47 protein-coding genes, 3 tRNA genes and 1 pseudogene are annotated in these 41,878 nt (G+C 53.3%); 41 read left to right on the forward strand and 10 right to left on the reverse strand.

Annotated features, from left to right (window positions below):
• The first annotated feature begins 37 nt into the window (after window positions 1-37).
• Window positions 38-253, forward strand: coding sequence for an IS66 family insertion sequence element accessory protein TnpB (gene tnpB / locus WG929_RS19370; RefSeq protein WP_416207395.1), 216 nt, complete (start codon window positions 38-40; stop codon window positions 251-253).
• Window positions 254-289: 36 nt separating this feature from the next.
• Here the strand turns inward: tnpB and WG929_RS19375 are convergent, their stop codons facing one another.
• On the reverse strand, window positions 290-436 hold the full coding sequence (locus WG929_RS19375) for a hypothetical protein (RefSeq protein ID WP_416207396.1): 147 nt from the start codon (window positions 434-436) through the stop codon (window positions 290-292).
• 236 nt (window positions 437-672) lie between these two features.
• Between WG929_RS19375 and WG929_RS19380 the strand changes: the two genes are divergently transcribed.
• The 7 genes from WG929_RS19380 to WG929_RS19410 all read left to right on the forward strand — a co-directional run bounded on the left by WG929_RS19380 (window position 673) and on the right by WG929_RS19410 (window position 6,174).
• Entirely contained in the window at window positions 673-984 is a 312-nt protein-coding gene (locus tag WG929_RS19380) for a putative quinol monooxygenase (protein ID WP_416207397.1), read from the forward strand.
• 173 nt (window positions 985-1,157) lie between these two features.
• Window positions 1,158-1,421 carry a CopG family ribbon-helix-helix protein gene (locus WG929_RS19385; RefSeq protein ID WP_369855667.1) on the forward strand — a complete coding sequence of 88 codons (264 nt, stop codon included), beginning with the start codon at window positions 1,158-1,160 and terminating at the stop codon, window positions 1,419-1,421.
• A complete protein-coding gene (locus WG929_RS19390) occupies window positions 1,418-1,708 on the forward strand; it encodes a type II toxin-antitoxin system RelE/ParE family toxin (protein WP_369855666.1) in 291 nt (96 codons plus the stop codon). The genes WG929_RS19385 and WG929_RS19390 overlap by 4 nt, the downstream gene beginning before the upstream one ends.
• A 59-nt stretch (window positions 1,709-1,767) precedes the next feature.
• Window positions 1,768-2,565: an IS5 family transposase gene (locus WG929_RS19395; RefSeq protein WP_416207398.1), complete on the forward strand. Its 798-nt coding sequence runs from the start codon at window positions 1,768-1,770 to the stop codon at window positions 2,563-2,565.
• A 293-nt stretch (window positions 2,566-2,858) separates the two neighbouring features.
• A complete protein-coding gene (locus tag WG929_RS19400) occupies window positions 2,859-3,626 on the forward strand; it encodes an ATP-dependent zinc protease family protein (protein WP_416207399.1) in 768 nt (255 codons plus the stop codon).
• Entirely contained in the window at window positions 3,623-5,158 is a 1,536-nt protein-coding gene (locus WG929_RS19405; protein ID WP_416207400.1) for an inactive transglutaminase family protein, read from the forward strand. The genes WG929_RS19400 and WG929_RS19405 overlap by 4 nt, the downstream gene beginning before the upstream one ends.
• A 35-nt stretch (window positions 5,159-5,193) precedes the next feature.
• Window positions 5,194-6,174 (forward strand): alpha-L-glutamate ligase-like protein, encoded by a 981-nt coding sequence (locus WG929_RS19410; protein WP_416207426.1) that lies wholly within the window; start codon window positions 5,194-5,196, stop codon window positions 6,172-6,174.
• Window positions 6,175-6,231: 57 nt separating this feature from the next.
• On the opposite strand, the gene WG929_RS19415 is transcribed toward WG929_RS19410, so the two are convergent.
• The gene (locus WG929_RS19415; RefSeq protein ID WP_416207401.1) at window positions 6,232-7,062 is read right to left on the reverse strand and encodes an HDOD domain-containing protein; all 831 of its coding nucleotides are present in this window, start codon (window positions 7,060-7,062) and stop codon (window positions 6,232-6,234) included.
• 128 nt (window positions 7,063-7,190) lie between these two features.
• On the opposite strand from WG929_RS19415, the gene WG929_RS19420 reads away from it, so the two are divergent.
• Both WG929_RS19420 and WG929_RS19425 read left to right on the forward strand, forming a co-directional pair.
• Window positions 7,191-8,081, forward strand: a complete 891-nt coding sequence (locus WG929_RS19420; RefSeq protein WP_416207402.1) for an NAD(P)-dependent oxidoreductase — start codon at window positions 7,191-7,193, stop codon at window positions 8,079-8,081.
• A gap of 31 nt (window positions 8,082-8,112) precedes the next feature.
• On the forward strand, window positions 8,113-8,856 hold the full coding sequence (locus WG929_RS19425; RefSeq protein ID WP_416207403.1) for a hydroxypyruvate isomerase family protein: 744 nt from the start codon (window positions 8,113-8,115) through the stop codon (window positions 8,854-8,856).
• 247 nt (window positions 8,857-9,103) lie between these two features.
• Here WG929_RS19425 and WG929_RS19430 read toward each other — a convergent pair whose 3' ends face one another.
• Complete coding sequence (locus WG929_RS19430) at window positions 9,104-9,526, reverse strand: DUF1289 domain-containing protein (RefSeq protein WP_416207404.1); 423 nt, start codon at window positions 9,524-9,526, stop codon at window positions 9,104-9,106.
• Window positions 9,527-9,713: 187 nt separating this feature from the next.
• Window positions 9,714-9,923 carry a cold-shock protein gene (locus tag WG929_RS19435; RefSeq protein ID WP_303433637.1) on the reverse strand — a complete coding sequence of 70 codons (210 nt, stop codon included), beginning with the start codon at window positions 9,921-9,923 and terminating at the stop codon, window positions 9,714-9,716.
• Between the two features lie 447 nt (window positions 9,924-10,370).
• On the opposite strand from WG929_RS19435, the gene WG929_RS19440 reads away from it, so the two are divergent.
• Complete coding sequence (locus WG929_RS19440; RefSeq protein WP_416207405.1) at window positions 10,371-11,255, forward strand: class I SAM-dependent methyltransferase; 885 nt, start codon at window positions 10,371-10,373, stop codon at window positions 11,253-11,255.
• Here WG929_RS19440 and WG929_RS19445 read toward each other — a convergent pair.
• The gene (locus WG929_RS19445) at window positions 11,227-12,195 is read right to left on the reverse strand and encodes a bile acid:sodium symporter family protein (RefSeq protein ID WP_416207406.1); all 969 of its coding nucleotides are present in this window, start codon (window positions 12,193-12,195) and stop codon (window positions 11,227-11,229) included. The two genes, WG929_RS19440 and WG929_RS19445, sit on opposite strands and share 29 nt — an antisense overlap.
• A gap of 42 nt (window positions 12,196-12,237) precedes the next feature.
• Complete coding sequence (locus WG929_RS19450; RefSeq protein ID WP_416207407.1) at window positions 12,238-12,648, reverse strand: hypothetical protein; 411 nt, start codon at window positions 12,646-12,648, stop codon at window positions 12,238-12,240.
• Between the two features lie 160 nt (window positions 12,649-12,808).
• On the opposite strand from WG929_RS19450, the gene WG929_RS19455 reads away from it, so the two are divergent.
• A complete protein-coding gene (locus tag WG929_RS19455; protein ID WP_416207408.1) occupies window positions 12,809-13,420 on the forward strand; it encodes a flavin reductase family protein in 612 nt (203 codons plus the stop codon).
• Between the two features lie 15 nt (window positions 13,421-13,435).
• On the opposite strand, the gene feoB is transcribed toward WG929_RS19455, so the two are convergent.
• Together feoB and WG929_RS19465 are read right to left on the reverse strand one after the other, a co-directional pair.
• Entirely contained in the window at window positions 13,436-15,736 is a 2,301-nt protein-coding gene (gene feoB, locus WG929_RS19460) for a Fe(2+) transporter permease subunit FeoB (RefSeq protein ID WP_416207409.1), read from the reverse strand.
• Window positions 15,733-15,969, reverse strand: coding sequence for a FeoA family protein (locus WG929_RS19465; RefSeq protein WP_369855652.1), 237 nt, complete (start codon window positions 15,967-15,969; stop codon window positions 15,733-15,735). The genes feoB and WG929_RS19465 overlap by 4 nt, the downstream gene beginning before the upstream one ends.
• 354 nt (window positions 15,970-16,323) lie before the next feature.
• Between WG929_RS19465 and WG929_RS19470 the strand changes: the two genes are divergently transcribed.
• The 19 genes and pseudogenes from WG929_RS19470 to clpX all read left to right on the forward strand — a co-directional run.
• Window positions 16,324-16,812, forward strand: coding sequence for a hypothetical protein (locus tag WG929_RS19470; RefSeq protein WP_416207410.1), 489 nt, complete (start codon window positions 16,324-16,326; stop codon window positions 16,810-16,812).
• Window positions 16,813-17,202: 390 nt separating this feature from the next.
• Entirely contained in the window at window positions 17,203-18,615 is a 1,413-nt protein-coding gene (gene nifE, locus WG929_RS19475; protein ID WP_416207411.1) for a nitrogenase iron-molybdenum cofactor biosynthesis protein NifE, read from the forward strand.
• 10 nt (window positions 18,616-18,625) lie between these two features.
• Window positions 18,626-20,062, forward strand: coding sequence for a nitrogenase iron-molybdenum cofactor biosynthesis protein NifN (gene nifN / locus WG929_RS19480; protein WP_416207412.1), 1,437 nt, complete (start codon window positions 18,626-18,628; stop codon window positions 20,060-20,062).
• Between the two features lie 28 nt (window positions 20,063-20,090).
• Window positions 20,091-20,567, forward strand: coding sequence for a NifB/NifX family molybdenum-iron cluster-binding protein (locus WG929_RS19485; protein WP_369855648.1), 477 nt, complete (start codon window positions 20,091-20,093; stop codon window positions 20,565-20,567).
• Between the two features lie 36 nt (window positions 20,568-20,603).
• Window positions 20,604-21,071 carry a NifX-associated nitrogen fixation protein gene (locus WG929_RS19490; RefSeq protein WP_416207413.1) on the forward strand — a complete coding sequence of 156 codons (468 nt, stop codon included), beginning with the start codon at window positions 20,604-20,606 and terminating at the stop codon, window positions 21,069-21,071.
• A gap of 74 nt (window positions 21,072-21,145) precedes the next feature.
• The gene (locus WG929_RS19495; protein WP_369855646.1) at window positions 21,146-21,358 is read left to right on the forward strand and encodes a CCE_0567 family metalloprotein; all 213 of its coding nucleotides are present in this window, start codon (window positions 21,146-21,148) and stop codon (window positions 21,356-21,358) included.
• Window positions 21,359-21,546: 188 nt separating this feature from the next.
• On the forward strand, window positions 21,547-21,849 hold the full coding sequence (fdxB, locus tag WG929_RS19500) for a ferredoxin III, nif-specific (RefSeq protein WP_369855645.1): 303 nt from the start codon (window positions 21,547-21,549) through the stop codon (window positions 21,847-21,849).
• Between the two features lie 5 nt (window positions 21,850-21,854).
• Complete coding sequence (locus WG929_RS19505; RefSeq protein ID WP_369855644.1) at window positions 21,855-22,181, forward strand: (2Fe-2S) ferredoxin domain-containing protein; 327 nt, start codon at window positions 21,855-21,857, stop codon at window positions 22,179-22,181.
• Window positions 22,178-22,582 carry a hypothetical protein gene (locus tag WG929_RS19510; RefSeq protein WP_416207414.1) on the forward strand — a complete coding sequence of 135 codons (405 nt, stop codon included), beginning with the start codon at window positions 22,178-22,180 and terminating at the stop codon, window positions 22,580-22,582. Before WG929_RS19505 ends, WG929_RS19510 begins: the two co-directional genes overlap by 4 nt.
• Before the next feature lie 712 nt (window positions 22,583-23,294).
• On the forward strand, window positions 23,295-23,618 hold the full coding sequence (locus WG929_RS19515; protein ID WP_416207415.1) for a HesB/IscA family protein: 324 nt from the start codon (window positions 23,295-23,297) through the stop codon (window positions 23,616-23,618).
• 67 nt (window positions 23,619-23,685) lie between these two features.
• Window positions 23,686-24,603: a Fe-S cluster assembly protein NifU gene (nifU, locus tag WG929_RS19520; protein WP_369855641.1), complete on the forward strand. Its 918-nt coding sequence runs from the start codon at window positions 23,686-23,688 to the stop codon at window positions 24,601-24,603.
• Window positions 24,604-24,605: 2 nt separating this feature from the next.
• A complete protein-coding gene (gene nifS / locus WG929_RS19525; protein ID WP_369855640.1) occupies window positions 24,606-25,814 on the forward strand; it encodes a cysteine desulfurase NifS in 1,209 nt (402 codons plus the stop codon).
• Between the two features lie 26 nt (window positions 25,815-25,840).
• Entirely contained in the window at window positions 25,841-27,046 is a 1,206-nt protein-coding gene (gene nifV, locus WG929_RS19530) for a homocitrate synthase (RefSeq protein ID WP_369855639.1), read from the forward strand.
• Complete coding sequence (gene cysE, locus WG929_RS19535) at window positions 27,019-27,810, forward strand: serine O-acetyltransferase (protein WP_369855638.1); 792 nt, start codon at window positions 27,019-27,021, stop codon at window positions 27,808-27,810. The genes nifV and cysE overlap by 28 nt, the downstream gene beginning before the upstream one ends.
• 5 nt (window positions 27,811-27,815) lie before the next feature.
• Window positions 27,816-28,364 (forward strand): hypothetical protein, encoded by a 549-nt coding sequence (locus tag WG929_RS19540; protein WP_369855637.1) that lies wholly within the window; start codon window positions 27,816-27,818, stop codon window positions 28,362-28,364.
• A 99-nt stretch (window positions 28,365-28,463) separates the two neighbouring features.
• On the forward strand, window positions 28,464-28,802 hold the full coding sequence (gene nifW / locus WG929_RS19545; RefSeq protein WP_369855636.1) for a nitrogenase-stabilizing/protective protein NifW: 339 nt from the start codon (window positions 28,464-28,466) through the stop codon (window positions 28,800-28,802).
• 21 nt (window positions 28,803-28,823) lie between these two features.
• Window positions 28,824-29,309: a nitrogen fixation protein NifZ gene (locus tag WG929_RS19550; RefSeq protein WP_416207416.1), complete on the forward strand. Its 486-nt coding sequence runs from the start codon at window positions 28,824-28,826 to the stop codon at window positions 29,307-29,309.
• Entirely contained in the window at window positions 29,306-30,175 is an 870-nt protein-coding gene (gene nifM / locus WG929_RS19555) for a nitrogen fixation protein NifM (protein WP_416207417.1), read from the forward strand. Before WG929_RS19550 ends, nifM begins: the two co-directional genes overlap by 4 nt.
• Before the next feature lie 58 nt (window positions 30,176-30,233).
• A pseudogene (gene clpX, locus WG929_RS19560) lies at window positions 30,234-31,469 on the forward strand (ATP-dependent Clp protease ATP-binding subunit ClpX); the annotation flags it as partial.
• A gap of 489 nt (window positions 31,470-31,958) precedes the next feature.
• On the opposite strand, the gene WG929_RS19565 reads toward clpX, so the two are convergent.
• Entirely contained in the window at window positions 31,959-32,501 is a 543-nt protein-coding gene (locus tag WG929_RS19565) for a flavodoxin (protein WP_416207418.1), read from the reverse strand.
• Between the two features lie 790 nt (window positions 32,502-33,291).
• A complete protein-coding gene (locus WG929_RS19570; RefSeq protein ID WP_416207419.1) occupies window positions 33,292-34,299 on the reverse strand; it encodes an adenosine kinase in 1,008 nt (335 codons plus the stop codon).
• A 172-nt stretch (window positions 34,300-34,471) separates the two neighbouring features.
• Here WG929_RS19570 and WG929_RS19575 point away from each other — a divergent pair, with 172 nt between their 5' ends.
• The 10 genes from WG929_RS19575 to WG929_RS19620 all read left to right on the forward strand — a co-directional run.
• Complete coding sequence (locus WG929_RS19575) at window positions 34,472-35,599, forward strand: potassium channel family protein (RefSeq protein ID WP_416207420.1); 1,128 nt, start codon at window positions 34,472-34,474, stop codon at window positions 35,597-35,599.
• A gap of 135 nt (window positions 35,600-35,734) precedes the next feature.
• Complete coding sequence (locus WG929_RS19580; RefSeq protein ID WP_416207421.1) at window positions 35,735-36,034, forward strand: hypothetical protein; 300 nt, start codon at window positions 35,735-35,737, stop codon at window positions 36,032-36,034.
• Between the two features lie 129 nt (window positions 36,035-36,163).
• A complete protein-coding gene (locus tag WG929_RS19585) occupies window positions 36,164-38,395 on the forward strand; it encodes a TonB-dependent receptor (protein WP_416207422.1) in 2,232 nt (743 codons plus the stop codon).
• A 199-nt stretch (window positions 38,396-38,594) separates the two neighbouring features.
• Window positions 38,595-39,551, forward strand: a complete 957-nt coding sequence (birA, locus tag WG929_RS19590) for a bifunctional biotin--[acetyl-CoA-carboxylase] ligase/biotin operon repressor BirA (RefSeq protein ID WP_416207423.1) — start codon at window positions 38,595-38,597, stop codon at window positions 39,549-39,551.
• Window positions 39,532-40,245, forward strand: a complete 714-nt coding sequence (locus tag WG929_RS19595) for a type III pantothenate kinase (RefSeq protein ID WP_369855627.1) — start codon at window positions 39,532-39,534, stop codon at window positions 40,243-40,245. The genes birA and WG929_RS19595 overlap by 20 nt, the downstream gene beginning before the upstream one ends.
• Entirely contained in the window at window positions 40,218-40,877 is a 660-nt protein-coding gene (locus tag WG929_RS19600; RefSeq protein ID WP_416207424.1) for a hypothetical protein, read from the forward strand. Before WG929_RS19595 ends, WG929_RS19600 begins: the two co-directional genes overlap by 28 nt.
• 100 nt (window positions 40,878-40,977) lie before the next feature.
• Window positions 40,978-41,061, forward strand: a tRNA-Tyr gene (locus WG929_RS19605).
• A gap of 74 nt (window positions 41,062-41,135) precedes the next feature.
• A tRNA-Gly gene (locus WG929_RS19610) sits at window positions 41,136-41,209 on the forward strand.
• Between the two features lie 13 nt (window positions 41,210-41,222).
• A tRNA-Thr gene (locus WG929_RS19615) sits at window positions 41,223-41,298 on the forward strand.
• 90 nt (window positions 41,299-41,388) lie between these two features.
• Window positions 41,389-41,878 (forward strand): GTP-binding protein (locus WG929_RS19620; RefSeq protein ID WP_416207425.1); only part of this gene is annotated, 490 nt, incomplete at its 3' end.

Genomic DNA, 41,878 nt, shown 5'->3' on the forward strand with positions numbered 1-41,878 from the left:
GATCTGTTGCTGGCATTAAAAGATCGAGGGCTTTTATATGCTTAGGCCCAGTGCAGCGGTTCAGGTATATTTATACGCAGGCACCGTTGACATGCGCAAGTCGATTAATGGCTTGTCGGCACTGGTCGAGCAAGAGCTGGAGCTTAGTTCTATGGCCAATGCTCTGTTTGTCTTTTGTAATCGCGACCGGGATAAAATCAAGTTACTGTACTGGGAGCGCAATGGCTTTGTGCTCTGGGGGACATCTATTTAATCCGGTGCTCACTCTGGGCTACCGGATGGTGTCGAATCACGAAGCCGACTTGCAGGCCTGACGGGTCACGTCAAACGTCGGCGACACAGAGTCGAGATCATCCGGCAGCCCCCGGAGGGCGCGGGTTGCCGCCGTCCAGAGCGGTGTTGGCGAACTTGAAAAGGACTCGTCATTTCGCGGCATTCGCCGCCTTGCCCTGATCACCGGCAACACTCGCGCAGAGTCGTGCAGGATTAAATAGATGTCCCCTAGTGTCTATTTTAGTAATTATTCTTAAAAATATGATGAGTATTCATGATTCAGGCGAAGAAACTTAACAAGGCCATGAAGATTGACGTCTTTTCCGTTGTTTGGTTTGTGGTTTAACGCTACGCTACCACAAATCAAACAACTCCATAGCCGCAACTGATGGCGGCGTTATGCAAAAAGGTCGAACTAAATCTATGACAAACATAATTGAAGCTACTGCAATTATTGAGGTTAAAGCTGGGCATGCTGATGAATTTGAGAGCCTCTTAAACGAATTCGAAATACAAACGAATAAAGAAGAAGGTTGCCTTGAATTCAGGTTTTTCCGAGAAATAGGTGAGTCAAACCGCTTCGTATTATGGGAAGTTTTTCAAAACCAAGAAGCTTTGACCAAACATATCGAAATGTCACATACAAAAGAAATTTTTTCAAAAGGGTTAATTGAATCAACCGACGTTATTAAACATCGAAAAGTTGTTTAGAGTCCAAACAAAAAATATTTACAAAGGTGCATAACCAAGCGTTTAAGAACATTCGCTTCGCTCTCTCGGACGCAGCGATGCTGCGCCGCTTAACTTAACGTTATAAATCACTCTAGCCTTGAATGCTCGCATGTACTAAAATGTATTACAAACTAGTACAGGAGAGCGTTTCAATGGGTATTACAAGTATTCGGCTAGCAGATGACATAGATAAGCCACTTGAATTTTTAGCTAGCAAGCTAGATAGAAGTAAGAATTATCTTATAAATCAAGCGGTTAAAGAGTTTTTGGCAAGACAGTCCGTAGAGGAGTCTCGGTGGGCAGACACTTTGGAGGCTCTAGAGTCTATTAAAGCAGGTAAATCCATTGCGGAAGCAGATGTGAATGCCTGGCTAAACAGCTGGGGCACTGGTGAGCGCAAAGAGCCACCGAAATGATAGAGGTTGAATATTCCCCAGAGTCGATGAAAGACCTTCAACGGGTTGTCGAGTGTGTTGAGGTTAAGAATCCTTATGCCGCACGAAGAATCGCAATTGATCTTCAAGAAGGAGTTTTCAAACTAAAGCAATTCCCTGAAATTGGCTTGCCGGTCATAAAAGCGCCTGATCCTGAAAAAATCCGAGATCTATATATTGGTGATTACACCGTCCGGTATTTAATCACCAGTGGTATTGTTTATATTTTGAGAGTTTGGCACAGCAAGGAAAATGAGAAAAATTTATAACAAAATAAAGCAGCAGTTTCGCTATGCTCCCCGCTGTTTGTGGCGTTATATTTCCGAGTATGAAACTACTAACGAATAAAGGAATAGATGAGATTGAGGGTGCTCTAGGTAGAGAGACTCCCAGATTCTACAGGAAGCTTCTTGTTGAAGTCGGTTTTGGAGAGTCAGGCGATATCGAGTTGTATCACCCAAAGGAAATCGATGAGCTTTATGAATTCAAGGCGCTCACCCACATCGATTGGAAGCTCAGCCTGATCTATTCCGAGCGTGGGCGGGAATCCATTCCTCCGGAGCGTTTATTGAGAGCCTTGCTGCTGCAAATCCTCTTCAGTATTCGCAGCGAACGGCAACTGGTCGAGCAGATTCAGTACAACATGCTCTATCGCTGGTTTGTCGGTTTGAGTATTGATGATCCGGTCCGGGATCATTCGACTTTCAGCGTCAATCGGGATCGCTTGATCCACCATAACGTCAGCACCGAATTATTTGCCGAAGTGGTTGCCTCGGCCCAAAAACAACAGCTCCTGTCGAACGATCATTTCAGTGTCGATGGCACTTTGATGCAGGCTTGGGCTTCCCAAAAGAGTTTTCGGCCAAAGCACCCTGATGACGACCATGATCAGTGCCAAGGGCCTTCCGGACGCAATCGGGGAGAGAATTTTCGTGGCACCAAACGCAGCAATGACACGCATGAATCGACCACCGATCCAGATGCGAGGCTGTTCAAAAAAGCCAAAGGACAAAAAGCCCGATTGTCCTTCATGGGGCATACAGTCATGGAAAACCGGCATGGTTTTGATCGGCCCCTTACGGCAGTTAAAAGTGAAGGGGCTGGAGAAGGTCAACAGCGCTCTTGAGGTGACCATGATGGCTTACAACCTGGTGCGAATGGCAAAGTTACAGGGTCAATCTGTCTGATGAACGGAAACGGGATGGCTAATCCCGTTTTAAATGGAAAACCTGAATAGAAAACAACCAAATAAGTGTGATTGATAAGGCGGAAGAGCTTCTATCAGCGAATTAGATACGAATTTCAACGGCCTGCTAGTGAGCAAACCAACAGTGATTTCTGACAAGCTGCGTAATAGTCGTGGGCAACTTGTACCGCCTTTATGGTTCAATACCGGCTTTTGCGCGGTGGAGTTGTGGTATGTCCAGCGGGGCCTGGCAGGTGGCATTGATGTTGATGGTCGCGGGTGGTTTGTCGGCCTGCAGTCACTGGCCGGGGGCTGAGCACCGGGCGGTGACGCTGGAGGGTATTGAGGCGGTTGTTGTCCGTCATCGTCCTGATATTCAGTTGAGCTGTCCAGATATTGAAGCGGTTCTGGCGAATCAGCAAGAGCAGACGGTTCAGATGGTGGCGCTGCAGCAACAGTTACAACAGCTGGCAGATATCAACCCGGATCCGGGTCAGCCAAGTTGTCCGGCGGCCGATGCGGTCGCCGAACCTGTTGCAGACAAACTGGTGGTGGGGGCATCGGAGTGGATTTATCTGGTGCCGCCTGGGCATCACTATCGCGCCAGAGTCGACAGCGGAGCAGCGACGTCGTCGCTGAGTGCCCGTAATATCACCCGTTTTGAGCGTAATGGTCAGCGTTGGGTACGTTTTCTGTTGCAGCACGATGATGAAGCCGAGCCGCTGGAGATCGAAGCTCGACTGGTTCGTAATGTGTTGATCCGGCAAGCATCCACCAACGAAATCGATCGTCGGCCCGTGGTGGCGTTGACGGTTCATCTCGGTCAGCAGTTACAGCAGCAAGCCGAATTTTCTCTGGCCGATCGTTCCCAGATGACCTATCCGATTTTACTGGGGCGTGCGTTCTTGCGTGATGTCACCCTGATTGATGTGGGGAAAAAATTTCTGCTCGGGAAATATCAACCCGATGCGCAAGCGCCAGCTGTGAGTGATGACGAATGAGTGAACATCGTTGGCCTTATGTTGCGTTGATCCTGTTGTTGCTGAGCGCCGGGATTGCCCAGATTCTGCATCGGCACTGGGTGTATGACGTACCGCTGTTACCGGGTGAGTCACAAACCGTCTGGTCGGTTGAAGCAAGAGTAGAGCTGACCGCTGATGCACAACCGGTGCGTGCCGTTCTGGCGCGGCCATCGAATCAACCCGGATTTATGTTGCTGCGTGAAAGTGGCGCGTCTCCCGGTTACGGGCTGAATTTTATCGACGGTGGCAATCCGGTGGCGGAGTGGACCAAGCGCACGGCCAGCGGCCGCCAGGTGTTGTTTTATCGCGCGGATGTGTTGGAAAGCGACGCCTACGAATTGATGCCGGAACCGGAACCGGCGCTGACGGTGACCAGCTGGCCGGAACCTTACGCCAGTGCGGTGGGGCAGTTGTTGGCGTTGGCGCATCGTACGTCGGCAGATAACTTCAGTCTGACGCGGGAGTTATTAAAGGCATTTTCAGCCGTACCTCGTGCCCAGCATGTGGAGCTGCTGATCAGTGAATTCAGTCAGACTCTGCCACCGTTACTGGTGAATATGCTGAACAAGGCGGGGGTGCCTGCACGTCTGGTGTACGGCTTGCGGTTACAGGATGGTCGTCGGCAACAGCAATTGTTGCCTTATATCCGGGTATGGCAAGACGATCAGAGTCAGGTCTTTGACATTCCGCTGCAGGCCCGTAATCCGGCGCTGTTTGATCGGGATGCGCCGTTGTTATTGTGGGAGCAGCGTGGTGAGCCGGTGCTGGAGGTGTCGGGTGGCCGTGATTCACAGGTACGCTTTGCCATGATCCGGCGGGAAGAATCGACTTTTGCCAGTGTTGCCAACCGCTTGTCAGATCAACACGAGTTATTGAATTTTTCCATTCACAGTCTGCCGGTGGAAGAGCAGGCGATGTTCAAAACCATTCTGTTGTTACCCATCGGCGCGTTGGTGGTATGCCTGCTGCGGATTCTGGTGGGGATTCGTACCTCGGGCACCTTTATGCCGGTGCTGATTGCGGTGGCATTTATTCAGACTTCGCTGATCACTGGGCTGGTGGGCTTTCTGTTCGTTGTGGCAACCGGCCTGGTTATTCGCAGCTATTTATCGCGTCTCAACCTGTTACTGGTGGCGAGAATCTCGGCGGTGATTATTACAGTGATTGCGATTATCGGGCTGTTCAGTGTGGCGTCCTACAAACTGGGCCTGACGGAGGGTTTAAAAATCACATTCTTCCCGATGATCATTTTGTCATGGACCATCGAACGTATGTCGATTCTGTGGGAAGAAGAAGGTGGCCGTGAGGTGATGCGCCAGGGCGGCGGCAGCTTGTTGACGGCGGTAGTGGCGTATTGGGCCATGAGTGATCCGCTGATACGACATCTGACATTTAACTACATCGGTGTACAGTTGGTGATTCTGGCGCTGGTGCTGATGCTGGGAACGTACACCGGTTATCGGTTGCTGGAGCTACGTCGTTTTGTGTCGCTGCGTCAGGATGGATCATGAATAGCCGCGATCCTGGTGCTCATGGTCTGGCAGGAATGGGTCATCTCTGGCAGTCGTTATCGCAGCAGTTGCTGTTGCCGTTACGGTTGCAGCAAGCTGGAGTACTGGGTATGAACGCCCGTAACCGGTTGTATATCGGGCGTTATAATCCGCGCAAGCTGTATCCGCTGGTGGATAACAAACTGAAAACCAAACGACTGGCAGAACGTGCCGGAATTGCGGTGCCCGAACTGATAGGTACGATTCAGTCACAGCATGAAGTTGAGGCGTTGGGGCAACAGCTGTCTGACATTCCGGCATTTGTGATCAAACCGGCCAAAGGCTCCGGTGGTAAAGGAATTGTGGTTGTTCAGAGCCGGGAAGGCGATTATTGGCTGCGAGCCAATGGCAGCCCGGTGACTCTGAGCGATCTCAAACGTCATGCGTCGAACATTCTTGCCGGACTTTATAGCCTGGGTGGTACGCCGGATATCGCTATTATTGAGCGATGTATTGAGTTTGACGAGTCGCTGGCGCATTTCTCTTACGAAGGGGTGCCCGATGTTCGAGTGATCGTCTGTCGCGGTTATCCGGTGATGGCGATGACACGGTTGGCTACCCGAGCGTCGGATGGAAAGGCGAATCTGCATCAGGGTGCTGTCGGTGTGGGGTTGTCGCTGGCAAATGGACAAGCGTTACACGGGGTGCAGGATGGCATTCGTCTGACCCAGCACCCGGATACTGAGGTGACACTGTCGGAGCTGGTTATCCCCCAATGGCAGCCATTACTGGTTTTGGCGGCCCGCTGTTATGACATGACCGGATTAGGCTATCTGGGGGCCGATATTGTTATCGATCGCCAGCATGGCCCGCTGTTACTGGAATTGAACGCACGTCCAGGGTTAGCCATACAGTTGGCGAATGGTGCCGGGCTGTTGCCCCGACTGAGAGTGATCGACCGGCTGTCGCCCGCAGACCTCCGCCGTTCAGCGGAGGTGAGGGTGATGTTGAGTCAGCAATGGTTTGCCGGGGCCTGATCGCAATGGTGTCTTGTTAAATCGCCAAGCGTTTTCTGTGCATCATTGGAAGATCCTCTAATCGTTGAGAATGTCTTCAAAACCGGATTCCAGGTCGCGGCATTCTGCCACTGCCGCACGGATTTGACGCAGATCGAGACCGATGTGCCGGGCAACCCGAACCGGGAATTTTTCCACCAGCTCTTCTTCGGTCAGATCATTCTGATGGGCGGTATGCAAGTATTTGGCGATGTAGATCAGGCCGCCGAGATTTGAGAAGGGTTGATCCAGATCCGGGTTGCTCTGGTCCTGGATTGCTTGCTGGATTTCTTCCGGAAATTTCCAGCGCTTGGCCAGTTCGGTGCCGACATCGGCAGAGGTAAAACCCAATCGTGCGGTTTCTGCGGTGTGACGATGGCCGCCCAGACGTACGGATTCGTTAATATTGGCGGCATCGTCTGGCAGTACGATGTGAATCAGCATTAAACCGATGGAATGTAACATGCCGCAGGTAAAAGCAGTTTCTTTGTCGCCGTCTGGCATATAGCGAGCCAGCCATTTGGCCAAAGAAGCGACGGCAAAGGAGTCACGCCAGAAGGTTTTTTGATCAAAACCGGCAGGGGCTTTCATGGCGGATGTGACGCCGGAGGCCAGAACCATGGTACGCAATGTACTTAACCCCAACAGCACGACGGCGTCCTGGGGATTGGAAACGGTGCGTGACAGGCCATAGTGAGCTGAATTGGCCAGTCGCAGTACCTTGGCGGTGAGCGCCTGGTCGAGTGCGACCTTGCGGCTGATATCGTTGGCATTGGCATTGTCGTCCCGGAAACTTTCAATCAGCTCTTGTACAACTTTCGGAATATGCGGCAGTTGTCGGGACTCCGCAAAAATAGTGGCCATATTCATGAGACAAGTGTCCTCTGGCGGGTGGGTATTTTAAGAATAGGCCAGCTGTGAGCAAACGTCGGAAAACTTGGTTCAAAGTCAGTAAGTCTTTGATAGTATTGGCAGTTATTCTTCTAGAGGGTGGAGCATTGACGATCGGATTTATCGGGATGGGCCTTATGGGAGTTCCCATGGTTATGCGTCTGCTGGACGCCGGCTACCCTGTCCGGGTCTGGAATCGTACGCCCGATAAAATTGCAGCAGTGGCAGCAGCAGGTGCTCAGCGAGCTGCATCAGTGGCAGAACTGACGCAGCAATGCGATGTGGTGATGGTGTGTGTCACCAATACTGAGGCCGTTCATGATATTGTCTTTGGCCCTGAGGGCATCGCGACGGTTGGGCATGAGGGTCAGGTACTGGTGGACTTCTCCAGTATTGAGCCGCAATCGACCCGACGGATGGCCTCTGAATTGCTAACCCGATGCGGTATGAGCTGGGTGGATGCTCCGGTATCGGGGGGCGTTATCGGTGCGGAACAAGGGACACTGGCAATCATGACAGGGGGCGATCTATCGGTGATCGATCGACTGAGGCCGGTGTTTGCCGCCCTGAGCCAGCGGGTTACTCATATGGGGCCAACGGGTGCTGGTCAGGTGAGCAAGGTGTGCAACCAGATGTTGGTGAGTTGTAATGTTCTGGTGATGGCGGAGGTACTTGCGTTGGCTGAACGGGCAGGCGTTGACGCGCTGGCATTACCTCAGGCACTTCGGGGTGGTTTTGCAGATTCCACGCCACTTCAGCTCACTGGCCCTAAAATGGCCGCACGCGATTTCGAGGATATAAAGTGGCGGGTCAATACCTTGCTCAAGGATATGAATATGGCCAATGGTCTGGCGCAGTCTTTGGGCAGTGCGATCCCCATGGCAGGACTGGGTGTCGAGTTGCTGCGTCAACATGCTGGCCGTGGTTTTGGGGAGCAGGATCCTGCTACGTTGATTCACTTGTATATGGAGATGTTGTCAGGTGAAGGCGAGCGCTAATTTATCCACCTTATATACCGAGTTACCGTTTATGAAACGGTTTACGGCAGCCCGCCGAGACGGCTTTCATGCGGTCGAAATCCAGTTTCCCTACGCTTATCCGATCTCTGATATCAAGCGACAGCTGATCGACAATGACCTCAAATGCGTACTGATTAACGTGTCTGCTGGCGATCTGATGCAGGGCGGAGAAGGGCTGGCATGCGTACCGCGCAAGACCGCAGAATATGCCGCTGCAGTGGTGGAATGCCTGTCTTATGCGCGGGCATTAAAAATTCCCACGGTGAACGTATTACCGGGCTGCTGTCGCATTGCCGAGCGTCGCGAAGAGTATATGGCGACCTTTATTCGCAATCTGCAGGTAACCGCCGACAGTTTTGCCCCGTTTGGAATCACCACCACGTTTGAAGCGATTAATCGTTTTGATATGCCCGATTTTATGGTTTGCACCGGGCGGGAAATGTTGGCCATTATGGTGGAGCTACGTCATCCTCACATCAAGGCGCAGTTTGATGTTTATCATATGTCCCGTATGGGCGTGGATGTGATCGGGTTTATTCGCCGTCACGGTCGCAAGATCGGCCATATCCAGTTTGCCGATATGCCAGGCCGACACGAACCGGGAACCGGGCGGATCAAGTTTGATGAAGTGTTTGCCACGATCGAGAGCAGCCATTATGAGGGCTGGGTTGGAGCAGAGTACCATCCAAGCCGGGCAACTTCAGCGACGCTTGGCTGGATGAATGAATTCGATGCATTGCGTTTGCCTGGCTAGCCCGTGACACGTCCTGTCAGGAGGAAAAATCCCGTAAGGCAAGGCATTGGACGCCGAGAATGGCGCGTCCTTTTCAAGTCCGACAACACCGCATGGCGGGATATTGACCCTGACCCTTCGAGCTGAGGCCAGTGACTTCCAGCACGGCGTTAGTTGTCACTTGTTTAGCTCGCTAAACCATGCTCCTCATGCCTTGTGCTGAAACCAACGGGCGCTTAGCAGGCTCGGTTTGATCATTGAACGCCCCCTAGGGGCCATCTTGTTTTGAGTCAGGACTTCCCTGGCGTTCAAACAGACCAATCTGGCTGGCTTGTTGTGGCGTTGTTCTCGATGCCGTAGCCAGAGGCGGAGGCGTCGGCTCTTCTGAGACTGATGTGCGTGAGTTTTCCAGATTCTGATCCATTATGTTGCGGTCAGCAGCAAACAAATCCCCTTGCGGAATGTACTCTGGCAATGCGTCTTCGACGTGTTGTACCTGTCCTGCCTTTAACTTCAGGCGGCGGCGCTCACACAGATTGACAATCAGTTGTTTCTGGAAATTACTGAATTCGTTCCAATGGAAGCGCTCCTGACGGCTGCGTAAACAACCCTTGCAGAACCCTTTGTTATTAACGGTGCAAATTCCACGGCACGGATTGGGGATGTTAAACAGTTCGCCTTGGTCAATCATAGGGACGATACGTCGCTGAATGGCTGGGGAACAAAAAAGGGCATGCGGATGCAAGAAATGGGTCAGCTGAAGCCAGAGGCTTCAGCGGACTTTTGGCCAGCGAATCTTGAAGGGTGACACGCCTGGTGAAAACACAAAGGGTGACCAAACAGATAACAGGGCCACGGCCGTAGAACGGCCCAGGATGTTACAGAGGGTTGACGTTTTCAGCCTGAGGACCTTTCTGGCCCATGGTTACTTCCATGGTCACTTTCTGGCCTTCCTGCAGTGACTTACGGCCTGCGCCGTTGATAGCACTGTAGTGAACAAAAACATCTTTACCAGATTCCTGCTCAATAAAGCCGAATCCTTTCTCATCGTTGAACCACTTAACAGTGCCCTGAACTTGATCTGCCATTTGTATTTCCTGAAATTGATGTTGGCCAAAGCCAATTTAATGCGATTTTGCTGGCACTGCGGTACTGGCCGGTCATCCGGTAAGCAATCAATGCCGATATCGACCAGTATCCTGCACACTTCGGGTGAATCTGGAGCACTCGCCAATAGAGCTTGAAACGACAAGCTCACCGCCATAGTAGCTCAGTAAGTTCTGGTGACCAAGGGCTGATGCAAAATAGTTGGCCATGAATTGAACCTGAGTGGGATGATTGTCTGTCGGCCTTATCGGATTGGCTCAATTTGCCTCAGACAGTTATTCATAAGGCAAAATAAATGCCAGTAGAGCGGCAGCATTGCCTTGTTTATCGCTCTCCCATCATGGCTCAAGCTGATGCTGTTATGGTGATCGGCATACGGCTCTGTGAGTCGGTTCGTTTTAATAATTTGGTCTGGATAAATTGTACTCATGATTCCCGATTTTCGTCTGCCTGTGTCGTGTGAGGCTCAGCGGCTGTTTCATGGCCGGGGGCACAGTGAACCCGGCTTTGAACACGTTAATATTGACTGGTATAAACCACTGGTGTTGATCACCTTGTATCAGGAGCCGGTAATGGGCTGGCTCGAGCAATTATCAACCTGGCTGATGGCGACCTTGGCTGAGGCTGCGGTGGTGGCGGTGCAGTATCGCTGTCGTCCCATGGCACCGATGGAAGCCCTGGTGGGAGAGCTGCCGGCCCGGTTGGAAGTCACTGAGCATGGCCTGAATTATGAACTCCGTTTGGGCCAGTTCCAGAATACCGGTCTGTTTCTCGATATGGCCAATGGTCGCCGCTGGGTGCTGGAACATGGTGCCGGCAAGCGGGTGTTAAACCTGTTTGCCTATACCTGTGGCTTTTCCGTGGCGGCGATTGCGGGCGGAGCGGCACGGGTGGTGAATGTTGATATGAGCCGCAGAGCATTGGCTATCGGCAGGGATAACCACCGCCTTAATCAACACCAGCTCGATCGGGTTGTTTTTGAGGGGGTGGATATTTTTCGTTCATTTGGACGGCTGAAAAAACATGGCCCCTACGATCTGGTGATTGCTGATCCGCCAACCTTCCAGAAAGGCAGTGTTGATATTCGCAAGGATTACCCGAGGTTGTTGCGGCGCCTGCCTGAGATGCTGGCGCCTGGAGGGGAGTTGTTACTGTGTCTGAATGCGCCAGAGCTGGGGGAACATTTTTTGCGCCAGCAGGTTGCCAACGAGTGCCCGGACTGGCGTTGCATCGAGCGCCTGCCGAATCCGGATGCTTTTGTGGAAGTGGATGATACGGCAGGACTCAAGGTTTTGCGTTATCAGTCTTGCTGACTCCACCACTGGCTGTTTGCAGTTGGCGAATCCGGCGTCGGGTTTGCCAGCGCCACCAGGAGGCTAGCAGCGCGCCGCTGAGGTTATGCCAGACGCTGAACAGGGCGGCGGGCAGGGCAGTAAGGGGGGTAAAAAACTGCAACGCCAGCGCTGCCCCCAGTCCTGAATTTTGCATGCCTACTTCGATGGCAATGGTGCGACACTCGACTTCGGTAAAGCCGCGCCAGCGCGCCAACGTATAACCCAACGCAGTACCGAGCAGGTTGTGTAACGCCACCGCCAGTAATGTCATGACGCCCACCGTGGCAATCTCATCGGCATTCAGCGCGACGACGATGGCGATAATGGCCAATATGGCGACGGTTGCGGCGTTTGCCAGCTGTTTGTTAACTGCCTGGCGCAGTGCCGGGAAGTAATGATTGATGGCGATGCCAGCAATGATAGGCAACACGACAATTTTTGCGGTCGTCAGCAGAATCGCGAGTATATCGATACTGACACTTGCGGAGGCATAGAAACTCAGCAGCCATGGGGTCAGGACAACGCCCCACAGGGTGGAAAGCAGCGTCATACTGATTGACAGGGCAACATCACCCCCAGCCAGGTAGGTCATGACATTGGATGCCGTTCCACCGGCACATACGCCTACCAGAATGACACCTAACGCCACTTCGTCTGGCAGTGCCAACAGATGCACCAGCAACCAGCCAAGCAGTGGCATCAGCAGATATTGCAAGGTGACGCCCATGGCGACCGGTTCCGGTTTGCGCAAGATACGGCGGAAATCTTGTGCCCGTAAGGTCAGACCCATGCAAAACATAATAAACATCAGTAAGGGAATAACCGCGACGTTCCAACCCAGCAGTGGTTGGGGGTCGTTCCACGCCAGCCAGCTCACCGCGATAGCAAGAAGAGGGAAGGCGCTTTGTAATGACAGCATGGTTTTTACCCGAATATCGCTAACTTTGAAGCCGCGACCATATCAGGAATCCTGGCGCTGGTCTCGGGGGCAGGGCCGCAGTACAGTGGCGGCACTCAGTTGAGCCTGTGCTGGCGTCAAATGTGTTGGAATACGTACACAGCGGGGGAGCTCGGGATACAGCCATGCGCGCCAGAGCCAGCCAGGCATGGCGTTCACTTCGCGGTTATAGTCCATGGCGGCGGTCAGTAACTGGCGCCATTGCTGGCGGCATTGTTGTTGATCATCTTGTTGATGGTGCTGGGTGATTTGGCAATTGGGCCACTGATTGACCTGCCAATTATCTCGTTTGCTGTTCCAGGCCCGCCAATAGCCGGCGGTATTCTGGCTACCATTCAACATTAAAGTGATAACGATCAGGGCAGCGATGCCGCTATGGTGAAGAAAGCTCAGGGAAAAAGGTCTTTCTCTCATGAGCAAATCCGGTTGGCTTTGGATGCCTGTATTAGTCCTCTGGCAAATGACATTAGCATGACATTTGTATGGCGGCGATGTGATGTGTTTGAGTGGAGCCAATAAACTCAGGTGACAGATCGCTGTCTTTGACAATCCCGGTTAACCGGAAGGAGATTTCATGATTGTTGATTTTGCAGAAATTGAAGCATCCCAACGCTATTTTTTAATGACCCAAGCAGTGCTGCCGCGTCCCATCGCCTGGATTCTGACAAGCAACCCGTCGGGCAGCCTGAACCTGGCACCGTATTCTTTTTTTGCCCCTGTCTGTTCCAATCCGCCCACACTGGTGGTGTCCATGGGCCAGAAGTCGGCAGGAATGGAAAAAGACAGTTATGAAAACTTGCGCAGAACCGGAGAGTGCGTTGTCCATATTCCCCGTGTCGCGGATCTGGATGCGGTGAACACCAGCTCGGCTACACTGGGGTTTGATGAGAGTGAAGTGGATCAACAGGGGCTGGCGGTTACTGAGTTTATCGCTGGAGGCCTGCCGAGACTGACTGATTCGCCTCTGGCATTTGCCTGTCATTACCAACAGCAAGTCGATCTGGGGCCAGCGCCACAGCATCTGGTGTTTCTGCAGATCGACCAGCTTTACGTGGCTGAAATGGTACTTGAGCCGGTTAAGCAGCGTCAGCAGATCAATGCCGAGGCGGTTGACCCTCTGGGGCGGCTGGGTGGCAAAGTCTATGCTGGCCTGGGAGAACTGCTCAGTCGAATCAGACCCGACTGAGCATACGGGCTTGGGTCAGTTAAGCTGGACTATCGGTATCAATAACGCGTCGCGGCGTTTGCCGTGACGCCGCATCAGCAGCAAACAGCCGGCGATAAAACCAACGCAGCCGAGCGACCAGACCCCGGAACTCAGTGGGTGGCTGGTGATGCTACCGAGCTGATACACCAGTACGGCGGTGGTGTAGGCCAGGCCAGTACTCCAGACGGCGACAAAGATCATCCATTTGATTCCGGCTTCTCGCACCATCGCACCCAGGGTGGCAACACAGGGGGTGTATAACAGTACAAACACCAGATAGGAAAAGGCCGCCAGCTGACTGCCAAACAACAATTCCATCGCACTGAATGTTCCAGAGTGCACACCTTGCTCTTCGCCTTGGTCGGCACCAATCAGATTCAGTCCCAGAGGGTCAAGCAAATTGTTCGCAACACTGGCAAGGTTATCTGGAATGGTCAGAAGGGATTCGAGTAATAAATTGGGCAGGTTGTATGGACGGTCGTCGACTATTACGTCTGGGCTATAGAGGGCGTCCAGTGTTCCCACGACGGCCTCCTTGGCAAAAATACCGGTAATGATACCGACGGTTGCAGGCCAGTTATCAGTCTGGACGCCCATAGGTGCCAATACCGGCGTCGCGACTCGGGCAATGCCGGACAATGCTGACTTCTCATTATTCTGGTTGCCAAAGGAACCGTCTGTTCCAAATGAATTCAAAAAACTCAGTACGGTAACCACAATAATAATGGTTTTACCGGCGCGCATTGAAAACGACTTCAGCCGTTCCCAGGTTTTAATCAGTACACCCTTGACGGTCGGGATATGGTAAGCCGGTAGTTCCATAACAAACGGAGTTAACTCCGGTTTGAACAGCGTGTTCTTCAGCGCCAGGCCGGTAAGCAGTGCCATGGCGATGCCAAGTATATAAAGTGCAAACACCATGGTGGCGCCGTTGTCTGCAAAAAACGCAGCGGCGAACAGGGCAAATACAGACAGCCGGGCACCGCAGGACATAAAGGGTGCCATCGCGATGGTTAATAAACGATCTTTATGGGTGTCCATTGTCCGGGCGGCCATTACCGCCGGCACATTACAGCCGAATCCAACAATGAGTGGCACAAAAGACTTTCCTGGCAGTCCGACTGAGCGCATCAGGCGATCCATAACAAAGGCTGCTCGGGCCATATAGCCAGAGTCTTCAATAATGGATAAAAACAGGTATAAACCACCAATAATCGGAATGAAGGTGGCGACCAGCTGAATGCCGCCACCCAATCCATCGGAGAGCAAAGTGATGAGCCATTCCGGCGCGGATATGGCGTTGAGCAGGTAACGGCTGCCCTCAACAAAAATAGCCGAGGAAGACATGTCAAAGAAATCGATAAACGCGCCGCCAAAATTAATTGCAAAGGTAAACATCAAATACATGATGCCGAGAAAGAAGGGAATGCCAAGGAAGCGGTTCAGTACCCAACTGTCGATACGCTCGGTGAGTGAGCGTCCGGTATGGTGCAGGCTGACGACCTGATGGGTCAGATGTCTTATCGATGTAAAGCGCGAGTTGGCAATCAGCACATCGATTGGCTGATGTTCCTGGCTTTCTAGGCGTTGACGCCAGTCGGCAGCAAGCTTTACATAGGCGCTGCGATAGGCTGGTCCAACGTCGGCAGCGGCCTGGCGATCACTCTCCAGTGCCCGAGAAGCCATCCAGCGCGGGTTGGACAGGGTTTGCCCGGAGGCAGCGATCAATTCTTCGAGTGCCGTATGAATGTTGCCGGATGCGCGCCACATGGGGGTCGGGACGGCAGAATGCTGCAGCGCATGGCCAACGACGCGGCGTAATTCTTCAATACCATCGCCGGTCGATGCCACAATCGGTACAACCGCTACACCCAGCAGGGTAGACAGCTGCTGGGTATCAATATGTATTCCTTCCCGCTCGGCAACGTCAAGCATATTGACTGCGCATACCATAGGCACGCCCATATCCAGTAGCTGGGAAGTGAGATAAAGATTGCGCTCCAGGTTCGAGCCATCAAGAATATTAATGACCAGATCGGACTCGCCGCCGATAACAAAGTCTCGGGCGATACGCTCATCCAGAGACAGGTCGTCATCCTGGCTGTCGAGTGCATAAGTGCCTGGCAAATCGACCAGAGTCAGGCTCTGGTCGCGAATAACCACGACACCTTCTTTACGCTCGACGGTTACTCCAGGCCAATTGCCAACTTTCTGTCGGGCACCGGTCAGTTGGTTGAACAGGGTGGTCTTGCCACAGTTAGGATTGCCGATCAGGCCGATTACAGCAGGTTTCACGTAATACTCTCCACCAGCAGGATGGTGGCTTCCTGTTTGCGCAGGCTCACCGAGGTTCCACGTAGCTGGATCTGAATAGGATCGCCAAGGGGGGCGACGCGGCGGATTTCAATTTCTGCACCAGGGACAACGCCCAGGGCCAGGAGCTTGCGGCGGAACTGTGCTTCCGTAGCGGCAAATCCGGTTACCCGTACATGCTCACCAATACGTGCCTGATCCAGTGTCATGGTCATAGAATTTTCAGTCCGAACGAAGCTTAAGGGAAAAAATGATAATGTTTATCATTTGGATGGGCAAGTGCTGTTTGCCTTGTTTGCGGATGTGCCGCAGATCACATCTACTGAGTTGTGAGGGAGTTTTAGCGGAACTTTCTGACTGCCGATAAAATCATTTGGTATTTTTCTTGGGATCCATTAATAAATAAATATTGTACTTATTCGGATTAAATAGAATCCCTTACCGGGTATTCTGTGTAGTGTTCTTCTAAAAGCAGGTCTATACTTGCGCTAACATTAACCCGAATACATAGAATGTACCGTGTGTTACGCCGGATTTTTAGTTTCCGGGTCATGCTGGTCGAGGTTTTTATGTGTTTACATACTGTCGCAGAGGTGAAAGTGAGCATTCTGGATAACGATATCGATAAGCGGATTCAGCAGCATCAACAAAAAATTGTTGAGCTCGAACAGATGAAAAAGGAACATGAGAAAAAGCTCAAGGGGCTGGAAGCGTTTGGCGTAGAGATCAAACGCCTGTGCGAACAGAATGATTTGTCTGAATCTGAACTATATGTATCCCGTTCCGAGCAAATTGAGAATTGGATTCTGGAAATGTCCCGGCAAGAATCGCCCTTACCTATCTACAATAGCTTGCGCAAGCATTTTGAGCGGGCAGGAGTACGTAGTGGCAAGCGTGAAAAGAAAATCGTGCAGCCAAAACCCAAGCTGGAAGTCGGTACTTATCGTAATCCGAACACGAACGAGAGCGTTGACAAAATCAAACGTAATCCTCGTCAGCTGGATCAGTGGATTGCCGAATTCGGTATGGATACTGTCAAAACCTGGAAGGAATCCTGATATAAGACGGTAGCGAGAACATATTCGCTACCGTCTTTTATTGCTCTGCGTAATATCCCAATGGCACTTCAACTACGGCTTGTAATTTGTGCGGCCCGGGCGGTTGGAGCCAGTCGATCATTGCCATAACTCCCTTTTTCTTCAGCGTTTCCTGTTGGTGTCGATTGTTGCTGGAGCCTGCCTGCAACGTGCGTGTTCCTGTTCCCGCCAGCGTCTCTGGTCACAATCCCGCCATTGTTATATCCCCTCCAATCGTTTTGTCTTGTCGTGTTTACTACACGGTTTTTTGTTGAAAAATCAAATTAAATCAATTGGTTACATGATGGCCCCTGGTTTGCACCTTGTCTTGTAGAGTTCTTCAGACACCGAATTTCGCAGAGAGGGCAGAGCATGAAAGCCAAAGACATCGCCGAGTTGATGGACGAGCCAGCCTGTGAGCACAACAAAAAGGAAAAGTCCGGTTGTGCCAAGCCGACGCCTGGTGCCACCGACGGTGGCTGTGCGTTTGATGGTGCCCAGATTGCCCTGCTGCCTATCGCTGATGTTGCCCATATCGTGCATGGCCCGATCGCGTGTGCGGGTAGCTCTTGGGATAACCGGGGTACCCGTTCCAGTGGCCCGACCTTGTATCGTATTGGCATGACCACCGACCTGACAGAACAGGATGTGGTGATGGGACGTGGTGAAAAACGCTTGTTTCATTCCATCAAACAAGCGGTAGAAGACTACAATCCGCCAGCGGTCTTTGTTTACAACACCTGTGTCCCGGCACTGGTGGGTGATGATGTTGATGCTATTTGCAAAGCCGCTGAAGAACGCTGGGGAGTGCCGGTCGTGCCGGTCGATGCCGCTGGTTTTTACGGCACTAAAAATCTTGGCAACCGCATCGCGGGTGAAGCCATGGTCAAGTACGTGGTCGGGCATCGTGACCCCGAGCCATTACCTGAGTCGGTACAACGTTCTGGCATCAAGGTGCATGACGTGAACCTGGTTGGCGAATACAACATTGCTGGCGAATTCTGGTACGTATTACCCCTGCTGGATGAACTGGGTATCCGGGTGCTTTGCACACTGTCAGGTGATGCCCGGTTCCACGAAGTGCAAACCATGCATCATGCTGAAGTGAATATGATGGTGTGTTCCAAGGCGATGCTGAACGTCGCGCGCAAGCTGCAGGATCGTTTTGGCACGCCCTGGTTTGAAGGCAGCTTTTACGGCATTACCGATACCTCGCAAGCGTTGCGGGATTTTGCCCGGTTTATTGGTGATGACGACCTGACCCAGCGCACCGAAGCCCTGATCGAACGGGAAGAAAAACGTATTCGTGAAGAGCTGGAACCATGGCGTAAGCGGTTGGCCGGTAAGCGAGTACTTCTTTATACCGGCGGAGTAAAGTCCTGGTCGGTGATTTCTGCGCTGCAGGATCTCGGTATGAAAGTGGTTGCCACCGGCACCAAAAAGTCGACTGAAGAAGACAAGGCCCGTATTCGTGAACTGATGGGTGATGACGTCAAAATGCTGGATGAAGGCAGCCCCAAAGCCCTGCTGCAAACCGTCAAGGATTATCAAGCCGATATCCTCATTGCCGGTGGTCGCAATATGTATACCGCCCTGAAAGCCCGTATTCCATTTCTGGATATTAACCAGGAGCGTGAATTTGGTTATGCCGGTTACGACGGCATGCTGGAGCTGGTACGGCAGTTGTCACTGACCATTGAAAGCCCGGTATGGGAAGCGGTGCGTCGTTCGGCACCTTGGGAAACCCCCGCCCGCCAGGGCAATCTGTTGTCAGCTCAGGGATAAGGGTCGGAATATGAATAACGTCGTCAATATGGAACCGGGCAAGACCGAAGTGATCAAGAAGCGCAAAAAAGCGCTGTCGGTCAGCCCGTTAAAAACCAGTCAGACCATAGGCGGAGCGCTGGCCGTATTGGGGGTCGCCCGAGCAGTGCCTTTGATGCATGGCTCGCAAGGCTGCACCGCCTTCGCCAAAGTATTTTTTGTGCGTCATTTTCGCGAGCCGGTGCCGTTGCAAACCACCGCGATGGATCAAGTCAGCTCGGTGATGGGGGCGGATGGCAATATTGTTGAAGCGCTGAAAGTGATCTGTGAAAAAAGTGCACCGGCGTTAATTGGTCTGGTGACCACCGGTCTGGCAGAAACCCAGGGAGCCGATATCAAACGTGCGGTGGGCGAGTTTCGACGTCAGTATCCGCAGTTTGTCAGCACTGCAGTGATGGCAGTAAATACGCCAGATTTCAGTGGTTCTTTTGAAAGCGGTTTTGCTATCGCGGTAAAAGGCTTGCTGCAAACCCTGGTGCCTGCGGCCGAAGCAGACAACCCCCGTGCCGGTCTGCGTCACAAACAGGTAAATGTACTTTGTGGTGCCAACCTGTCTCCGACCGACTTGGAGTTTGTTGCCGAAAGTATCGAGAGCTTTGGCTTGCGGCCGCTGCTGATACCTGATTTGTCCGGTTCTCTGGATGGACATCTGTCTGATGAACCCTTCAGTCCGGTCACCACTGGTGGTGTCAGTGTTGCTGACATCGCCACTGCCGGTGAAAGCCTGGCGACGCTGGCTGTGGGTGAAAGCCTGCACAATTGCGGTCAGTGGCTGGAAAAACACACGACGGTACCGACACATTGCTTTGGCCATTTGATGGGACTGGATGCTGTCGACCAATGGTTTCATACCCTGTCGCAGTTAAGCGGTCAGCCGGTACCCAATCGCTGGATTCGCCAGCGTAAACAGTTGCAAGACGCGATGCTGGATACCCATTTTATGATCGGGCTGACACGCGTCGCCATTGCTTCGGATCCGGATATGCTGGCCGCATTTACCCGGCTGTTGCAGGGCATGGGAGCCGAAGTGGTGGCTGCGGTGGTGCCAACGCAAGGCCCAGCCCTGAAGACACTGTCAGGCGTTCAGTTACAGATCGGTGATCTTGAAGATCTGGAAGCTGTGGCTGCGGCAGAAGATGCGCAGATTCTGCTGACCAACAGTCATGGTGTCGAAAGTGCCGAACGGCTGGGTATTCCGCTGTTCCGTATCGGTTTTCCCCAATACGACGTGGTAGGTGGTTTCCAGCGCTGCTGGTTTGGTTATCGCGCTACCAGTCAGGCGCTGTTTGATCTGGCCAATATTGTGTTAAGCCAACACCACGAACTGGAGCCCTATCATTCCTGTTATTCGCAGAAGACAGATGGCGTGAAAGCCGGATTCCGCCCCAGCGACGCCTCGGCTCACTGAGTCAGCAATTTGTAGAGAGGACACACTTATGAGTATTACTCGCAAGTTGGAAGTGTTGGACGACAACGATGACGACAACACCTTGCTGAAAGTCGCTTTTGCGACGTCAAATCAGGTGGAAGTTGATCAACACTTTGGCTCAGCTCATTCATTTTCTATTTATGGCGTCAATATTGATAACGCCTATTTACTCGCCGTCAGTGAATTTGGCGACCTCAAGCAGGATGGTAACGAAGACAAACTGGCCGAGAAGCTTGAGCTGCTCAGCGGTTGTGTTGCCGTGTATTGCCGAGCTTGCGGTGCCTCGGCCGTTCGACAGTTACTCGCTCAGGGCACCCAGCCGGTCAAGGTCAGCGATGGCACCGAGATCAGCGAGATGATTGCCAGTTTGCAACAGGAACTGCGAGAAGGGCCGTCAGCCTGGTTGGCAAAGGCTATTCGCAGTCAACTCGTCGTTAATCCTACTCGTTTTGACGCCATGGAATCGGAAGGCTGGAGCGAATAATTCGCCCGCCACCACTACATCCTCAGGAGAAATACCATGAACGACACCGTCATTGATGCGGACAACGCCCAGCTTGCCAACCCGCTGGTTCGCCAGGTTGTGGTGCAATTACGCGCCATGGACAGCTATGGCACCTACGACACCTGGAGTGACGACAAGGTGCTGGATCCGATGATCCTGACCAAAGCTCGTCGTCGTGAAATTCCGGTGGTAGGCGACCCGGATGAGACCACCGTGGCGCGGATCAAGGCGTACTACAACGCCCTGTCCACCACCATTGAAAAAGAATCCGGACTGATGGCAGTGCCTGTCATCAACATTACGCACGAGGGTTTCGGCCGCGCCATGATTATCGTTGGCAAACTGGTGGTGCTGGATAAAGTCCTGCGTGATGTGCACCGCTTCGGGTTTGATTCGCTCGAAAAAATGATTGAAGAGATTGAAAAACTCAGCAGCAAGGCAGTAGCCCTGATCAATGATCACCGGGTTGTTGCCGAAATGTAAACCACCAAGGCCACAGCATGCCGTGGCCTAACATAAGCACTTTATTTAAGCATTTTATTAACGGAGGACAATCCATGACTCCCGAAGAGATCAAGGCGCTGAAAAAAGCCGCCAGTACCCAAAAACGTATCGCCACCGAAATTGCATCAAAAATCCATGACGTGGTTGAAGATACTTACTGGACTGAGTACGAGACATTGCCCGCCCTGGCTCAGGAAGCCATTGCTGCCTGCGAAGCCTGGAAGGCGGCCCAGGCAGCGTACGACGAGGTTGCAGAAACCGCATAAGCATGAATGTGTTGTGGACGTACCCAGAACCAGAGTCATCCGCGAGTTTAACGGGCCAGAGAGTCTGAACCTTGTCGGTAACAGGATTGAAGCATGTGTTTGTCGCACATGTTTGCAGAGGCGTACCTCCGGGGCGCCCAAAAAAGAACAAACAACCGTGATTAGCCATTAACCAGAGGAGATCGGCCATGACTGACACCATCGTTGGCCGCACACGGGGCGGTGAAGAGTGGACGCCCGAATTTGTTACCGCACTGAACCCGATGACCTGCATCGGCTGTGGCCGTTGCTACAAGGTATGCCCGCGCGATGTCTTCGACCTCGTTGATCGCGCTGATGTGGTTGATGCCGAAGACGACGATGATTTTTACGATGATGACGACGAGATGAAGGTGATGACCATCGCTAATGCAGATGACTGTATCGGTTGTGTCTCCTGCGCTCGTGTTTGTCCCAAAAATTGTCATACACATGAACCGCTAGCGGGGTAACCACCATGCCAAAACCGGAATTTCACGTATTTGTTTGCAGCCAGCAGCGCCCGGCGGGGCACCCTCGATCCAGCTGTGGTGAAAAGGGCGCAGGCCCGATGATGCAGGCCTTTTCCGAACGACTGATCGCCAAGGGACTGTTCAACAAGGTGTCGCTGGTGGCTACCGGTTGTCTGGGGCCATGCCGGGCTGGAGCCAATGTGCTGGTGTACCCTGGTGGTACGCTGTATATGCAGATCACGCCAGCAGATGTTGATCAGATCATAGATCAGCATCTGGTCGCCGGGGAACCCTGGCTCGACAAGGTGGCTCCGGACGAGGTGTGGCAATGAGCCTGATGGCAACCCCAAAAAGCCCCGGTACAATCACCGGGGTGGTGGCGGAACGGCTGGCCGAGGAGGCCGACCGTATCGCCGCTATGCAGCAGGCATTACTGGCGGAGCTGGCCAAGATGGACTTGATGGAACAAGGCTCGGGTATCATGGATGCCTTTGATGTCGCCGAGATTCGCATCGATCCGTATGATCAGACCGAATCGTTGCAGTGCTATTGGAAAACGCCGTTGGGGATGAACCAGGGAAGCATGCAGTTGCGGCCAGGTGGTCAGCTGTTTGCCGAATACGATGTGCTGTGTGTGCACCCACAAAAACCGGCTTGGTTTATTGAAGCGGTGACTGGCTGGGGGCGGCCGGGTGCGATCAGAACCGAGTTGCGACTGATTCCGCTGCCCTGAGACGATAATCCTGCCGCTTCAACGCCGCCGCCCGTCGGGACAACCTGTTATGGTTGTCCGCAGCGGCGAATGTTGTTTCCCCTCGCTATCGTCAACGTGGTGCGCCTTGTACCCGAATTTGTACCCGAATGTGGGAATAAAACCTGGCCTGACGACACCGCGACACATTAATCAAACCACTCGCTACTTCTTACTCAACTGTGTCATCGGGCATCACTCCTGGTTTGTCTGCAGCGGTGCAGTCTGTTTGTCCACGTCATCGTGATCGCCATCATTATTGCCATTATCTCCATTGTTATGGCCGTTAACCTTGCACCATGGCTTGAGAACAAGATCAGGCCTGACAGCATCGCGACAACCCATCAAACGGCTACGTATTCAACACCATTGGTCAGGAAAATCCACTGCGGTTATCTGTTGCGACGGAGTCTCTGGCGAGGGTCTTGGCATGGCGGATACAGAGTTCAGGTGCGGAGTACTGTGGTGCCGTGCAAACCCAACATAAGGTCTTGTCGTAACTGCGACAAAGCCTTGCATACGTGGTGTTCGCTACATCATTTCAATCCCGACATTGTCTTTAACTATATGAATTTTAAATGTTTTTTATGTGTAATTTGCGTGGCATATCGATTGCATTTTCTCTTCAGGCAACACTTTTCGCCCAGCTCCAGTCTTCGCTGGGAGCGGCCGCAGCCACAGGAGGCAACATCTCATGATCACGATGACCGATAGCGCAATTTCCGCAGTTCGCCGTTTTATGCAGTCCACTGAGGCCCCGATGGCGGGACTTCGCATCAAGGTCGAAGGTGGCGGCTGTTCCGGCTTTCAATATGGCATGAAGCTGGAAGAGAGTGTGACCCAGGGCGATGAGGTACTGGATTTTTCCGGCCTTACTGTGCTGGTGGATGAAAACAGCGCAGCGCTGCTGGACGGCGTTACGGTGGATTTTGTGGATGGCTTTGAAGGCAGTGGCTTTAAGTTTGAAAACCCGAATGCATCCAACAGTTGTGGTTGCGGCAAATCATTCAGCGCCTGATTTCAGCCGCTGATCCATATCCGATCCAGACCAGCCGCAATCAGGCATCGATACCAGGAGCAGAATTATGTGGGATTACTCTGAAACCGTTAAAGAACATTTCTACAACCCCAAAAACGCCGGTTCGGTCGCCGAGGCGAACGCCGTTGGCGACGTGGGTTCCATCAGTTGTGGCGACGCCTTGCGTCTGACCCTGAAAGTCGAACCAGAGACCGAGATCATTCTGGAAGCTGGCTTCCAGACCTTTGGTTGTGGTTCTGCCATCGCATCATCTTCGGCACTGACCGAGATGGTAAAAGGTAAGACTCTGGATCAGGCGCTGGAAATCAGCAATCAGGATATCGCTGACTTTCTCGACGGCTTGCCGCCAGAAAAAATGCACTGCTCAGTCATGGGCCGCGAAGCCTTGCAAGCAGCGGTGGCCAATTATCGCGGAGAAGTGTGGGCCGATGATCACGAGGAAGGCGCGCTGGTATGCAAGTGCTTCGCCATTGATGACGTGATGATTCGCGACACCATCAAGGCCAATAATCTCAGTACGGTGGAAGAAGTCACCAACTACACCAAGGCCGGTGGTGGTTGTTCTTCTTGCCACGAAGGCATTGAGAACATTCTTTCGGAAGAATTGGCCGCCCGTGGTGAAAGCTTTACTCCCGGCGCGATCGGTAAAAAAGAAGGCATCGTTAACCTGGCGCCAAAAGCCGCTCCAGAACAGCCCGGCAAATTAAGCACCGTGCAGCGCATCCTGAAAATTCAGCAGGTGCTGGAAGGTCTGCGTCCAGCCTTGCAGGCGGACGGTGGCGATGTGGAGTTGCTGGATGTGGAAGGCCGGAATATCTACGTCAAACTGGTAGGAGCCTGCTCCGGTTGTCAGATGGCTGCCATGACGCTGGGCGGCGTACAGCAAAAGCTGATCGAAGAACTGGGTGAGTTTGTCAAAGTGATCCCTCACACCGAACGTCCCGTTGAAATTGCAGGAGTCTGATCATGGCTGATATTTACCTCGACAATAACGCTACCACCATGTGCGATCAGGAAGTAGTGGACGCTGTGATGCCGTATTTTAGCGAGCAGTTTGGCAACCCGTCATCCATGCACAGCTTTGGTAACAAGGTCGGATTCGCGATCAAAGCGGCCCGTAAAAGTGTCCAGAACATACTCGGTGCCGAGCACGATTCTGAAATCATTTTCACCTCTTGCGGCTCTGAGTCGGATTCCACTGCCATTCTGTCGGCATTAAAAGCTCAGCCAGAACGCAAGGAAATCATCACCACGGTGGTGGAGCATCCAGCGGTACTGAATCTGTGTGATTACCTGGCAACGGAAGGGTACACCGTGCACAAACTGGCAGTCGATGACAAAGGCCGGCTGGATCTGGATGAATACAAAAAGCTGCTGAGTGACCAGGTGGCGATTGTTTCAGTGATGTGGGCCAACAATGAAACCGGCACTATCTTCCCGGTACTGGAAATGGCGCAAATGGCGGATGACGCCGGGGTGCTGTTTCATACCGATGCTGTGCAAGCGGTTGGCAAGATCCCGATGAACCTGCAAGACACCTGCATTCACATGCTATCGCTGTCCGGGCACAAGTTACACGCCCCCAAAGGTGTTGGTGTGTTGTACCTGCGTCGCGGAGTGCGATTCCGTCCCTTGTTACGTGGTGGCCATCAGGAACGCGGTCGTCGTGCCGGTACGGAAAACACCGTTGGCATCGTGGGCCTGGGCAAGGCCTGTGAGTTGGCGATGGAGCACATGGAATATGAAAACACTGAGGTCGCGAAACTGCGTGACCGCTTGCAGGAAGGCATCCTGGCAGTTGTCCCGCACTCCTTCGTCACTGGTGATCCAACCAATCGCCTGCCCAACACGCTGAACATTGCCTTCGAGTACATCGAAGGGGAAGCCATCCTGTTGCTGATGAATAAGGCCGGTATTGCCGCGTCGTCTGGTTCCGCCTGTACCTCTGGTTCGCTGGAACCTTCTCATGTGATGAAGGCGATGGGTATTCCTTATACCGCCGCCCACGGCACGGTGCGTTTTTCGCTCAGTCGTTACAACACACCGGAAGAAATCGAACGGGTGATCGAAGCAGTGCCTCCCATTGTGGCCAAGTTACGCAAATTGTCTCCTTATTGGAGTGATAACGGTCCGGTGGAAAATCCTGAGCAGGCATTTGCGCCTGTTTATGCCTGAGTCAAGTTGATAGCGGGAGCGACACCATGACCACAGCACCTCCAGCCATTGTAATAGATGACACCACCCTGCGTGATGGCGAGCAGAGCGCCGGGGTTGCCTTTACAGCTGATGAAAAGCTGGCGATTGCCAGTCATCTGGCGGCGATGGGGGTACAGGAACTGGAAATCGGGATTCCTGCCATGGGGGATGAAGAGCGGGAGGTGATGCAAGCCATTGCCGAGCTTCGACTTCCCTCACGGCTGTTAGCCTGGTGTCGCTTGTTTGATCAGGATCTGGAAGCTGTTCGTGGCCTGGATGTGGATATGGTGGATTTGTCGATTCCGGTATCGGATCAGCAGATTACCCACAAACTGGGCCGGGATCGTCGCTGGGTGGAGGGACAGGTAGAGCGCCTGGTGGCCAAAGCCAGAGACGAAGGTTTTGCAGTCTGTCTCGGCTGTGAGGATGCTTCACGGGCCGATGCCAATTTTATTGCCCGGCTGGCTGATATTGCCACGCGGGCCGGGGCTCAACGTCTGCGCTTTGCCGATACCGTCGGGATCATGCAGCCATTTTCTGTACTGGAGACCATGCGTACCCTGCGCAGCCGTACAGATCTGGAGCTGGAAATGCACGCCCACGACGACTATGGCCTGGCAACGGCCAATACCCTGGCCGCAGTGATGGGTGGTGCAACCCATATCAACACCACGGTGAATGGTCTGGGTGAGCGGGCGGGAAATGCTCCGTTGGAAGAATGTGTGCTGGCCTTGAAACACTTGCATCAGATCGACAGCGGTGTGAACACCCTGTTGATGCCAGGATTGTCAGCTCTGGTGGCGCAGGCATCCGGTCGCAGCGTCAGCTGGAATAAAAGCATCGTGGGGGCCGGGGTGTTTACCCATGAGGCTGGTATTCACGTTGATGGTCTGATCAAGGATCCCTTGAATTATCAGGGACTCGATCCACTAGAACTGGGTCGTCAGCATCAGATGGTGCTGGGTAAACACTCTGGCAAACATGGATTGATCCGGGCTTATCAGGACATTGGGATTGAGTTGCTGAGCTGGCAGGTGCCACTGCTGTTGCAGCAGCTGCGGATTCTGGTGACACGCTCCAAACAGGTACCATCGGCCAGTCAGCTGATGGAATTGTATCTCGCACTGGAACCGGTAATGAGTCACAGCCGTCCGGCCAGCGGCCAGACAGAGGAGGTCAATGTATGTCAGTTGCATCCGATAGCCAGCTAACCACATCACAATCGTTATGGTCACAGTGGCGTGAAGATATCGCCAGCGTTTTTGAGCGTGACCCGGCAGCCCGTACCACTTTTGAAGTGTTGACCACCTATCCCGGTGTTCACGCTCTGATTCTTCACCGTATTTCTCACCGGCTGTGGCTGCGAGGCTGGCGCTATGGTGCCCGTTGGTTGTCGTTTTTTGCCCGACTGGTCAGCAACGTTGATATTCATCCTGGAGCCACGATCGGGGCACGTTTTTTTATTGACCACGGTGCTGGTGTTGTTATCGGTGAAACCGCCGTCGTTGGTGATGACGTCACCCTCTACCACGGCGTTACCCTTGGCGGCACCAGCTGGAACAAGGGCAAGCGTCATCCAACGCTGGGTGATGGCGTCATGGTTGGTGCAGGCGCCAAGATTCTCGGCAATATTACCGTCGGTAATGGCAGTCGGGTGGGTGCTAACTCAGTGGTGGTGGAAGATGTTCCTGATCGCTGCACGGTGGTGGGCATTCCAGGAAAAATCGTCAAATTACGCGAAGCCGGGTTACTCAACCCTTACGGTATTGATCTTGACCATCACCTGATTCCTGATCCTGTTGGCAAGGCCATCAGTTGTCTGCTGAGCCGGATTGATCTGTTGGAGTCGCGCCTCGACAGTCGCGACGCCAGTGAGCGCTACAGCCAGTGCGAAACGGATAACCAGATTTGTGAACAGGACTGTCCCGGAGGCCAGGTCGTCAAGGTGCGGCAGTCGTTGGGAAGCGTGAGGTAAACAGGATGGATTTGCAGGATTTCAAAGGTCAGGGGATGTACTTCGACGAGCCGCTGAGTGCGGACGTTGAAGAGCTGATGAACCGCGCAGCACAGGCTTATGGCGACGGTGATGCGGAAGAATATTTGCAACAAGCTTACGCCTTGGCACCCGGTCATATGACCGTGTTGGTAGGACTGTACCGGTTTTATTACTACCAACACCGACTGCCGGAAGCGATTGAAGTCGCCTACAAAGTCATGGCCGGCATTGCTCCAGGAATCGGTTTTCCGGATCACTGGGAAAAGCTGACTTTTACCCACCTGGCGAATGGCGTGCTGGAGTCCTTTACACGGGTACGCTTTTACCTGTTGGCACTGAAGGGAGCGGCTTACCTGACGCTGCGTCTGGGTGATATGGCGGAAGGTGTGCGGATGTTGAACAAGGTGGTGGAGTTTGATACCAGCGACCGGCTGGGCGCACGCTCACTGTTGCAATCCATCGGCCCGGCTGTGGTGGTGAATAACACCTCAGCAGCGACAACAGAGACAGAAGAACACGCAGCAAGCGACTGACTCGCTGTGATAACCGTTGGACATTCCTGATCCGTCAGGTCAGGAGCGTTCAATCCATGCTGATTGATGATGAGAGCTACCTAACAGAGGGGTAACGCTATGGAACTGCAAGACGAACTGAGCCTGGATGACGCATTGGATGAGTTGGTGTCGGCCGAGGATTTTCTGGAGTACTTCGGCGTACCTTTTGATTCAACCGTAGTGCATGTGAACCGGCTGCACATCATGCAGCGTTATCACGATTACCTGAGTCAGAGTGAAGACTCGATGGCAACACACCTGGGTAACGACGAGGCGTTACGCTCTGTCTACCGGACGTTACTTGAGCGCGCCTATTCGGATTTTGTTGAGTCCGATGCGCTGACGGAAAAAGTGTTCAAGGTATTCCGCATGCATGAACCGCAAACCGGCTTTGTACCATTGGACAGCCTGCTGTAATCCAAGCAGAAGGAGGGGCCTGTGAAACCTGCCTATGAATATGGCGATGAAGTAAGGCTGATTCGCAACGTCCGTAACGATGGAACCTACCCCGGCAAGGAGGTCGGGGAGATGTTGATCCAACGAGGTGCCATCGGTTGTGTTTATGACGTTGGCACTTACTTGCAAGATCAGCTGATTTATCGGGTGCACTTCCTGGACACCGGCACGACCGTCGGCTGTCGTGAGGAAGAACTGATCGCGGCCGACGCACCCTGGATCAGTAATCGCTTTGAATTTCGTGATGCCGTTATTTCCACCGTATCGATGTCGAGTCAGGGAGAGACCATCGTGCAGCCTGGTGATCTGGGTGAGGTAGAAAAGGTGATTCGTGAAGAGGGCGCGCTGTTTTATCACGCCCGCTTTCATAGTCGTACTTTTCGGGTGCCGGAAGAGGCGCTTGAAGCGCCCGAGCAGGAGCGGAGTGCAGATACTGCCGACCCACAACAGGTCGGAGGTGGAGCATGAGTGCACTGGCCCGACCTCGCCAAAACGCTGGCGTAACGCTAAACGGCTACCGTGAGCTGCGTATTGCGGGTGAGCAGTTTGGCTGCTCGCCACATCAACTGACGCAGGATCAGACCCAGCAGTTACAACGTATTGCCAGCAACGAACTGGCGCTGGAACAGCTGGTACTGACCAGCCCGGAAGCGGCGCAGGTGAGTGTCCCTGCCTCACAACTTGAGGCAGCGTTGGATCAGATTCGTCAACGTTATGAATCCGATGCCCAGTTTGAAGAAGCGCTGGAACAGAACGGTTTGGCAACGGTCGATTTACGTGACGGGCTATTGCGCGAACTCACCGTCGAGGCCGTGATGGAACTGGTGGGCAGCCGTGGTGTACACGTTGATGATACCGAAGCAACGCTGTTTTATTACCTGCATCCTGAACGCTTCGAAAAACCCGAGACCCGCACCGCCCGGCATATTCTGATCACGGTGAATGACGGTTTTGCCGAGAACGAACGTGGTGCTGCTTATCAGCGTTTGCAAGATATTACCCGCCGCGTGCAACGTTCTCCCAAGCGTTTTGCCGAGCAAGCGTTAAAACATTCAGAATGCCCTACCAGCCTGAATGGCGGTTTGCTGGGAGAAATCCGGACAGGAACCTTGTTTCCTGAACTCGACAGCGCCTTGTTTTCGATGGCGGAAGATGAGCTGCGGGGACCGATTGAAAGCGAACTGGGCTGGCACCTGTTGTGGTGTGAAAAGATACATCCCGCCACACTGATGCCGCTGGATGAGGTACTGCCTCGTCTGCAAGAAGAATTGCAGCAGCGCCAGAACAAGCGTACCCAGAAACTCTGGCTGAAACAGCGCGCCGCCAGCGTCTGAGTCGATTACCTGCCGCGCCGGGCATTGTCGGCGCGGCGCACTGATCCAGGAGGTCACCATGGCAGACAGCCCAAGTTCCAGCTCCGCCCAACCCACATGCTCATTCTGCGGGATTGAAAAGTCCCCCCAGATTCCTCTGATTGCCGGTAACTATGGCCATATTTGCGAGCAATGCGTGAAGCTGGCCTACCAGGTCGTCAGTAGCTGGGGACGGCGTACCAACAACCCGTCCGAGCCAGAATTAAAAACGCCGCTGGCGATCAAGGATTTTCTTGATGAATACATCATTGGTCAGGATGAGGCCAAAAAAACGCTGTCAGTGGCGGTCTACAACCATTACCTGCGGTTGAAATTCCAGGATGGCCAATCCGAATCCAGGATTCCGCTCAATGGCGGCAACGACATGGTGGAATTGGAAAAGTCCAATATCCTGCTGGCCGGGCCGTCCGGTACGGGTAAAACCTTGCTGGTAAAAACCCTGGCGCGGATCATTGGCGTGCCCTTTGTCATTGGCGATGCAACCACTCTGACCCAGGCTGGCTACGTGGGAGAAGACGTCGACAGCTTGCTCAAGCGTTTGCTGGAAGCGGCAGAAGGTGATGTTCAACAGGCCCAGTGGGGTATTGTCTATATTGATGAGATCGACAAAATTGCCCGTCGCGGCGGTGGTGGTGCCAGCGCTCGCGATGTGTCTGGTGAAGGAGTGCAGCAGGCGCTACTGAAAATGGTCGAAGGCAGCGAAGTACGTATTTCCAAATCCGGCCGCCGGGAAGGTGGGGAGGAAGTGGTACTGAACACCCAGAATATTCTGTTTATCGTCGGCGGAGCCTTCCCTGGACTGGCTGAATTGATCAGCAAGCGCTTGCAACCCCCCAAATCCGGTATCGGCTTCAGCGCGCCCATCAATACCGCCACCACCATCAGTAATGAACAGTTACTGGCGGCGTTGCAGCCAGATGATTTGCTGCAGTTTGGGCTGATCCCTGAGTTCATCGGTCGTTTTCCCGTGATTACTTTCCTGCAGGATCTGGACGTAGACAGCCTGAAGCGCATCCTCACGGAACCAAGAAACGCCCTGACCAAACAATACCGTCAGCTGTTTGCGTTTCAGAATGTCGGTCTGGAATTTACCGATGATTCTCTGACCTTTATCGCCAAGGAAGCGGTCAAGCGTGGCACGGGTGCCAGGGGCTTGAGAGGGATGATGGAATCCATGCTGCTTTCAACCATGTTTGATCTGCCATCCCGCGCCAATCTGAAATCCTGTACTGTACAGATCTCGGGTGAGGAAGAGGCGGCGCAACTGAGCGTGCGGGAAGAGTTTGGTGATGGTGAAGTACTGCAAGAGCCGTTGCCAACGCCGGTGGTACCCGTTGAAGCCGAAGGGTTGGCTGAGCCATCAGCATCCCGTAGTGGGCAAGCGTTATCCTGAACAGCAGTTCCGCTTCCCGTTATTTTCAGTCTGTATGTACTGGTACGGATGGGGCGTTATCCCCAGCCGTACCGGTAGCCCTCTAGTAACAAGCCCCGTCTCCTTCAAAGCAGCCTCTTATTTCTGTAATAGTAACTACAAAAAGTAACTACAAAACAGTAACTCGGATCAACTCGGTCATGGGAGTTTGGCCACAGGAGAAAACAGCACTGCTGTTGCAGTGGGGAAGGGAAGCAGAGAGCAGCAGGGGGAGTGGCAGGGAATAGAATCGGGAGAGGGGATAGAGAATGTAAAAAGGCACGGCCAGTGGGGATTACTGGCCATGCAAGGCTTCGAGGAAGGAAAGCAAACTTACAGTGGCAAGCCAAACTCAGGGGCAATCTGGCTTAACCAGGCATTCAGTCGCTCTTCGGTTAATCCGGCCTGGTTATCCAGATCGAGTGCTAGACCAACAAACTTGTCATCAATGACGGCCGCAGATTGTTCAAACTCGTAGCCGTCGGTCGGCCAACTTCCAACCAGTTTAGCGCCACGCTCGGTGAAAAATTCGTGTAGCTCGCCCATCGCGTCAAGGAACTCATCCGGGTAACCGACCTGATCACCAAGGCCATAGATCGCTATGGTTTTGCCGCTGAAATCCATCTCTTCAATTTTAGGTAAAAATTCTTCCCAGCTTTCTGCATCACAGTCTGAAGACAGGCCCGGTAACTCGCCGTCACCCAGGGTCGGAGTGCCGATCAAGAGATATTCGTAGCTGGCAAACGCATCCGCTTCAGATTTATTGACGTTGAGCGGTGCGGCCATTATTTCGTCGTCGAATTTCTTTTTGATCATCTTGGCAACCTTGCGGGTTTTGCCTGTATTGCTGCCGAAAAATAGCCCGATTTTGGCCATGCGTTTTCTCCTGTTGGGACGGTAAATAGGCGCTTGCCGTTGATCGCTTCAGATGTGCAAAACGACTGTCGCTAATAACGGGGTTTTTGCAGGCGTTGTGCCAATTTGTCTGTACTGTAAGTGGCTGAATTTATAAGAGTTTTTTATTGGGTCTAAGTGGTTGTCGGGAATGCTACAGACTCAGTGAGTAAATCTTCCCGACCTTGTGGCTTTTCTTACAAACGCCCACCAGACGAGTAACGGTCAATCTTGGCATCAGATATACAGAGTTATAAGGCTCTGATCCTCAAGTTAATCAGTGGTTACCCACAGGTGTTGTGTATAAGTTTTTAAGGATGGCATGTTTTTTGGCAGAAAATTAGCCGATGTTAGCCGTGTTAGATAAAACGGTTATATCACTGTTGAAGTCTTTTAAAATATAATGGAAACAATAGGTTACAGGATTTTTTTAAGGTTCCTCTGGTAGCTTTTAAAGATTATGGAATAAGCCTGATTGCGATATAACCAATGAATATTGGTATTTTGTGTTTCAGATGAGATGGGTTTTATGAAAATAATGTTGCAGACTATCCACAGTTTTTGTGGATAACTTTGGGTGTAAGTTGACAAAAAATCCGCTCAGGCGTGATGGGAGGCCGCACAATGTCAGATTGTGCAAATTTTGACCACTTTCGACTGGATGACCTGTTGCCGCATGTCATCGTCAGCTTGCGGCCACGCTCCTCGGTTATGTGGGCCGTTGGCCTGCATTGCCGAGGAGCCGTCCGGGCTCCCGGATTTTTGGCTGGGATTACGAGGGCTGCTGTTGCTTGAGAGCGGCTTTTAATGGTTCGTGCTGATTGGCATCAAGGCGGGGTCCAAACTGGCTAACCACTTGTGCGGAAGCCGCCGCTGCCAGACGACCTGCGGCCGCAAAATCATGGCCATGGGTCAGGGCGTAGAGAAAGGCTCCGGCAAACATGTCACCAGCCCCATTGGTATCGACCGCGGTGACACTGTGCGGCGCAATGTGGTGCAATTGTTTCCCATCCCAGGCCAGGGCACCGTCTTGGCCACAGGTAACAGCAAAGGTACGGGCTGTGGCTTTCAGTGCCTCAATGGCTGCATCCAGCGTTGTGGTTTCAGTCAGCAATTGGGCTTCCTGCTTGTTACAGAACAACAGATCGACGCCGTCGCCGAGAATTTCCACTATGCCGCTGCGGAAGTATTGCACCATGGCTGGGTCGGAGCAGGTCATGGCAATCTTGACGCCGTGTTTACGGGCCAGTTCGCGTACCTGGATGGCGGCGGCGCGGGAGGTGTCACCAGTGACCAGATAGCCTTCTATATACACGTAATCCGAATCAGCAATGGCGTCTTCATTGATGTGGCGGGCGTGGAGATCGGAGGTGATGCCGAGGTAGGTGTTCATGGTGCGTTCGGCATCCGGGGTTACCATGACCAGACACTTGCCGGTGGTGCCGCTTTCGCGGTCGCTGCCGAGGTTGGTCGCAACACCGGCAGCCTTGAGGTCGGTGACATAAAAATCACCGGATTCGTCGTTGGCGACATTGCAGGTATAGAAAGTTTTGGCACCGAAGTAGCTGGCACCAATAATGGTGTTGGCGGCGCTGCCACCACAGGCGCGTTTTTTTAGCCCATAGGCTTCCGTCAGTAGCTCCAGTAACCCGGCCAGTTGCTCTTCGTCGATCAGGGTCATCAGACCTTTTTCGATGCCTGCCTTGGTAAAAAAGGCATCATCGACTTCGAATTCTTTGTCGACCAGTGCGTTGCCAATGCCGTAAATGTGATATCCCATGGTGTGTCTCATGTTGTGTCAAAGAGGCGTTCAGTGTAACAAATGCCTGGGGTGACGGGTGACGGGTGACGGGGCACTGTTTGCGGCGGCACAAGATATCCGGGCCGATGTTATTGTGGGCGAGACAAGCGTGCGACTCCCGCCTTCCATGGTTTACGTTTATGATGCTGCGATGAATTCCGTTACCCGTTTTATCCGTCATCACCAACGCATTCGTCATGCGGTGTATCAGACCGAAGCCAATATTCTTCGGGCCATGCTCCGCACCTCATCGATTCTGATGCTGTTTGTTGGCATCCATACCCTGGCGATGGTCTGGCTGGAACACATGTCGCTATGGCAGGCCTTCTGGCTGACGCTGACCACGCTGGCGACGGTGGGTTATGGGGATGTTGCAGCACGGACACCGATGGGACAGCTGACGACGATTGTATTGATGTATGGTTGTGGCATCACGCTGATGACGTTTTTGATCAGTGATTATGTCGATTTTCGAATTGCACGGCGGGAGCGTATCCGCACCGGACACTGGGACTGGAACATGGCTGAACATATTCTGATTATTAACGCCCCGAAGTATAACCACGAAGCCTATTTTCTGCGGATGGTGAACCAGATTCGCGAAAGTGGCGAATATACCGATATGCCCATCATGTTGCTGAATCAGGACTTTGCCGATGGCTTGCCAGACAGTCTGCGTCGACTGGGAGTGGTGCATGTGACGGGTCTGGCGAGTCGGCCGGATGACCTCGTGCAGGCGGGAGCTGAACGGGCGCGGCATATTGTGGTGCTGTCGCGGGATGAATATTCGTCTGACAGTGACAGCTACACCTTTGATGTTTGTTATCGCCTGTATGAACACCATCTCGGCCCACGGGTGATCGCTGAAGTGGTGGATGATGCCAACCGGCCACGTTTGCGTGATCTGCACATCAAAACGCTGTTGCGTCCGATCCGTTCGTATCCGGAAATTATTGTCCGGGCGATGGTGGCGCCGGGAGTGGAGCTGATTATTGAAGACATGTTTACCCATGCCAATGACCATGCGGTGCGTTATCCTGTCTGGCTGGAGGGCGAACGTTGGGCCGATGTGGTGAATGCGATTGTGCAGAGTAATCTGGGTACACCGCTGGCGTTTGTGTCAAAAGATGGCGAGGTATTCACTCACCCGGATGGCGATGAGCGCATACATGCACAGTCGATCATTGTCTTGGTTCATACCGAAAAAACCCCCTCTGTGCGTGATATTCAGCGCGCGATTGAAGTCCACTTCAATATCAAACTGGCAACTCTGGAGTAGGCGAGACGTTTGGACAGCACCGGCTGCTGACTGTTTACAACAGGGGTCGTATTCGGCAGACTGTGCACACCCTGTGATCTTATAACATTCCTTTCATGACATTGCGTTCTATTGGCCTGGCCGGGGAGCGTGTTGTTGTTTTATCGGTCAGTCATGCCGCGTTTTCGCCGTTCATCACGATTAGCCTTGTTGCTCATCCTGTTGCTGCTGTTGCTGGCCAGTGCCCAGAGTGTGCACGAACTGCTGCTGCACCACGCCCCGGGGGAGCAGTGTGATCTTTGTCGTCTGACTCCAGACGTCAATAGTCCAGTGCCTCCTGCGGCGTTGTTTGTTCTGGCGCTGACACGTAATCCTGCACCAGATGTGGTCATGCCACACTGGCTGCCAGCTCCCCCACCTCCTGTCGGCTCTGCCCGCGCCCCGCCTGTTGGGTGATGTCTTCTCGCAAGCGTTGTTGGAATAACCCGCAGCGCAGCTAACACCAATTCAGATTTTGTCACGCGCCAGGTGCGGTGGCATGGCTATCTCTGTGCCATCTCGATGGCACAACAACAGGAATGGGAAATGCAAAAATATCATCTTGCACAAGCGATAGCTGTCGCTTGTGGCGCGGGAGCGGGTCTGATCACGGTGCCGTCTGCGGCAGACGAGCAGGCAAGTGGCATGAACAGCATGAGCGGTGTGGTTGAAGAAATCGTCGTCAAGGCCTCGCCATTACAAAAAAGCCCGGCGGAGCTGGCGCAGTCATCCCTGGTCTTGTCGGAACAGACGTTACAACGACAGCGGGAAGCAACACTGGGAGCAACTCTGGCGAATCAGCCTGGCATCAGTGCCAGCAGCTTTGGGGCGGCGGTCAGTCGTCCGGTAATTCGTGGGCTGGGAGGATCGCGGGTACAGATACTGGAAGATGGTATGGCGGCGGTGGATGCGTCGACCATCAGCCCGGATCATGCCGTCGCTGTACATATGCACGGCGCCCAGCAAGTGGAAGTGTTACGTGGCCCAGCGGCGCTGTTGTATGGCAGCGGTGCACTGGGTGGTGTGGTCAATGTGGTGGGTGAGGTTGCGCACGATCCGTCGCAGGATAGCGAGACCCGACTCAACCTCGATTACAGTACCGTTAACCATGGTAAAACGGTGGGACTGGAGCACCATCAGTACTCTGAATCCCTGGACTGGCATATCGACGCTAGTCAAATGTCGGCAGATGAATACCGAGTGCCAGCCGATGGTGGCGAAGTACATCAGGAAGAGGATGGATCGCTGGAATATCACCGGGCTGAAGCGGCCACTCTGGATAACTCGGATATTGATCATAGTCGTGAACTGGGGCTGGGTGGGCAGTATCGCTTTGATAATGGCCATGTGGGTGTCTCCGTCGGGTATCTGGATTCCGCTTTTGGTTTGCCTGGGCATAGCCATGACGACGAGGATGCTGAAGAAGCAGATACCGCAGCCGAAGAAGAGGGGGATGCCAGGGTGGATCTGGAACAGTGGCGTTTGCATCTGGAGGGCTACTGGGAAAGCCCGATTGTCGCAGTCAAGTCGATCAGTACCCATCTTGCCTATACCGATTATCAGCACAGTGAAGGACACACCGGTGGTCACGATCATGATGAGGCTGATACGGGCGCGGCAGAAGAAACACCTGAGCACGGCATGACCACCTTTAAGCGCAAGGTAACGGATGTTCGTATTGAGCTGACGCTGGAGGAGCTTGCGGGTTGGCAGCAGGTTGTTGGCGGACAAGGCAGCAGCCAGGATTTTTCAGCCTTGGGAGACGAAGCGTTGGTGCCGGAAACTGCGACACAAACGCTGGCACTGTTCTGGATGGGCGAGCGTATGCTGGGTGACTGGTCGGTGGAGCTGGGCAGTCGTCTGGACTATACCCGTATTGATCCGGAAGGTGGGCTGGCCTTGCAAGAGGACGATACCTCTTCGGTCTGTGGCATGACCGCTACTGACTATCAGCGTCAGGAGTTTTCGGATGTATCGCTGTCGCTGGGGTTGATCCGTGATTTCATGCTGGGCAACTCCGAAGGTTGGCAGTTTGCCAGTTCATTGACCTCGGCACGTCGTGCCCCAGCAGCTGAGGAGCTGTATTCTTGCGGTGCCCATGACTCGACACTGGCTTATGAAATCGGCAACCCTGAACTGACCTCAGAGCAAGCACTGAATGTTGATCTGGGAATTCGCAAGGGGGCCGGTGACTGGCAAGGCAGCCTGAGTCTTTATCGCAATCGTATCAATGACTATATATACAGCGATGCCCAGACCGATGCCGCAGGCTGGTTGCTGGTGGATGATTTGCAGGCTTATCGTTTCGAACAGGCGGATGCCGTGTTGCAAGGTGCGGAGTTGCAAGTGTTCTGGCAGCTACAGGAGAGCCTGCGCTGGTCGTGGCTGGCTGACCGGGTGCGTGGTGAATTCCGTGCCGGCGGCTATCTGCCCAGAATGCCCGCCGATCGTTTGGGTACCGGGCTGGATTGGCAGCAAGATGCTATTAACGGTGACGGCTGGAATGGCTTTGTTTTGCTGACCCGCAACTTCCGTCAGAACCGTCTGGCGCAGTATGAAACGGAGAGCAGTGGTCTCAGTGAAACCGCTACCGCCGCCTTTACCTTGCTGAATGCTGGTGTTGGTTATGCTGCACAACTAACAGACTGGCGCTGGCAAGTGGATCTGAAGGGTAGCAACCTGTTGGATGAAACGGTTCGCTACCATACCTCCTATGTGAAAGACCAATTCCCTCAGCCTGGTAGAGGCGCGTCGCTGGGACTTACGGTTTCGTTCTGAGTCGTTGTTTCCCCTGTCACCAGACCGATTCCGGTCTGGTTCTGCTTTTCTGCTTGTCCGTCTTGCTTCTCTGTGTGGGTCAGCGTGCTGGCGCTGCGAATCTTCTGGGATCATCTATTACTCGTGCAGAGCTGTGCAGGATTAAATAGATGATCCCTTCTGCTATAGTCGCTGCGTTATTTAGCCGGAGTTCGTGCCAATGCTCAGTCAGTTACTGGCATTACTGTCCGATGGTCGTTTTCATTCCGGGGACGATCTGGGGCAAGTACTGGGGGTCAGTCGGGCCGCCATATGGAAACAGATGAAGAAGCTGGACGAGCTGGATATTCCATATTCTTCCGTCAAGGGCAAGGGCTACCGTCTGCAGGATGCCATCGAATTACTTGATCAGGCGGCGATTGAAGCCCAGCTTGCTATCCGGCTGGATCGTCTTGATATCTTGCTGGATGTGGACTCCACCAATAGCTGGTTATTTGAACGAGCGCCCGATCATCTGGGTAAACGTTATGCCGTACTGGCCGAAAAACAGCACAATGGTCGCGGCCGGCGTGGCCGTCATTGGGTGAGTCCATTTGGCAAAAATATCTATCTGTCGTTGCTGGTGACCTTGCCAGGTACTCTGGCGGAGCAGGAGGGCCTCAGCTTGATGATCGCCATTGCGCTGGAAAAGGCGCTGGTAGCTCTGGGTATTGATGGTGCTGGGCTGAAATGGCCTAACGATGTGTATATCGATGGCAAGAAGGTTGCCGGTATCTTGCTGGAAGGGTGTCAGACGCAACCTGGATTTTGCCAGATTGTTATCGGCATCGGCCTTAATCTGGCATTGAGTGAACAGGATGCCGAACGTATCGAGCAGCCCTGGACGGCGTTGCGCCAATATCGCCCCAATTTGTCGCGAAACACCGTTGCCGCCACCCTGCTGCAACAGCTGAACTGGGCGGTGGATGAATTCCAGCGTGAAGGCTTTGGCCCATGGATGACTTATTGGGCTGAGCGAGATATTTTTTATCGCAAGGATGTTGTGTTGAGCGGAATTGCCGAACCCCGCCACGGTGTGGTCAAGGGTGTGAATCGCAAAGGGGAATTGCTGCTGCAAACCACGCGCGGTATTGAAGTGGTCATCGCAGGAGAGTTGAGTGTCCGTCCTGTTAATTGATGCGGGGAATACCCGTATAAAATGGCGCTATCAAGGCGATGATGGCGCTGTTCATCGTGGCGGCTGTGCCCATGCCGATGTCGCTGCCCAGCAATGGCCGGCCGTTGATCGGGCATTGGTTGCCAGTGTTCATGATAATCCCGGTTTGCACCGACAACTGCATCAGCAGTTTGCTGAGCGGCTGGTCTGGCTGTCGCACCCGCTGCTTGACCATGACCACTTTCGGCATTGTTACTCCCATCCTGAGCGGCTTGGCGTCGACCGCTGGTTGGCGATGCTGGGAGCTCGCAAGCATAGTGATGCCGATTTGTTGGTCGTTGATGCGGGGACTGCCCTGACCGTTGATTTTCTGTCGTCAGACAATCAGCATGAAGGTGGTTTTATTGTGCCGGGACTCACATTGGCACAGCAGGCACTCTGGCAAAATACCGAACGCGTACGCCCTTATCAGGACGAGGTTGCCAGCGAACAACTGCAACCAGGCCGTGATACTGTGCAATGTGTCACCGCCGGGATCCGGCGCCAGCAGATTGCTTTTGTTCGTAGTGTGCTGGATGACTTTACCGGCTATGTCCCCTTGTTTACCGGTGGTGATGGCGAGTGGCTGGCTGTAGCAATGGACGTGCCTTATTGGCCTGAGCTTATCTTTGACGGACTGGATACCTTATGCGCTGGATATTTTTCTGCCTGGTAGCAGGCAACCTGCTGGCTTTGATTGTTTACTGGCAACAGCAATCACCAACGCCGGTTAATACGTCTGCAGACCTTGAAATTGCGTCAGGGCAACGACTGACGCTGGTGTCGGAGGCGGCGGTCACACTGCCCAAGGCGAAGGACTCACAGAGCCGGATGAATAAGGGTACCAAACGCTGTTTTGTGCTCGGCCCTTATCAGGATGAGCTGGATGCACGCCATGCTCGGGCTCGGGCTGAAGCGCTGGGGATGGCCGGTAGAACGACCAAAACAGAATTGCCCGGCGGGGAACCGCGTGAATTCTGGGTGCATGTACCACCGCGTGCCAGCCGGGATGCGGCAATCCGGGTGCTGAAGGAATTACAGCGCCGTGGCATCGATAGTTACATCATCACCAAGGGTGAGCTGTCCGAGGGGGTTTCGCTGGGACTGTTCCGTCAGCGTGAGTCTGCGGAACAGTTGGTGGAGCGGGTGAAAAAATACGCTATCCCGGTTGCTGTTCGGGAGGTTCGGGACATCGCAGAAGAGTTCTGGTTTGAAGTCCCGGTGATGGATGAATTTGGTGAGCGCTTGCGGCAGCGAGTCATGGCGGATGATCGCGGTGTCTCCTGGCAAATGAGCCAGTGCGAGTGATAACGCTCGCCCGTCATAACCGGAATCAACAAAAAAAATGATGTAAATAACAAAAAGTGTTGACAGCTCTGGGGTGCAGTCATATATTACGCGCCACTTCGGTGGGGTTCCCGAGCGGCCAAAGGGATCAGACTGTAAATCTGACGCGAAAGCTTCGCTGGTTCGAATCCAGCCCCCACCACCAATATTCAGAATCAACGCAATGTCGATGATTTGACAGGAGCGAGGCCTGTGGTTCCGGTTTCGGCCTGAAGGTTCGCGGGTATGGTACAATGGTAGAACCTCAGCCTTCCAAGCTGATGATGCGGGTTCGATTCCCGCTACCCGCTCCAGATTACTAGTTTTGCTGATATAGCTCAGGCGGTAGAGCGCATCCTTGGTAAGGATGAGGTCCCCAGTTCGATTCTGGGTATCAGCACCATTGAATTAAATTGCAGAAAGGTGGGCTGATGCCTGCCTTTTTGTGCATCTGTCGGTCTGAAATCTACTACCACGTAAGAGAGAGAAGGTCATGGCTAAGGCAACGTTTGAACGTTCCAAACCCCACGTAAACGTAGGTACTATTGGTCACGTTGACCATGGTAAAACCACTCTGACTGCGGCTCTGACTCGCGTATGTGCTGAAGTATGGGGCGGCGCAGCCGTTGCATTCGACGGTATCGACAACGCACCAGAAGAGCGTGAGCGCGGTATCACCATCTCAACTTCTCACGTTGAGTACGAATCTCCAAACCGTCACTACGCGCACGTAGATTGCCCAGGACACGCGGATTATGTGAAAAACATGATCACCGGTGCTGCGCAGATGGACGGAGCGATCCTGGTATGTGGTTCCACTGACGGCCCAATGCCGCAGACTCGTGAACACATCCTGCTGTCTCGTCAGGTAGGTGTCCCTTACATCCTGGTATTCCTGAACAAGGCCGACCTGCTGGCTGAAGACTGCGGTGGCGCAGACTCAGAAGAATACGCAGAGATGCTGGAACTGGTCGAAATGGAAC

The sequence above is a fragment of the Oceanobacter antarcticus genome (assembly GCF_044962685.1).
Taxonomy (GTDB): Bacteria; Pseudomonadota; Gammaproteobacteria; order Pseudomonadales; family Oceanobacteraceae; genus Oceanobacter; species Oceanobacter antarcticus.

Coding starts and splice junctions, on each gene's coding strand:
- WG929_RS19430 (WP_416207404.1), bottom strand. CDS start 9,526: ATGATTGACCAAGGCGAACTGTTTAACATCCCCAATCCGTGCCGTGGA.
- WG929_RS19515 (WP_416207415.1), top strand. CDS start 23,295: ATGATCACGATGACCGATAGCGCAATTTCCGCAGTTCGCCGTTTTATG.
- WG929_RS19380 (WP_416207397.1), top strand. CDS start 673: ATGCAAAAAGGTCGAACTAAATCTATGACAAACATAATTGAAGCTACT.
- nifM (WP_416207417.1), top strand. CDS start 29,306: ATGAGTGCACTGGCCCGACCTCGCCAAAACGCTGGCGTAACGCTAAAC.
- WG929_RS19440 (WP_416207405.1), top strand. CDS start 10,371: ATGATTCCCGATTTTCGTCTGCCTGTGTCGTGTGAGGCTCAGCGGCTG.
- WG929_RS19390 (WP_369855666.1), top strand. CDS start 1,418: ATGATAGAGGTTGAATATTCCCCAGAGTCGATGAAAGACCTTCAACGG.
- WG929_RS19485 (WP_369855648.1), top strand. CDS start 20,091: ATGAGTATTACTCGCAAGTTGGAAGTGTTGGACGACAACGATGACGAC.
- WG929_RS19455 (WP_416207408.1), top strand. CDS start 12,809: ATGATTGTTGATTTTGCAGAAATTGAAGCATCCCAACGCTATTTTTTA.
- WG929_RS19425 (WP_416207403.1), top strand. CDS start 8,113: ATGAAACGGTTTACGGCAGCCCGCCGAGACGGCTTTCATGCGGTCGAA.
- nifS (WP_369855640.1), top strand. CDS start 24,606: ATGGCTGATATTTACCTCGACAATAACGCTACCACCATGTGCGATCAG.
- WG929_RS19445 (WP_416207406.1), bottom strand. CDS start 12,195: ATGCTGTCATTACAAAGCGCCTTCCCTCTTCTTGCTATCGCGGTGAGC.
- WG929_RS19385 (WP_369855667.1), top strand. CDS start 1,158: ATGGGTATTACAAGTATTCGGCTAGCAGATGACATAGATAAGCCACTT.
- cysE (WP_369855638.1), top strand. CDS start 27,019: ATGTCAGTTGCATCCGATAGCCAGCTAACCACATCACAATCGTTATGG.
- WG929_RS19410 (WP_416207426.1), top strand. CDS start 5,194: ATGGGTCATCTCTGGCAGTCGTTATCGCAGCAGTTGCTGTTGCCGTTA.
- WG929_RS19540 (WP_369855637.1), top strand. CDS start 27,816: ATGGATTTGCAGGATTTCAAAGGTCAGGGGATGTACTTCGACGAGCCG.
- WG929_RS19570 (WP_416207419.1), bottom strand. CDS start 34,299: ATGGGATATCACATTTACGGCATTGGCAACGCACTGGTCGACAAAGAA.
- WG929_RS19490 (WP_416207413.1), top strand. CDS start 20,604: ATGAACGACACCGTCATTGATGCGGACAACGCCCAGCTTGCCAACCCG.
- WG929_RS19575 (WP_416207420.1), top strand. CDS start 34,472: ATGAATTCCGTTACCCGTTTTATCCGTCATCACCAACGCATTCGTCAT.
- WG929_RS19405 (WP_416207400.1), top strand. CDS start 3,623: ATGAGTGAACATCGTTGGCCTTATGTTGCGTTGATCCTGTTGTTGCTG.
- birA (WP_416207423.1), top strand. CDS start 38,595: ATGCTCAGTCAGTTACTGGCATTACTGTCCGATGGTCGTTTTCATTCC.
- WG929_RS19565 (WP_416207418.1), bottom strand. CDS start 32,501: ATGGCCAAAATCGGGCTATTTTTCGGCAGCAATACAGGCAAAACCCGC.
- WG929_RS19400 (WP_416207399.1), top strand. CDS start 2,859: ATGTCCAGCGGGGCCTGGCAGGTGGCATTGATGTTGATGGTCGCGGGT.
- WG929_RS19505 (WP_369855644.1), top strand. CDS start 21,855: ATGCCAAAACCGGAATTTCACGTATTTGTTTGCAGCCAGCAGCGCCCG.
- WG929_RS19510 (WP_416207414.1), top strand. CDS start 22,178: ATGAGCCTGATGGCAACCCCAAAAAGCCCCGGTACAATCACCGGGGTG.
- WG929_RS19470 (WP_416207410.1), top strand. CDS start 16,324: ATGTGTTTACATACTGTCGCAGAGGTGAAAGTGAGCATTCTGGATAAC.
- nifN (WP_416207412.1), top strand. CDS start 18,626: ATGAATAACGTCGTCAATATGGAACCGGGCAAGACCGAAGTGATCAAG.
- WG929_RS19375 (WP_416207396.1), bottom strand. CDS start 436: ATGCCGCGAAATGACGAGTCCTTTTCAAGTTCGCCAACACCGCTCTGG.
- WG929_RS19415 (WP_416207401.1), bottom strand. CDS start 7,062: ATGAATATGGCCACTATTTTTGCGGAGTCCCGACAACTGCCGCATATT.
- WG929_RS19465 (WP_369855652.1), bottom strand. CDS start 15,969: ATGACCATGACACTGGATCAGGCACGTATTGGTGAGCATGTACGGGTA.
- WG929_RS19585 (WP_416207422.1), top strand. CDS start 36,164: ATGCAAAAATATCATCTTGCACAAGCGATAGCTGTCGCTTGTGGCGCG.
- WG929_RS19495 (WP_369855646.1), top strand. CDS start 21,146: ATGACTCCCGAAGAGATCAAGGCGCTGAAAAAAGCCGCCAGTACCCAA.
- nifE (WP_416207411.1), top strand. CDS start 17,203: ATGAAAGCCAAAGACATCGCCGAGTTGATGGACGAGCCAGCCTGTGAG.
- tnpB (WP_416207395.1), top strand. CDS start 38: ATGCTTAGGCCCAGTGCAGCGGTTCAGGTATATTTATACGCAGGCACC.
- WG929_RS19435 (WP_303433637.1), bottom strand. CDS start 9,923: ATGGCAGATCAAGTTCAGGGCACTGTTAAGTGGTTCAACGATGAGAAA.
- nifV (WP_369855639.1), top strand. CDS start 25,841: ATGACCACAGCACCTCCAGCCATTGTAATAGATGACACCACCCTGCGT.
- WG929_RS19395 (WP_416207398.1), top strand. CDS start 1,768: ATGAAACTACTAACGAATAAAGGAATAGATGAGATTGAGGGTGCTCTA.
- WG929_RS19600 (WP_416207424.1), top strand. CDS start 40,218: ATGCGCTGGATATTTTTCTGCCTGGTAGCAGGCAACCTGCTGGCTTTG.
- nifU (WP_369855641.1), top strand. CDS start 23,686: ATGTGGGATTACTCTGAAACCGTTAAAGAACATTTCTACAACCCCAAA.
- fdxB (WP_369855645.1), top strand. CDS start 21,547: ATGACTGACACCATCGTTGGCCGCACACGGGGCGGTGAAGAGTGGACG.
- nifW (WP_369855636.1), top strand. CDS start 28,464: ATGGAACTGCAAGACGAACTGAGCCTGGATGACGCATTGGATGAGTTG.
- WG929_RS19450 (WP_416207407.1), bottom strand. CDS start 12,648: ATGAGAGAAAGACCTTTTTCCCTGAGCTTTCTTCACCATAGCGGCATC.